At 68.7% G+C, this 52,607-nt stretch carries 64 protein-coding genes and 1 riboswitch (1 of these 65 cut by a window edge); of the genes, 31 read left to right on the top strand and 33 right to left on the bottom strand.

Annotated elements, in window-relative coordinates; all coding sequences use genetic code 11:
• The 3 genes in view from paaC to paaA are tightly spaced (each overlapping or abutting the next) and all read right to left on the bottom strand, a layout consistent with a single transcriptional unit that may run on beyond the window.
• Positions 1-185, bottom strand: partial view of a 1,2-phenylacetyl-CoA epoxidase subunit PaaC gene (gene paaC / locus AC1DIP_RS00585; protein ID WP_477732478.1) — the start only. The gene continues 676 nt to the left of window position 1, outside the view; only the first 185 of its 861 coding nucleotides appear in the window; the start codon lies at positions 183-185; its stop codon lies off the left edge, out of view.
• Positions 182-559, bottom strand: a complete 378-nt coding sequence (gene paaB, locus AC1DIP_RS00580) for a 1,2-phenylacetyl-CoA epoxidase subunit PaaB (RefSeq protein ID WP_255173088.1) — start codon at positions 557-559, stop codon at positions 182-184. Before paaB ends, paaC begins: the two co-directional genes overlap by 4 nt.
• Positions 556-1,548 carry a 1,2-phenylacetyl-CoA epoxidase subunit PaaA gene (gene paaA, locus AC1DIP_RS00575; protein ID WP_477732477.1) on the bottom strand — a complete coding sequence of 331 codons (993 nt, stop codon included), beginning with the start codon at positions 1,546-1,548 and terminating at the stop codon, positions 556-558. Before paaA ends, paaB begins: the two co-directional genes overlap by 4 nt.
• A gap of 540 nt (positions 1,549-2,088) precedes the next feature.
• On the opposite strand from paaA, the gene AC1DIP_RS00570 reads away from it, so the two are divergent.
• The 8 genes from AC1DIP_RS00570 to AC1DIP_RS00535 all read left to right on the top strand — a co-directional run bounded on the left by AC1DIP_RS00570 (position 2,089) and on the right by AC1DIP_RS00535 (position 8,648).
• Entirely contained in the window at positions 2,089-3,108 is a 1,020-nt protein-coding gene (locus tag AC1DIP_RS00570) for a hypothetical protein (protein ID WP_477732476.1), read from the top strand.
• A gap of 225 nt (positions 3,109-3,333) precedes the next feature.
• The gene (locus AC1DIP_RS00565; protein ID WP_477732475.1) at positions 3,334-4,092 is read left to right on the top strand and encodes a phosphatase PAP2 family protein; all 759 of its coding nucleotides are present in this window, start codon (positions 3,334-3,336) and stop codon (positions 4,090-4,092) included.
• A gap of 8 nt (positions 4,093-4,100) precedes the next feature.
• Positions 4,101-4,871, top strand: a complete 771-nt coding sequence (locus AC1DIP_RS00560; protein WP_477732474.1) for a DedA family protein — start codon at positions 4,101-4,103, stop codon at positions 4,869-4,871.
• Between the two features lie 4 nt (positions 4,872-4,875).
• Positions 4,876-5,547: a response regulator transcription factor gene (locus AC1DIP_RS00555; RefSeq protein WP_477732473.1), complete on the top strand. Its 672-nt coding sequence runs from the start codon at positions 4,876-4,878 to the stop codon at positions 5,545-5,547.
• The gene (locus AC1DIP_RS00550) at positions 5,544-6,545 is read left to right on the top strand and encodes a sensor histidine kinase (protein WP_477732472.1); all 1,002 of its coding nucleotides are present in this window, start codon (positions 5,544-5,546) and stop codon (positions 6,543-6,545) included. The genes AC1DIP_RS00555 and AC1DIP_RS00550 overlap by 4 nt, the downstream gene beginning before the upstream one ends.
• 130 nt (positions 6,546-6,675) lie before the next feature.
• Positions 6,676-7,110, top strand: a complete 435-nt coding sequence (locus AC1DIP_RS00545) for a VOC family protein (protein ID WP_477732937.1) — start codon at positions 6,676-6,678, stop codon at positions 7,108-7,110.
• Positions 7,111-7,115: 5 nt separating this feature from the next.
• Positions 7,116-7,757 (top strand): winged helix-turn-helix transcriptional regulator, encoded by a 642-nt coding sequence (locus AC1DIP_RS00540; protein WP_477732471.1) that lies wholly within the window; start codon positions 7,116-7,118, stop codon positions 7,755-7,757.
• Positions 7,758-7,826: 69 nt separating this feature from the next.
• The gene (locus tag AC1DIP_RS00535; RefSeq protein ID WP_477732470.1) at positions 7,827-8,648 is read left to right on the top strand and encodes an alpha/beta fold hydrolase; all 822 of its coding nucleotides are present in this window, start codon (positions 7,827-7,829) and stop codon (positions 8,646-8,648) included.
• Here AC1DIP_RS00535 and AC1DIP_RS00530 read toward each other — a convergent pair.
• Entirely contained in the window at positions 8,645-9,646 is a 1,002-nt protein-coding gene (locus tag AC1DIP_RS00530) for an MIP family channel protein (protein WP_476206883.1), read from the bottom strand. The two genes, AC1DIP_RS00535 and AC1DIP_RS00530, sit on opposite strands and share 4 nt — an antisense overlap.
• A 186-nt stretch (positions 9,647-9,832) precedes the next feature.
• On the opposite strand from AC1DIP_RS00530, the gene AC1DIP_RS00525 reads away from it, so the two are divergent.
• Positions 9,833-10,213 (top strand): hypothetical protein, encoded by a 381-nt coding sequence (locus tag AC1DIP_RS00525; RefSeq protein WP_477732469.1) that lies wholly within the window; start codon positions 9,833-9,835, stop codon positions 10,211-10,213.
• A gap of 125 nt (positions 10,214-10,338) precedes the next feature.
• Positions 10,339-10,704 carry a DUF7793 family protein gene (locus AC1DIP_RS00520; protein ID WP_477732468.1) on the top strand — a complete coding sequence of 122 codons (366 nt, stop codon included), beginning with the start codon at positions 10,339-10,341 and terminating at the stop codon, positions 10,702-10,704.
• Positions 10,705-10,733: 29 nt separating this feature from the next.
• Here AC1DIP_RS00520 and AC1DIP_RS00515 read toward each other — a convergent pair whose 3' ends face one another.
• Together AC1DIP_RS00515 and AC1DIP_RS00510 are read right to left on the bottom strand one after the other, a co-directional pair.
• Positions 10,734-11,582: a response regulator transcription factor gene (locus tag AC1DIP_RS00515; protein WP_477732467.1), complete on the bottom strand. Its 849-nt coding sequence runs from the start codon at positions 11,580-11,582 to the stop codon at positions 10,734-10,736.
• A gap of 316 nt (positions 11,583-11,898) precedes the next feature.
• Entirely contained in the window at positions 11,899-12,822 is a 924-nt protein-coding gene (locus AC1DIP_RS00510; protein ID WP_477732466.1) for a helix-turn-helix transcriptional regulator, read from the bottom strand.
• 85 nt (positions 12,823-12,907) lie between these two features.
• Here AC1DIP_RS00510 and AC1DIP_RS00505 point away from each other — a divergent pair, with 85 nt between their 5' ends.
• The 4 genes from AC1DIP_RS00505 to AC1DIP_RS00490 all read left to right on the top strand — a co-directional run bounded on the left by AC1DIP_RS00505 (position 12,908) and on the right by AC1DIP_RS00490 (position 16,251).
• Entirely contained in the window at positions 12,908-13,789 is an 882-nt protein-coding gene (locus tag AC1DIP_RS00505) for an aldo/keto reductase (protein ID WP_477732465.1), read from the top strand.
• A gap of 13 nt (positions 13,790-13,802) precedes the next feature.
• On the top strand, positions 13,803-14,831 hold the full coding sequence (locus tag AC1DIP_RS00500) for an aldo/keto reductase (protein ID WP_477732464.1): 1,029 nt from the start codon (positions 13,803-13,805) through the stop codon (positions 14,829-14,831).
• Between the two features lie 42 nt (positions 14,832-14,873).
• Positions 14,874-15,701 carry an oxidoreductase gene (locus tag AC1DIP_RS00495; RefSeq protein WP_477732463.1) on the top strand — a complete coding sequence of 276 codons (828 nt, stop codon included), beginning with the start codon at positions 14,874-14,876 and terminating at the stop codon, positions 15,699-15,701.
• Between the two features lie 115 nt (positions 15,702-15,816).
• On the top strand, positions 15,817-16,251 hold the full coding sequence (locus tag AC1DIP_RS00490) for a hypothetical protein (protein WP_477732462.1): 435 nt from the start codon (positions 15,817-15,819) through the stop codon (positions 16,249-16,251).
• A 32-nt stretch (positions 16,252-16,283) separates the two neighbouring features.
• On the opposite strand, the gene AC1DIP_RS00485 is transcribed toward AC1DIP_RS00490, so the two are convergent.
• From AC1DIP_RS00485 to AC1DIP_RS00465, 5 genes are read right to left on the bottom strand one after another with little or no spacing between them, the layout of a single operon-like run.
• Positions 16,284-16,811, bottom strand: a complete 528-nt coding sequence (locus tag AC1DIP_RS00485) for a DinB family protein (RefSeq protein ID WP_477732461.1) — start codon at positions 16,809-16,811, stop codon at positions 16,284-16,286.
• A 13-nt stretch (positions 16,812-16,824) separates the two neighbouring features.
• On the bottom strand, positions 16,825-18,180 hold the full coding sequence (locus AC1DIP_RS00480; RefSeq protein ID WP_477732460.1) for an FAD-dependent oxidoreductase: 1,356 nt from the start codon (positions 18,178-18,180) through the stop codon (positions 16,825-16,827).
• A gap of 13 nt (positions 18,181-18,193) precedes the next feature.
• Entirely contained in the window at positions 18,194-18,604 is a 411-nt protein-coding gene (locus tag AC1DIP_RS00475) for an arsenate reductase ArsC (protein WP_477732459.1), read from the bottom strand.
• Positions 18,601-19,302, bottom strand: coding sequence for an aquaporin (locus tag AC1DIP_RS00470; RefSeq protein ID WP_477732458.1), 702 nt, complete (start codon positions 19,300-19,302; stop codon positions 18,601-18,603). The genes AC1DIP_RS00475 and AC1DIP_RS00470 overlap by 4 nt, the downstream gene beginning before the upstream one ends.
• On the bottom strand, positions 19,299-19,649 hold the full coding sequence (locus AC1DIP_RS00465; protein ID WP_477732457.1) for a metalloregulator ArsR/SmtB family transcription factor: 351 nt from the start codon (positions 19,647-19,649) through the stop codon (positions 19,299-19,301). The genes AC1DIP_RS00470 and AC1DIP_RS00465 overlap by 4 nt, the downstream gene beginning before the upstream one ends.
• A gap of 140 nt (positions 19,650-19,789) precedes the next feature.
• Between AC1DIP_RS00465 and map the strand changes: the two genes are divergently transcribed.
• Positions 19,790-20,563 (top strand): type I methionyl aminopeptidase, encoded by a 774-nt coding sequence (gene map, locus AC1DIP_RS00460; RefSeq protein ID WP_477732456.1) that lies wholly within the window; start codon positions 19,790-19,792, stop codon positions 20,561-20,563.
• 61 nt (positions 20,564-20,624) lie between these two features.
• Here map and AC1DIP_RS00455 read toward each other — a convergent pair whose 3' ends face one another.
• A complete protein-coding gene (locus AC1DIP_RS00455) occupies positions 20,625-21,539 on the bottom strand; it encodes an SGNH/GDSL hydrolase family protein (protein WP_477732455.1) in 915 nt (304 codons plus the stop codon).
• Positions 21,540-21,659: 120 nt separating this feature from the next.
• Positions 21,660-22,178 carry an N-acetyltransferase family protein gene (locus tag AC1DIP_RS00450; RefSeq protein WP_477732454.1) on the bottom strand — a complete coding sequence of 173 codons (519 nt, stop codon included), beginning with the start codon at positions 22,176-22,178 and terminating at the stop codon, positions 21,660-21,662.
• A 144-nt stretch (positions 22,179-22,322) separates the two neighbouring features.
• On the opposite strand from AC1DIP_RS00450, the gene AC1DIP_RS00445 reads away from it, so the two are divergent.
• Complete coding sequence (locus AC1DIP_RS00445; protein WP_477732453.1) at positions 22,323-22,709, top strand: hypothetical protein; 387 nt, start codon at positions 22,323-22,325, stop codon at positions 22,707-22,709.
• Positions 22,710-22,716: 7 nt separating this feature from the next.
• Here AC1DIP_RS00445 and AC1DIP_RS00440 read toward each other — a convergent pair whose 3' ends face one another.
• Together AC1DIP_RS00440 and AC1DIP_RS00435 are read right to left on the bottom strand one after the other, a co-directional pair.
• Positions 22,717-24,693, bottom strand: coding sequence for an APC family permease (locus AC1DIP_RS00440; RefSeq protein WP_477732452.1), 1,977 nt, complete (start codon positions 24,691-24,693; stop codon positions 22,717-22,719).
• 144 nt (positions 24,694-24,837) lie between these two features.
• Entirely contained in the window at positions 24,838-25,416 is a 579-nt protein-coding gene (locus tag AC1DIP_RS00435; RefSeq protein ID WP_477732451.1) for a TetR/AcrR family transcriptional regulator, read from the bottom strand.
• Positions 25,417-25,552: 136 nt separating this feature from the next.
• Between AC1DIP_RS00435 and AC1DIP_RS00430 the strand changes: the two genes are divergently transcribed.
• A complete protein-coding gene (locus AC1DIP_RS00430) occupies positions 25,553-26,230 on the top strand; it encodes an NADPH-dependent F420 reductase (protein WP_477732450.1) in 678 nt (225 codons plus the stop codon).
• Between the two features lie 33 nt (positions 26,231-26,263).
• Here the strand turns inward: AC1DIP_RS00430 and AC1DIP_RS00425 are convergent, their stop codons facing one another.
• Together AC1DIP_RS00425 and AC1DIP_RS00420 are read right to left on the bottom strand one after the other, a co-directional pair.
• Entirely contained in the window at positions 26,264-26,947 is a 684-nt protein-coding gene (locus tag AC1DIP_RS00425) for a response regulator (RefSeq protein WP_477732449.1), read from the bottom strand.
• Positions 26,944-29,520: a DUF4118 domain-containing protein gene (locus AC1DIP_RS00420; protein WP_477732448.1), complete on the bottom strand. Its 2,577-nt coding sequence runs from the start codon at positions 29,518-29,520 to the stop codon at positions 26,944-26,946. The genes AC1DIP_RS00425 and AC1DIP_RS00420 overlap by 4 nt, the downstream gene beginning before the upstream one ends.
• 209 nt (positions 29,521-29,729) lie before the next feature.
• Between AC1DIP_RS00420 and AC1DIP_RS00415 the strand changes: the two genes are divergently transcribed.
• Complete coding sequence (locus AC1DIP_RS00415) at positions 29,730-30,476, top strand: ABC transporter permease (protein ID WP_477732447.1); 747 nt, start codon at positions 29,730-29,732, stop codon at positions 30,474-30,476.
• 138 nt (positions 30,477-30,614) lie between these two features.
• Here AC1DIP_RS00415 and AC1DIP_RS00410 read toward each other — a convergent pair whose 3' ends face one another.
• The gene (locus tag AC1DIP_RS00410) at positions 30,615-31,160 is read right to left on the bottom strand and encodes a YceI family protein (RefSeq protein WP_477732446.1); all 546 of its coding nucleotides are present in this window, start codon (positions 31,158-31,160) and stop codon (positions 30,615-30,617) included.
• 146 nt (positions 31,161-31,306) lie between these two features.
• Here AC1DIP_RS00410 and AC1DIP_RS00405 point away from each other — a divergent pair, with 146 nt between their 5' ends.
• Both AC1DIP_RS00405 and AC1DIP_RS00400 read left to right on the top strand, forming a co-directional pair.
• Positions 31,307-31,735 carry a hypothetical protein gene (locus AC1DIP_RS00405; RefSeq protein WP_476206930.1) on the top strand — a complete coding sequence of 143 codons (429 nt, stop codon included), beginning with the start codon at positions 31,307-31,309 and terminating at the stop codon, positions 31,733-31,735.
• Positions 31,736-31,777: 42 nt separating this feature from the next.
• Positions 31,778-32,512: a CDP-alcohol phosphatidyltransferase family protein gene (locus AC1DIP_RS00400; RefSeq protein ID WP_477732445.1), complete on the top strand. Its 735-nt coding sequence runs from the start codon at positions 31,778-31,780 to the stop codon at positions 32,510-32,512.
• 59 nt (positions 32,513-32,571) lie between these two features.
• Here AC1DIP_RS00400 and crcB read toward each other — a convergent pair whose 3' ends face one another.
• From crcB to AC1DIP_RS00370, 6 genes are all read right to left on the bottom strand, one after another.
• On the bottom strand, positions 32,572-32,949 hold the full coding sequence (crcB, locus tag AC1DIP_RS00395; protein ID WP_476206934.1) for a fluoride efflux transporter CrcB: 378 nt from the start codon (positions 32,947-32,949) through the stop codon (positions 32,572-32,574).
• Positions 32,946-33,473 (bottom strand): fluoride efflux transporter FluC, encoded by a 528-nt coding sequence (locus AC1DIP_RS00390; RefSeq protein WP_477732444.1) that lies wholly within the window; start codon positions 33,471-33,473, stop codon positions 32,946-32,948. The genes crcB and AC1DIP_RS00390 overlap by 4 nt, the downstream gene beginning before the upstream one ends.
• Positions 33,473-34,021: a universal stress protein gene (locus AC1DIP_RS00385; protein WP_477732443.1), complete on the bottom strand. Its 549-nt coding sequence runs from the start codon at positions 34,019-34,021 to the stop codon at positions 33,473-33,475. The genes AC1DIP_RS00390 and AC1DIP_RS00385 overlap by 1 nt, the downstream gene beginning before the upstream one ends.
• 71 nt (positions 34,022-34,092) lie before the next feature.
• Positions 34,093-34,179: riboswitch (Fluoride riboswitch) on the bottom strand.
• Between the two features lie 55 nt (positions 34,180-34,234).
• Positions 34,235-34,906 carry a haloacid dehalogenase type II gene (locus AC1DIP_RS00380; RefSeq protein WP_477732442.1) on the bottom strand — a complete coding sequence of 224 codons (672 nt, stop codon included), beginning with the start codon at positions 34,904-34,906 and terminating at the stop codon, positions 34,235-34,237.
• A gap of 181 nt (positions 34,907-35,087) precedes the next feature.
• On the bottom strand, positions 35,088-35,504 hold the full coding sequence (locus AC1DIP_RS00375) for a DUF302 domain-containing protein (protein ID WP_477732441.1): 417 nt from the start codon (positions 35,502-35,504) through the stop codon (positions 35,088-35,090).
• Between the two features lie 48 nt (positions 35,505-35,552).
• Positions 35,553-35,810, bottom strand: a complete 258-nt coding sequence (locus AC1DIP_RS00370; RefSeq protein WP_043452296.1) for a metal-sensitive transcriptional regulator — start codon at positions 35,808-35,810, stop codon at positions 35,553-35,555.
• A gap of 125 nt (positions 35,811-35,935) precedes the next feature.
• Here AC1DIP_RS00370 and AC1DIP_RS00365 point away from each other — a divergent pair, with 125 nt between their 5' ends.
• The 7 genes from AC1DIP_RS00365 to AC1DIP_RS00335 all read left to right on the top strand — a co-directional run bounded on the left by AC1DIP_RS00365 (position 35,936) and on the right by AC1DIP_RS00335 (position 41,462).
• Positions 35,936-36,553 (top strand): rhodanese-like domain-containing protein, encoded by a 618-nt coding sequence (locus tag AC1DIP_RS00365; RefSeq protein ID WP_477732440.1) that lies wholly within the window; start codon positions 35,936-35,938, stop codon positions 36,551-36,553.
• On the top strand, positions 36,550-37,308 hold the full coding sequence (locus AC1DIP_RS00360; RefSeq protein ID WP_307359431.1) for a sulfite exporter TauE/SafE family protein: 759 nt from the start codon (positions 36,550-36,552) through the stop codon (positions 37,306-37,308). Before AC1DIP_RS00365 ends, AC1DIP_RS00360 begins: the two co-directional genes overlap by 4 nt.
• Positions 37,309-37,330: 22 nt before the next feature.
• Positions 37,331-37,672 carry a rhodanese-like domain-containing protein gene (locus tag AC1DIP_RS00355; RefSeq protein ID WP_224026918.1) on the top strand — a complete coding sequence of 114 codons (342 nt, stop codon included), beginning with the start codon at positions 37,331-37,333 and terminating at the stop codon, positions 37,670-37,672.
• A 49-nt stretch (positions 37,673-37,721) separates the two neighbouring features.
• The gene (locus AC1DIP_RS00350; RefSeq protein WP_307359436.1) at positions 37,722-38,018 is read left to right on the top strand and encodes a rhodanese-like domain-containing protein; all 297 of its coding nucleotides are present in this window, start codon (positions 37,722-37,724) and stop codon (positions 38,016-38,018) included.
• 78 nt (positions 38,019-38,096) lie between these two features.
• On the top strand, positions 38,097-38,459 hold the full coding sequence (gene trxA, locus AC1DIP_RS00345) for a thioredoxin (RefSeq protein WP_477732439.1): 363 nt from the start codon (positions 38,097-38,099) through the stop codon (positions 38,457-38,459).
• Between the two features lie 170 nt (positions 38,460-38,629).
• Positions 38,630-40,030 (top strand): MBL fold metallo-hydrolase, encoded by a 1,401-nt coding sequence (locus AC1DIP_RS00340; RefSeq protein ID WP_477732438.1) that lies wholly within the window; start codon positions 38,630-38,632, stop codon positions 40,028-40,030.
• A gap of 160 nt (positions 40,031-40,190) precedes the next feature.
• Positions 40,191-41,462 (top strand): MFS transporter, encoded by a 1,272-nt coding sequence (locus AC1DIP_RS00335; protein ID WP_477732437.1) that lies wholly within the window; start codon positions 40,191-40,193, stop codon positions 41,460-41,462.
• Here the strand turns inward: AC1DIP_RS00335 and AC1DIP_RS00330 are convergent.
• Genes AC1DIP_RS00330 through AC1DIP_RS00290 form a run of 9 tightly spaced genes read right to left on the bottom strand, consistent with a single transcriptional unit; the run spans position 41,360 to position 49,997 of the window.
• Positions 41,360-42,436: an alpha/beta fold hydrolase gene (locus AC1DIP_RS00330; RefSeq protein WP_477732436.1), complete on the bottom strand. Its 1,077-nt coding sequence runs from the start codon at positions 42,434-42,436 to the stop codon at positions 41,360-41,362. The genes AC1DIP_RS00335 and AC1DIP_RS00330 overlap by 103 nt on opposite strands.
• A 7-nt stretch (positions 42,437-42,443) precedes the next feature.
• Positions 42,444-42,686 (bottom strand): acyl carrier protein, encoded by a 243-nt coding sequence (locus AC1DIP_RS00325; protein WP_141159506.1) that lies wholly within the window; start codon positions 42,684-42,686, stop codon positions 42,444-42,446.
• A gap of 21 nt (positions 42,687-42,707) precedes the next feature.
• Entirely contained in the window at positions 42,708-44,075 is a 1,368-nt protein-coding gene (locus AC1DIP_RS00320) for a dihydrolipoamide acetyltransferase family protein (protein WP_477732435.1), read from the bottom strand.
• On the bottom strand, positions 44,068-45,048 hold the full coding sequence (locus tag AC1DIP_RS00315) for an alpha-ketoacid dehydrogenase subunit beta (protein WP_307359451.1): 981 nt from the start codon (positions 45,046-45,048) through the stop codon (positions 44,068-44,070). Before AC1DIP_RS00315 ends, AC1DIP_RS00320 begins: the two co-directional genes overlap by 8 nt.
• Positions 45,045-46,106, bottom strand: coding sequence for a pyruvate dehydrogenase (acetyl-transferring) E1 component subunit alpha (gene pdhA, locus AC1DIP_RS00310; RefSeq protein WP_477732434.1), 1,062 nt, complete (start codon positions 46,104-46,106; stop codon positions 45,045-45,047). Before pdhA ends, AC1DIP_RS00315 begins: the two co-directional genes overlap by 4 nt.
• The gene (gene acsA, locus AC1DIP_RS00305; protein WP_477732433.1) at positions 46,103-47,935 is read right to left on the bottom strand and encodes an acetate--CoA ligase; all 1,833 of its coding nucleotides are present in this window, start codon (positions 47,933-47,935) and stop codon (positions 46,103-46,105) included. Before acsA ends, pdhA begins: the two co-directional genes overlap by 4 nt.
• Positions 47,932-49,272, bottom strand: coding sequence for a phosphoribosyltransferase family protein (locus AC1DIP_RS00300; protein WP_477732432.1), 1,341 nt, complete (start codon positions 49,270-49,272; stop codon positions 47,932-47,934). The genes acsA and AC1DIP_RS00300 overlap by 4 nt, the downstream gene beginning before the upstream one ends.
• A 5-nt stretch (positions 49,273-49,277) precedes the next feature.
• Positions 49,278-49,625, bottom strand: a complete 348-nt coding sequence (locus AC1DIP_RS00295; protein ID WP_476206964.1) for a CU044_2847 family protein — start codon at positions 49,623-49,625, stop codon at positions 49,278-49,280.
• 15 nt (positions 49,626-49,640) lie between these two features.
• Entirely contained in the window at positions 49,641-49,997 is a 357-nt protein-coding gene (locus AC1DIP_RS00290; protein WP_175317785.1) for an SPW repeat domain-containing protein, read from the bottom strand.
• Between the two features lie 196 nt (positions 49,998-50,193).
• Between AC1DIP_RS00290 and AC1DIP_RS00285 the strand changes: the two genes are divergently transcribed.
• Genes AC1DIP_RS00285 through AC1DIP_RS00270 form a run of 4 tightly spaced genes read left to right on the top strand, consistent with a single transcriptional unit; the run spans position 50,194 to position 52,473 of the window.
• A complete protein-coding gene (locus AC1DIP_RS00285) occupies positions 50,194-50,544 on the top strand; it encodes a PadR family transcriptional regulator (protein WP_477732431.1) in 351 nt (116 codons plus the stop codon).
• 2 nt (positions 50,545-50,546) lie between these two features.
• Complete coding sequence (locus AC1DIP_RS00280; protein ID WP_477732430.1) at positions 50,547-50,912, top strand: DUF1048 domain-containing protein; 366 nt, start codon at positions 50,547-50,549, stop codon at positions 50,910-50,912.
• 26 nt (positions 50,913-50,938) lie between these two features.
• On the top strand, positions 50,939-51,709 hold the full coding sequence (locus AC1DIP_RS00275) for an ABC transporter ATP-binding protein (protein WP_477732429.1): 771 nt from the start codon (positions 50,939-50,941) through the stop codon (positions 51,707-51,709).
• On the top strand, positions 51,709-52,473 hold the full coding sequence (locus AC1DIP_RS00270; RefSeq protein ID WP_477732428.1) for an ABC transporter permease: 765 nt from the start codon (positions 51,709-51,711) through the stop codon (positions 52,471-52,473). Before AC1DIP_RS00275 ends, AC1DIP_RS00270 begins: the two co-directional genes overlap by 1 nt.
• Positions 52,474-52,607: the final 134 nt, after the last annotated feature.

Here is a 52,607-nt window from a genome sequence, read left to right as displayed (position 1 = left end):
GCGCGGGAGATCCAGTGGCCCAGGCGCTGGGCGAGGATCAGGGCGTCATCGCCCAGGCGGAGGGCGTACTCGGCGACGTCTTCCGTGGGCTTGGCGAGGCCGGTCTTGACCTCGAGCGCGATGTCCTCCGGGCGGAGGGCGTTGCCGGGGGTGATCCGGGTGGCTGAGGCGTTGGCTTCGCTCACAGGTGCTTCACTCCCTCGCTCTTGGTGTAGTACGTGGCGTGCCGGTAGTCCTTGCCCTGGGGCGACTCGAAGAAGGAACCTTTGGAGTCGGGGTCGCTCGCGGCGATGGCGTCGGCCGGCACAACCCAGATGGACACGCCCTCGTTGCGGCGGGTGTACAGGTCCCGCGCGTTGCGGAGGGCCATGGCGGCGTCCGGTGCGTGCAGGCTGCCGGCGTGGACGTGGCTCAGGCCGCGGCTGGACCGGACGAAGACCTCCCAGAGGCCCCAGGTGGAGCGGTCGTGGTGATCCGGGGCCGGGCTGGCCTTGGGGGCTTCGCGGTTGATCTCGGTGGCCGAGCTGGCGGGGGTTTCCGGGTTGCCGTGCGGGCTCATGCTGCGTATTCCTTCGTCTTCTTTGACTGTTTTGCTGCGTAGGCGGCTGCTGCCTCGCGGACCCAGGCGCCGTCGTCGTGCGCTGCCCGCCGGCGCTCAAGGCGCTGGGCGTTGCAGGGACCGCGGCCGGCCAGGACTTCGTGGAACTCGTCCCAGTCCAGGGGACCGTGCTCCCACTTCTTGGTGTCCTCGTTGAAGCGGATCTGGTCATCCGGGAGGTTGAGGCCAAGGACCTTGACCTGCTCCACCATCATGCCCACGAACCGGCTGCGGAGCTCGTCATTGCTGAACCGCTTGATGTTCCAGGCCATGGACTGCTTGGAGTTGGGGGAATCGTCATCCGGCGGCCCGAACATCATCAGGGCCGGGGCGTACCAGCGGTTCACCGCGTCCTGGGCCATCTGCTTCTGCTCGGGGGTGCCGTTGGAGAGTTCCAGGAGGATCTCGAAGCCCTGGCGCTGGTGGAAGGACTCTTCCTTGCAGACGCGCACCATGGCGCGGCCGTAGGGGCCGTACGATGCCCGGCACAGCGGGACCTGGTTGCAGATGGCTGCGCCGTCCACCAGCCAGCCGATGGCACCCATGTCCGCCCAGGTGCGGGCCGGGTAGTTGAAGATGCTGGAGTAGCGGGCCTTGCCGGCGATGAGGTCGTCCATCATCTTGTCCCGGGACTGGCCCAGGGTTTCCGCTGCCGAGTAGAGGTAGAGACCGTGGCCGGCTTCGTCCTGGACCTTGGCCATGAGGATGGCCTTGCGCTTCAGGCTGGGGGCGCGGGAGATCCAGTTGGCTTCCGGCTGCATGCCGATGATCTCGGAGTGCGCGTGCTGCGAAACCTGGCGCAGGAGCGTCTTGCGGTACGCCGCCGGCATCCAGTCGCGGGGCTCGATGCGCGAGTCCTCGGCAATGATCCGGTCGAAGTGGGCCTGGCCTGCGGCGTCCTCTTCCGGGGTTAGCTCAGCCGGCACTGACTGCAAGTTCTGCGCTGCCATGGTTGCTCCTATGCAAAGACCTGTCGGGCGTCTCGGAATTATTTACCGACCGTTCGTTCAGGATATGCGGGAGCGTGCGCAGGCGTCAAGCGTGTCCCCCTCATTCAACGCCCCATCACCTCCCGCCCACTCTCCACCAACGCCCCATCACCTCCCGCCCGCTTTCCACCAACGCCCCATCACCTCCCGCCCGCTTTCCACCAACGCCCCATCACCTCCCGCCCGCTTTCCCCCAACGCCCCATCACCTCCCGCCCGCTTTCCCCCAACGCCCCATCACCTCCCGCTCGCTTTCCACCAACGCCCCATCACCTCCCGCGGGGTGGCGCGGGCCGTCGTCGCCGGGAAAGCCGTCAACTCTGGATTGCCTGTTGGTCCGGGGCATACAATGACCACGCCTCAGTGGCCCTGCACAGCGAAACACTCCATGGTCCGGCGTTCCGGCGCCGGCGACAGCCGCAACGCCTGCGCGCGGCTCCCTAACCGACGTACATCGGCTTCCCGTGCTGGGACTGGGATGGCCACCGTGAGATGGATGGTCATGAAACGGCTCCTGGCACTGCTGGCTGCACTGGCGTTAACCTGCCTTGTCACCCCCACTGTGGGCACCAGCCCCGCTGTGGCCGCGCCCGGACCGTGCATCGGAGCGCCTCCCGCCGATGGCAGCACCTATGCGGAGACCAGGCAGTTCGTGGATTCCCAGGCCTGGTGGATGCCCGACGTTGACCAGGCCAGCAACTCGATCACCAACAACGGCCACGTCCATCTGGGGGCGTGCATCCCCGAACGAGAAACGCTGAGTTCGGGCAGCCTGACCGTGAATGTGCGGGTGATCCTCCATGACAATCCCGGCATGGCCGATTACGTCTCCATGGTGTTCCTGACCTCCACCAGCGAAACCGCGGTGCAGAAGTGCTACCTGCGGGCCGCGGCAGCCAACTTCACCTGCCCCGGCCCGTCCGGCTCGGGCGGCGGCGACCTTGTGTGCAGCGGGACCTGCGAGCGCTGGCTGACGTTCTCCCGCCCCATCTCGGCGTTCAAGCATTCGGGCCTGCAGGAGGTCCACCTTCGCGCATTCGTGCCGGAACCGGACGGCAACGAAATGCGGGCAAGCCTCAACTGGCAAACGGACATCCAGAACGGAAAATCCAAGTCCGACACCACCCGCTACCCGTTCCTGCGCGGCAAGGGCTGGTACACCCACTCCGGGTACTGCGAGGCCTCGGTCCGCAGCGTCCCCCTTCCCGACGCCCCGGTATCCGGCGTCTGGACTCCGGCCGTGGCCCTGAGCACCCACCCCAACGACTCGCTCCCGGCGACGCACTCGTTCATCTCCATCGACCCCGACTTCCACGCCGATCCGCCCAACCCCGGAACCCTCCTGTGGGATTCAGCGGGCCCCTACGGACGCGGGACCTTCGGGTCAGCGCCCATCGCAATCGACACCAGGACGCTGTCCAACGGGGTGCACAAGCTGCACCTTCGCACGTCGTGCCGGGACAACAAGCTGGGCTCGACAAACTCCGGGGTGACGGTGGTTCCGTTCACCGTGGCCAACTAAAGCAGCCCGGTTCCACCTGCGGGACGGCCGCCGAGCCCGGTCGGTGTGGTGCGCCGGCTGACCGTGGTGCGGGCCGTCGTCGTGCGTTCCCGAGGGCCTGCGACGCGCTCCCTTGAACCGGCAGCGACCCACGTTTCTTAAGCCTTTCTTAGGTACGGCCGGGAAGGATTGACGGAGAGACCTGGACAGAACCCTGTCCGCCGCAGGACCATCCGAAGGATTTCCGTGTACCAGCCCGCCCGTGACCGTCATGAGACCGCAGCAGCGCCCGGCACCCCCGCCGCGGCCCGCGCGCCCTTCCCCGCGCTGCCCCAGCCCCGCCACTGGCTGCTGGTCGGGCTGCTGCTGTGCGCCGCCGTCCTGGCCCTGGGCATGACGGTGCAGCTGCTGCCCGGCGAAGCCACCGCCGAACTGCACGTGGACCAGGACCTCAGCCAGCACCACGTGGCCGCACTGACCGCCGTGGCCATGGTGATCAACACCCTGTTCGGTCCCGTGGTGGGCCTGGGCATGGTTGCTGTCATCGCGGTGGCCATCTGGCTGCTCCGGAAGGACCTGGCCACGGCCATTGCGTTCGGGCTCACGGCGTGCTCCGGCTGGGTGGCCAGCGAAGTCTTCAAGCTCATCATCGCCCGGCAGCGGCCCAACCCCGGCCTGCTCTACGATCCCCTGGCCCCGGAAACCGGCTCCAACAGCTTCCCCAGCGGCCACGTTTCCTTCGCCGTGGCCCTGGCCTTCGCGGTGTACTTCCTGGCCCGCGGCACCCGCTGGTCCAAGCCCGTGGCCGCAGCCGGCGCCGCCCTGCCCGTGATTGTTGCGTGGTCGCGGGTATATGTAGGGGTGCACTACCCCACCGATGTGATTGCCTCCTTCCTGGCGGCAGGCGCCGCGGTGGTCCTGCTCGCCGGACTCTGGAACCGCTTCGGCCCCCGGCTCCTGGACCGCCTGCCCGCAGCGCTTACCGCCCCTGCCAGCCGACACTAAGGACCCCCGTGCACACCATCCTCGCCGCCCACGCCATCTCCGGCGTCGCCACCGCAAGCGGTTCCCCCTCCCTGCTGGACCCCGCCAGCCTCCTGGAAGGCTTCGGCCCGGCCGCGCTGGGCGTCATCGCCGCCATGGTCTTCATCGAATCCGGCGTCCTCTTCCCGTTCCTGCCCGGCGACTCGCTGCTGTTCACTGCCGGGCTCCTGCACCAGCAGCTGAACCTGGCCCTGCCCGTCCTGATCGGTGTGGTCACCGCGGCCGCCGTGGCCGGGGACCAGGTGGGCTTCCTCCTGGGCCGGAGGTTCGGGCGGCGCTGGTTCAAGGACGACGCCAAGGTCCTCAAGACAGCCCACCTCACCGCCACCGAGAACTTCTTCCACCGCCACGGCGGCGCCGCCATAGTCCTGGCCCGCTTCGTGCCCATCATCAGGACCTTCGCGCCGCTGACCGCCGGGACCGCCCGCTACGGACATAAGGCGTTCACGCTGTGGAACATTGTGGGCGCGCTGGCGTGGGCCACGTCCGTGACACTCCTGGGCACCTGGTTGGGGCACTACGAGGTCATCGCCAAAAACATCGACATCATCGCGGTGCTCATGGTGCTGGTGTCCGTGGTGCCGTGGGGCATCGAATACCTCAAGCACCGGCGCAGGAACCGCCGCGCCGCAGCGGAGCAGGCAACGGACGACGGCGGCACGGACGTCGGTGCCACGGAGGCACCAGCGCTCGACACGGCGGCCAGCACCTCACGCCGGAACGGCAGCACGACAGAATAGCCGCATGACACCTGCGGACCGGCTCTCCCTGCTCCTGGCCGAGGACGACCCCGCCCTGGGCCCGCTCATCACCGAACTGCTGGAACCGGACTACCGGGTCCGGCTGGCAGTCACCGGGCAGGAGGCCCTGCACCTGGGACTCACCCAGCCCTGGGACGTGATGGTCATTGACCGTGGCCTGCCCATCATGGACGGCCTGGCCGTCATCGCGGCCCTGCGGGACAAGGGCATCGGCACCCCCATCCTGGTCCTCACGGCGCTGGGCGAAACCGGCGAGAAGGTCCGGGGGCTGGACGCGGGTGCCAACGACTACATGGCCAAACCGTTCGACGCCGGCGAGCTGGCCGCGCGGCTGCGCGCGCTGACCCGGACCTTCAGTACCCCCGCGGGGCCGGTGGGACTCGGCACCTGGGATTTCGACCCGGCGTCGCGCGCTGTCCGCTCCCCCTACGGGGACCTGGTGACGCTGACGGCCAAGGAAGCCGAAGTCCTGGCGGCGCTCGCGGCCGAGCCGGGCAGGGTGTTCACCCGCGATGAGCTGCTCGCCGCGCACTTCCAGTCCACGGACCAACCCGGCGTCATCGACACCTACGTCCACCACCTCCGCCGGAAGATTTCCCGGTCCGTGATCCGCACGGTCCACGGCGTGGGCTACCAGATCGGCGACCCCTCATGACCACTGGCCCGAGTACCTCCCCCGGCGACCCGGACCGGGACACCCTCCGCCGCGCGTCGCTCAAGGTGGCCCTGCGGATCAGTGCCGGGGTGGCCGTGCTGGTCCTGGTGCTGCTCGCCGCCGCCACCGTGTTCCTGATGAACAAGCTGGCGCACCCCTCGCTGCCCTCGTCGCAGGCCCCGGGTTCGGCGTACACGTACCTCGATTCGAAGGACCTGATCGAGGGCATGATCCTGGCCGGGCTGGCGGGCATCGTGCTGGCCGGGGTGGTGGGCTGGGTCAGCGCGCGCAGCGCCATCCGGCCGCTGGGCGACGCCTTGGCCCGGCAGCGGCGGTTTGTCCAGGACGCCAGCCACGAACTCCGCACTCCCCTGGCCATCCTGGACACCCGCATCCAGCTGGCCCAGCGGAAGGCGGAACCGGGATCGGAACCGGCGCAGGCCCTGGCCAGGATCCGGGAGGATACCGCTACGCTGACGGGCATCGTCAACGAACTGCTGCTGGCCGCGACGGCGTCGGCGCCCCCTGGCGGCGAATCCTTCGCTGCTGCCGATGTGGCCGCGGTGGCGGAATCGGTCAGCGAAAGCCTTCAGGACCTGGCCCGGCAGCAGGGCGTGTCCGTGGAGTTCACCGGCGGCCCGGCGATGGTCCGCGTGGATCCAGGTCCGCTGCGGCGGGCGGTGCTGGCGCTGGTGGACAACGCGCTGGCGCACACGCCTTCCGGCGGACGCGTGGCCATCAGTTGCTCAGTGGAAGGGTCGCGGGCGGTGATCCTGGTGTCTGATACCGGCGCCGGCATCACCGGCGTGGACCCGGGGCGGATCTTTGACCGGTTCGTCCGGGCTCCGGGGCTGGACCGGGGCGGGCGGCGGAGCTTCGGGATAGGGCTGGCCCTGGTCCGCGACATCGCCACCGCGGCCGGCGGCACTGTGGAGGTGGCCCGCACTGGTCCGGAGGGGACCACCATGCGGCTGGCGCTTCCGCTGGCACGGGGCTGACTCGGGGGTTACCGCTGAGGTGCGTGCCGCCGTTGTGCGCTGCCTGGTGGTTGGGCGGGGGTATTGACGGTCCACTTGTTTTTTGCAAGTATCAGCTCTATCCGCACCAATCCGTTGGAAAGAGACCATGATGACCGCAATGTTCGTCAACCTGCCGGTGACCGACCTGGAGCGCGCCAAGGCGTTCTACACGGCGGTAGGGTTCACCATCAACCCACTCTTCACGGACCACAACGCGGCCTGCGTGGTGGTGGAGGAAGACCACAGCTACTTCATGCTCCTGGTCCGCGAGTTCTTCCAGACCTTCAGCGAACGGCCCATCGGCGACCCCTCCGCGACGGTATCGGCCACCACCGCAATCTTCCTGGACAGCCGGGAGGCGGTGGATGCCAGCATGGCCAGCGGACTCGCGGCCGGCGGCACCGAGGCGCAGCCCGCATCCGACTACGGCTTCATGTACCAGCGCCAGTTGACCGACCCGGACGGCAACATCCTGGAATTCGGCTACATGGACCCGACGGCCGCCCAACAGGGACCCGAAGCGTTCATGAACCAGCAGGCCTGAGGTTCATGGCAGCACGCGACTACGGGCAGTACTCCGGGATTACGCAGGCCATGGAGATCGTGGGCGAGCGGTGGGCCCTTCTGATCGTCCGGGACCTGCTGGTGGGGCCGCGCCGCTACGGGGAGCTCGCCGCCGGGCTCCCCCGCATCCCGACCAACATTTTGGCTGCAAGGCTCAAGGAGCTCCAGGCTGCCGGCGTCATCCGGCGGGCCCCCCGCTCCCGCGTGATCGTTTACGAACTCACGCCGTACGGCCGCGAGCTTGAACCCGTGATCCTCGCGCTGGGCGCCTGGGGATTCAAGACGATGGGCGATCCACGCGAGGAGCAGATCATCACCCCGGCGTCGATGACCATAGACCTGCGCACCACCTTCCGCCCGGACGTGGCCGCCACCCTGCCGGCCACCGCCTACGCGGCGCACTTTGGTTCCACCGAACTCCTGATCCGGGTGGACGGCCCCAGCCTTGACGTCCGGTGCGGTGATGGCGTGGCCGACCTCGCCTTCGCCAGCGGACCGGGCATCCGGAGGCTCATCGCCGGCGAAATCGCCCCCGACCGCGCCATCGACAGCGGGGTGGTCCAGGTACTGAGCGGACCGGGGAACCTCCTCCACCGCTTCGCGGAAACGTTCCATCTGGCGGCCTAACCCGCTAGCCTGACCCGACACCCTGATCCACCCACGAACCCCTGACCCGCCCCTGAATGGAGCATCGCGATGACCAAAACCCAGGACCACCAAGGCACAGTCTCCAGCGTGTTGTCAGCCGACGGCACCTCCCTCAGCGTCGAGCGGATGGGCACCGGACCCAGCCTGGTCCTGGTGGACGGGGCCTTCTGCGGGCGCAATTTCGGGCCGTCGCGTGCGCTGGCGAATGAACTGAAGGATGACTTCACGGTCTATTTCTATGACCGGCGCGGGCGTGGGGACAGCGGCGAGACGCTGCCCTACGCCACTGAACGCGAGATCGAGGACCTCCAGGCGGTCCTCGCGGAGGCCGGCGGCAACCCGTTCGTCTATGGGATCTCCTCCGGCGCCGCCCTGGCCCTCGAGTCGGCCGCCGCGGGCGTCCCGATGCGCGGGCTGGCCACCTATGAGGCGCCCTACACCGGGGTGCAGGGTCCGGACGGCACACCCGGAAGCCACCGCGAGCACCTCGAGGCCCTGCTTCGGGAAGGCAAGCGCGGCGCCGCGGTGTCCTACTTCCTGGTCAAGATGGTGGGGGCACCGGCCTTCCTTCCCTACCTGCTGCGCATCATGCCGGGAGTGTGGAAGAAGCAGACGGCGGCGGCGAACACCCTGCCCTATGAAACCCGGGTCACCAACAACTTCGTGGCGCCCGTGGAACGGCTCCGCACCGTTACCGTACCCACCCTGGTGATGGTAGGCGGGAAAGCGGCCGGCCCCATGGCGGAGGGGCAAAAGACCATCGCGGGCGCCGTCCCCGGCAGCGAGCACCGCGTCCTCGACGGCCAAACGCACCAGGTTTCCGCCGCCGCCATCGCCACCCAGCTCAGGGATTTCTTCCGCCGCAACTAGGCCGCCCGGCGCTTTGGAATGGTGTGGGTCTTCGCAGTCTCAGCTTCGGTGGCAGGCGGGGTTTCGCCGCCGGCGCGGCCCGGAGGCGTGGATTCCTGCAGCCGTGCGCGGGCGTCCAGGACGTCGCCGATGAACCAGTCGTAGACCAGCACGCCGATCACACCGCCGACCACCGGGCCGACAATGGGCACCCAGAAGTACCAGCTGAAGGCCCCGTCGACTGTGCCAGGCAGCGCCGTTTGGCCCCAGCCGGCCATCCACGCGAAAAGCCGCGGTCCGAAATCACGGGCAGGGTTGATGGCATAGCCGGCGTTCGCGCCGAGGGAGATGCCGATGGCAGCCACCGCCAGCCCGATCATGAACGGGCCCAGGTTGGCCTGGACGGCGGTGTTTCTCATGTCGATGATGGCCACAACGAAGATAACCAGGAACGCAGTGCCCACGATCTGGTCAACCAGCGGACCGACGGCGTTTCCGTTGAAGTAGGGCGCCGGGAACGTGGCGAAAATGGAGTAGGTTGCCAGCCCCTTCGCGTCGGCGCGGCCGGTTCCGACGGCCTTGTTGTAGGCGTCGATGGCGTTGTAGTACAGCAGGTAGACCAACGCCGCTCCGGCGAAAGCCCCCACCACCTGGGCCACGATGTACGGGCCCACCTTCCGCCAGGGGAACTTGCGGCGGACCGCGAACGCGATGGTCACGGCCGGGTTGATGTGGGCGCCGCTGACGCCGCCGGCCACGTAGACCGCCAGTGCGACGGCCAGGGCCCATCCCCAGGCAATGAGCAGCCAGTCGCCCGCAGCCATGAAGATGGTGGTTGATGTTTGGGCGCGGCCCGATCCGGGCAACGCTGCGACCGCCATGGCCACCACGCCGTCGCCGAACGCGATCAGCACAAACGTGCCCAGGAACTCCGCAAGGAGCTCGCCCCACGTTCCGCCCAATTTCTTGAGTCCGCTGCCATTGCGGACCGCATTCCTCAGTGGACTGATGTCACTCATCGCATGTACCTTCTTTGCGATTTTCTTGGTTTGTTGGCCGCACATCGGGGCCAATTGACAATCCTCGTACTTTTATGCTACGCCGAAAGTATCCCTAGGCACCAGTCCCGGAATGGCAATAGTTTCGAAAGCGCAACAAACCGGACCGCGCCATGGGGACGTGGGGTTCGTTCGAAAGGCACGATCATGAACGACAACAGCAGCACCGAAAACACCCCGGCTCCGGAAGGCGCACCCGAGGCGCCCGACCTGCGCGGACGGTACGTTGAAGGCAACTTCGGCAAAGCCGGTGCCCAGCACGGCCGCCATGCCGAAGACGAAGAGGGCCAGTACATTGAGGGGAACTACGGGCCCGCGGGCAGCGAAGGCGGACTGCCCGAACCCCTGGGCGACAGGACCGTGGGAGCCGGGCGCTACGTCAAGGCCGATTACGGCGGGGCCGGCCCAGTACCCGGGCGGACCGCCGCCTCCGAAACCGGGCGGTACCCGGAAGGCAACTACGGAAAGGGCGGCACAGTGGACCCGGCCCGCAAGCCGGGCGACCCGTCCACGCATGTCGGGCATTAGCACCCAACCCGCGCCCGGCAGCCTGCCTGCCTCCACACGGCGGGCAGGCCGCCCTGGCGTGCGCCGCCGTCGGCCGTTTGCATTCGGTGTTGCTGTTCACCGGGAAGTAGCAGCAGAGTAGGGATATGGACGACGTCACCGGGACCATCGAGCTCGCAGGGGCACTGCTGCACCTGAAGTGGGCACCCGGGGACGTGGTCAGTGAGCGCGATGCAGTGGCGCTGATGAAGCGGGCGCGGGAGCTCAGCGGCGGCCACGCCCTCCCGATGCTGGTGGAGATCACGGGCTTGCAGTGGATTGACCAGGGCGCCCTGAAGGCCTTTGCCGGTTCCTGGCCGGTGACGCGCGCGGCCATAGTAGGCGTCACGCCCGTTGACCAGACCATTGCCGACTTCTTCTCCGGGCGGCACAAACCGGTGCATCCCAACCGGTTCTTCACGTCTACGGATGAGGCGATGGCGTGGCTGGAGGAAGGCCGAGCGCTGCCGTAGGTGCGCTGAGGACTGGCTCGAGTCCGTCCTCAGCCCTCAGGGCCCTTAGACTTCCTCCGCCGTTCCGGCAAGTGCCTTGCCGCGCGAGGCCGGGCACGGGTAACGGCCAGGGCATCAGCAAGCCGCATGGCGTCCAGTAGCAGCATGTTGCGGGAGAGCGGCCTGCTGCCTGCCTCGCTGGTGCAGATAATCAGCGCCGCGGTGACTTCCGCGACCAGGTCCGGGTTACGACTGCGCCGGTACTCCTGCGAAAGGTCTTCCGTTTGCTCAAGCGCACCGGAGACGAACACCGCGACCTCCGTCCTGCGCGACATGTCGAATTTCAGCAGCACGGAGGAGACCATGTTCTTCACGGTCTTTTCGGCCAGAAACATTTCCTGTCCGATCTGTCCGTTGCTCAACCCGCGGGCCACCCCGGCCGCCACCTTCATTTCCTGTTTCGAAAGCATTCCCAACCGACCGTCGGGCCCGTTCGTCCCGTCGGCCTGGATCGGGGCCAGGATGCCGGTCTGGAAACGACGGCTGAACGCGGTGTACCCGCGCATTGCCCGCCGGATCAGCCTGAGCTGTTCCGCGTTATCGTCCTGTTGGGACAAACACCCCCAGGCGCCGGCCAGGATAGCCCCGATCAGCACGGCTTCGTCGGTTTCACCTGTCATCAGCACGCACCGGATAGTGGCGTCAGCGGCTGCGATAGTCCGGCAAAGCCCGGCACCGGAGCCATCGGGAAGATCATCGTCGATGATGGCCAGATCCGGACGTATCGCGGGAATCCGCCGCGCCGCCTGGCGGACAGACCCCGCCACACCGGCCGCGTTGAACCCGTTAGCCGACAACAGCGCCCGCAAGCCGCGCCCAACGAGCTCTTCACCCGTCACCACATATACGCTCCCGAAGGGAGACGACGCCAAACCAGATTGATGGCCAGTGGCCATATTCGCTTCCGCTCATTCGCCCTCTGAAACCCCAAAGGCGATTGTTAGTCTCCTGCTGCCAATCTGGCCCCACCGTGAAAAAGGAGAACAGTTACCGAACCCAGAGGTAGCTGTAGAAAAAGCGAACGAACTTGCCGACTCATTTACAGGCTAGCCCTATAAGCAGGGTGCCAACACCCCGGCCGGGCTCCACCGCAGGACAACCTGTCGCTGCCAGCGCTAAGCCACCCCGGTTTGACGCCTCTGGCAGCATCGTCATTCAGGTCTCCCGCGCCGGCACGTCAGACGCCGGCACGCCAGGCACCCCCGTTGACCGGGTCCTAAACGGCGCGGCTGCCCGCTGCGTCGCGGCCCAGCTGGCCAGGACCTTGAGCGCATCCTCCGAGGGCGTGCCGGGCTCGGCCGTGTAGATGTTGATCCGCAGGCCCGGATCAGCGGGAAGCTCCATCGCCTCGTAAGTCAGGTCCAGGTCCCCCACGACGGAATGGTGCAGCCGCTTCCGCCCGGTGCGGTGGTACTTCACATCGTGCCGGGCCCAACGGATCCGGAACTCCTCGCTGCGGGTGGACAGCTCGCCGATCAGGTCTGAGAGGTCCTTGTCGTACGGGTTCTTCCCGGCGGTGGACCGCAGGACGGCCACGATGTCGTCGGCGCTGCGCTCCCAGTCCCGGAAGAACTCCCGCGCCTTCGGATTCAGGAAGGTGAACCGTGCACTGTTGGGCGGGGCCACCGCGTCCGCCATCATCTCCAGGTACAGGGCCCGGCCCAGCTCGTTGGCGGCCAGCACGTCGCCACGGTCGTTGCGGACCCAGGCCGGCGCCGTCGTAATCGCGTCGATCACCCGCTGCACGCTGGGCCGCACCGCCTGCGGGCTCCGCTTCCGCCGCACCCGCGGAGCCGCGCTGGCCGCACGGGCCAGGTCGAAAAGGTGGGCCGCCTCGGCGTCGTCCAGCTGCAGCGCCCGCGCCAGGGCCTCCAGGACACTGTCCGAGGCACCCGCAAGGTTCCCCCGCTCCAGCCGGATGTAGTAGTCGATGCTCATCCCCGCGAGCATGGCCACCTCCTCCCGCCGCAGCCCGGCCACGCGCCGGTTGCCGCCGTACGCGGGCAGCCCGGCGTCTTCCGGGGTGAGCCGGGCGCGGCGGGAGGTCAGGAATTTCCGCACGTCGTCGCTGTTGGTCATGCCCCCACGCTACGCCCCGGGCACCGGACGAAGGAGGGACTGGCAAGCCCTCCCACAATCCCGCGCGCCGAAATAGCGTGGAGGCATGGAACTGAAACTCAACAACGGCGTCAGCATGCCAGCCCTTGGCCTGGGCGTTTTCCAAAGTCCTCCGGAAGAGACGACGGCGGCCGTCCAGACTGCGCTCGAGGTGGGCTACCGGCACATCGACACCGCCGCCGCGTACGGCAACGAGCGCGAGGTGGGCGACGGGATCCGCCGGTCCGGGCTGCCACGCGAAGAGGTCTTCATCGAGACGAAGGTCTGGGTCAGCGACTACGGCTACGACCAGGCCCTGCACGCGTGGGACAAGGCGGCGGGCAAGCTCGGCGTGGAACAGCTGGACCTGCTCATCCTGCACCAGCCCGCGCCGGACCGGATGGAAAAGACCGTCGCCGCGTACAAGGCCCTGGAAACCCTGCTCAAGGACGGGCGGGTGCGGGCCATCGGCGTCAGCAACTTCATGCCGCACCACCTGCAGCAGCTCTTCCAGGAAACGGACGTGGTGCCGGCCGTGAACCAGATCGAGCTGCACCCCTACTTCCAGCAGCGGGACGTGCAGGCAGCGGCCGCTGAGGCCGGCATCCTCACCCAGGCGTGGTCGCCGATCGGCGGCATCACGTTCTACCCCGGGTGGGGCGAGAACCGGAAGAACGTCATGCGGGACCCGGCGATTGCCGCCGTCGCGCAGGCCCACGGCAAGACCCCCGCGCAGGTGATGCTCCGCTGGCACCTGCAGCAGGGCCGCTCCGCGATCCCCAAGTCCACCAACCCGGTGCGCATCGCGGAGAATTTCGACGTGTTCGGCTTTGAGCTGTCCCCGGCGGAGCTCCGGACCATCGACGCCCTGGATACCGGCGTCCGCAGCGGGCCGGACCCTGATGTGGCCCGCCCGGAGCGGTTCGCCATGGTCATCCCGGAAGCCTAAAGGAGAAGCAACAATGGAATACCGCCCGCTCGGCCGCACCGGAGTGCAGGTCAGCCCCCTCTGCCTCGGCGCCATGATGTTCGGCCCGTGGGGCAACGACGACCGCGCCGACGCCACCCGCATCATCCACCGCGCCCTGGACGCCGGCATCAACTTCATCGACACCGCGGACGTCTACTCCGGTGGCGCCTCGGAGGAGATCGTGGGCGAAGCAATTGCCGGGCGCCGCGACGACGTTTTCCTGGCCACCAAGTTCTTCATGCCCATGGACGAAAAGGACCCCAACCAGCGCGGCGGCTCGCGGCGCTGGATCATGCGGGAGGTGGAGAACTCGCTGCGCCGGCTGAACACCGACCACATCGACCTCTACCAGGTCCACCGGCCCAGCCCGGACACCGATGTGGAGGAGACCCTGGGCGCCCTCACCGACCTGGTCCGCCAGGGGAAGGTCCGCTACATCGGCTCTTCGTCCTACTCCGGCTCGCAGATCGTGGAGGCGCAGTGGGCGTCCCGCGAGCGCAACCTGGAGCGGTTCGTCACCGAGCAGCCGCCCTACTCCATCCTGACCCGCGGCATCGAAGAGGACGTCCTCCCCACGGTGCTGCGGCACGGGATGGGAACCCTCACCTACAGTCCGCTGGCCGGCGGCTGGCTCTCCGGCCGGTGGCGGAAGGACTCCCCGTCCCGGCCCACTTCCAGCCGCCGCCCCAGCGCCCGGTTCGACATGACCCAGCCCGCCAACCAGCGCAAGCTGGACATCGTGGAGGAGCTCGCCCAGGTGGCCGAATGGGCAGGCGCGACGATGATCGAGCTGGCCATCGCGTTCGTGATCAACCACCCGGGCGTCACGTCCGCGATCGTGGGCCCCCGCACCATGGAGCAGCTGGAGTCCTACCTTCCGGCCGCGGACACCGTCCTGGCCCCCGAGGTCCTGGACCGGATCGACCAGCTGGTGGCCCCCGGCGTCACCGTCAACCCTGATGACAACAGTTACGGCGCGCACGAGCTGGCAGCACACGCACGACGGCGGCAGCGGGCTTAGGTGCCTGCCCCGCCTTACAACCCCTAGGAAAGGAAACCCCTCATGGCAACGTGGCTCATCACAGGCTGTTCGACCGGACTTGGCCGGGCACTGGCGGAAGCCGTGCTCGCATCCGGGCACAACGCCGTCGTCACCGCCCGGAACGTTGACGCGGTCCAGGACATCACCGCCGGCTTCCCGGACACCGCGCTCCCCCTGGCGCTGGACGTTACGGACAAGGCGCAGATCAGCGCGGCCGTCCAGCAGGCGGAGGAGAAGTTCGGCAGCATCGACGTCCTGGTGAACAATGCCGGCTACGGCTACCGCGCGGCCGTGGAGGAAGCGGACGACGCCGACATCCGACGCCTGTTCGACACCAACTTCTTCGGCGCCGTGGACATGATCAAGGCCGTGGTCCCCGGCATGCGCGCCAACAAGTCGGGGTCCATCCTGAACATCTCCTCCATCGGGGCGCGCATCACGCCAGCCGGCTCGGGCTACTACGCTGCCACCAAGGCGGCGCTGGAGGGCATGTCCGGATCGCTCCGCAACGAACTGAAGCCCCTGGGCATCACCGTCACCGCCATCGAGCCCGGCGGCTTCCGCACCGACTTCGCCGGCCGCTCGCTCACGCAGTCCGCGACGGCGCTTGGTGACTACGCGGACACGGCCGGCAAGCGCCGCAAGGAAGTCGACACCGCCCACGGGAACCAGCCCGGGGACCCGGACAAGGCAGCCAAGGCGATCCTCGCCGTCGTCGATTCCCCCAACCCGCCGGGCCTGCTGGTCCTGGGCACGGACGCCTTCGGCGCGTTCGGCATGGTGGCCGACGCCCAGCGCGCCGAACTGGACCAGTGGCAGGAACTGAGCACCAGCACCGACATCAGCTAGGGACTGCCAGGGGGCCCTGGAGCGCAAAAGTCGAGTAGTAAGTACTCATGACATGGCGCGCGCCCGGTGGAAGAGTGGATTCCTAACGTTCCACCACTCCGCAAGGGGAACCAGCATGGCAGCCAAACGACGTCGGTCAGCCGGCAAGGGCGGGGGCGCCGTCGGCTGCGCGCCCTTCCTCGTCCTCATCGTGGTAGCCCTCATCATTCAGTACTGGTGGGTACTCCTCATTGCTGCGGGGGTGGTTGCGCTGACCGTGGCGCTGGTCCACTCCGCAAATGCCCCGGCGCGGCCAGCCCAGGTGCCACCACCCAGGCCGCAGCCCGTCAGGCCCCCGCCCCCGGTGGTCCCCAGCGGCGAGGAGCTCACGGCCCAAATGCGTGCCCACAAGCGGATCAGCCGCATGCGGGACATGCAGGAGTGGGACTACGAGTGGCTCCGGCTGGCCCATCCGGGGAAGAGTGTCCGCGAGGTCAACGAGATCGCGAACACCCATTTTGCCCGCGGCCGTTCCATCGGCCTGGACGGCGGAGACCCGCCAGGGCGCTAAGTCCCGTGGCGGGAGTGCACGCGAGCGTTGGCTCAGGCCGGAAGGGTGGTCAGGCTCAACTGGGCCCGGTGGTGGCGGTAGTGCCTGGGCGCCCATTCCAGGATGTCCCGGCGGCTCATCCACGGAAAGAAGTAGGGGTCCCAGCGCACCGGTATGGTCATGCCGCCGGCCAGGGCCTTACTGTCCGCGCGGCTGTACCAGTGGACAATGACCGCGGTGGTCCGGTCCATCATCCGGGCCATGGCCTGCGGCGGCAGGACCCGACCCGCGGCTGCGCTTCCGGCCCAGTTCACCCAGTTGTAGGGACCTGAGCAGGAGTCGAGAAGCCGGCTCCAGCGGCGCGAGGCCCCGGGAGGCAGGTGAGAGAACAGCCCCAGGAGCGGGATCCCGGCGAGGGCGATGTTCTGCCCCAGCGCCATGTGGAAGAGCAGCTGCCGGTTGGTCCAGCGCGTCCCGTTCGACGGCAGGTCCAGCTCATCCGCCGAGGCGCCCAGGACGATGCTCCGGAAGTCGTCCGCGATCCACAGCAGTTCCTGCCGCACCGGATCCTCATCAGGCATGAGGGCGCTCCCCCTACACAGCCGCTCCGGACCGGCCATGCTGCAGTCCCGTCGCGAACCCGATCGTCACCGGCACCGGTGCTGAGCAGCAGGCGTCCGCGGCAGCATCCCCGGCGTCGTCCGGAACCGACGTTGAGCAGACACCGGTTTCCGGCAGTTCAAGTTCGACGGCGTCCGCGGCTGCGGTGTCTCCGGCCAGGGCGGCCGCGATGGAGCGGACCTGCTCGTACCCGGTGGCCATGAGGAACGTGGGCGCGCGGCCGTAGGACTTCATGCCCGCGAGGTAGAAGTCCTTCTCCGGCTGCTCGAGGATCCGGGCACCGTGGGCGGGGACGGTGCCGCAGCTGTGGAAGTCCGGATCAATGAGCGGGCCCAGGGCCTTGGGAGCCTCGACGGCGGGGTCCAGGTCCAGCCGCAGCTCGGACAGCATGGCCAGGTCCGGGCGGAACCCCGTCGCGGGAATGACCCGGTCCACTTCAACGCTCCGGCCGTCCGCGGAGTGCACGGTCACGGCGTCACCCTGCACGTCGATCGCAGCAGTATGGAAGCTGGCCAGGAGCTGGACGGCTCCGCTCTCGACGGCGGTGCGGAGACGGGCCCCGAGCTGGCCGCGGGCGGGCAGCTGGTCGGCGTCGCCGCCTCCGTAGGCCCGGGCCGGGGTGGCGGAGCGGATGGCCCAGAAAACTTCGGTTCCGGGGTTCGCGCGGGCCACGCGGGCCAGGTCGAGGACCATGTTGGCGGCGGAGTGCCCGGAGCCGATGACGAGGGTACGGCGGCCGGCAAAACCATCGGCGGCTACGTCCGGCAGCGGACCGGTGACCAAGCCGGCGGCACGCGCTTCCGCCTCGCCCGGAACGGCCAGGCCTGAGGATCCCAGCGGCGCCGGGCTGCTCCAGGTACCGGACGTATCGATCACGGCGCGGGCCAGCACCTCGGTGACCTGGCCGCCGTCGTGCCCTAGGCGCAGGAGGAACGGGGCGCTGTCCCGGCCTTGACTGCGGCCCTTGTCCATGCCCTGCCGGGTGACGGCGACAACCCGGGACCCGGTCCGGATCCGGTCCCTCAGTTCCGGGGTGGCGGCCAGCGGCTCAAGGTATTCGGAGACGATCTGCGCGCCATAGGGAAGGGCGGTGGGCCGTGGAGCTTCCCAGCCGTTGCGCTCGAGCAGCCGCACCGAGGCGGGGTCCAGGTTGTACTTCCAGGTGGAGAACACGCGGACGTGCCCCCATTGCCGGATGGCGGCGCCCACGGTGGGGCCAGCCTCGAACACCAGCGGTTCCAGGCCGCGTTCCAGCAGGTGCGCGGCGGCGGCCAGGCCCACGGGTCCGGCGCCGATCACGGCAACGGGCAGGGACTCCTGTGATGTCATGGCGTCAAACCTTTCAGTTCTGTGCAGGAATGAGGGAGGCGATCAGGGCTTCGACGCGGCCCTTGATCTCGTCGCGGATGGGCCGCACGGAGTCGACGCCCTTGCCGGCAGGGTCCTCCAGGACCCAGTCCTCGTAGCGCTTGCCCGGGAAGTAGGGGCACTCGTCACCGCAGCCCATGGTGATCACCACGTCCGAATCCTTCACGGCCTCGGTGGTGAGCACCTTGGGGATCTCCGCGGACATGTCGATGCCCACCTCCGCCATGGCCTCCACTGCGGCCGGGTTCACCTTCTCCGCCGGCTGCGACCCGGCGGACCGGACCTCGACGGCGCCCTGCGAAAGGCTGGTAAGGAATGCGGCGGCCATCTGGGAACGGCCGGCGTTGTGGACGCAGACAAACAGGACGGAGGGCTTCTGGCTCATGAGAGCACCTTTCGGTCAGCCGGTACGACGGCGGGAGTTGCAGTGGTTGGATAAAGGAACCGGACCAGGACGTACCCGGCGGCGCCGCCCAGCAGTTGGGCGAGGATGAAGGCAGGGGCCGACGACGGCGCGATGCCAGCGAAGGTGTCCGTGACCGTCCGGGCGATGGTCACGGCAGGGTTGGCGAAGCTGGTGGAGCTGGTGAACCAGTACGCGGCGGTGATGTACCCGCCGACGGCGAACGCCACCCGGTCTGCCCGGCCGGAGCGGACGCTGCCGAAGATGACCACCAGCAGGCCAACTGTGGCGATCACCTCGCCGAACCAGAGAGCCGGGCCGGTGCGGACGTGCGACGAAACCGTCACCGCGTCCAGCCCGAACATCAGGTTCGCCGCCACTGTGCCGGCCAGGCCGCCCAGGACCTGCGCCCCGGCCAGGCCTGCCGCCGTGCGGGTATCGATCATGCCCAGCGCACGCTCCACGAGGGTCACCACGGGGTTGAACGACGCCGACACCGGCTGGAGTGCCGCGATCAGCGCCACCAGCGCCGCACCCGTGGCGAGGCTGTTCTGCAGAAGCTGCAGCCCGGCGTCGTCCGGTGAAAGCCGCGAGGCCATGACGCCCGAGCCCACCACGGCCATCACCAGGAACGCGGTGCCCACGAATTCAGCGGCAACCCGCCGGCCAAGGACGTTCACGCGGCCTGCCCGCCGATCAGGGCGGCAAGGTTCTGGAGCGCCTCGGTCCGGGCGCGGTAGTAGACCCACACGCCGCGCTTCTCCCGGTCCAGCAGCCCGGCCTCGTGCAGGATCTTGAGGTGGTGGCTGATGGTGGGCTGGGAGAGTTCGAAAGCGTCGTTGAGGTCGCAGACGCACGCTTCGCCGCCTGCACGCGAGGCCACCAGGGACATCAGCCGCAGCCGGACCGGGTCGGCCAGGGCCTTCAGCAGCGGGGCAATTCCTTCCGCTTCCGGCTCGGTCAGGGGTTCACGGGCCAGCGGCGCGCAGCACGCCACGGCTTCCACGGGGGTCAGCTCCAAAGACATAGACACATGTAAATATTCACACCTATCTATGTCTGTCGGCAACCCGCACAAATCCCGCCGATTCCCGCCTTCCCTTGCAGTGCGCGGAGAAACGGGAAATAGGATGGCCCGTAGGTTTTACCGGATACGAAGGGCGCCCCATGATCGAAATCCTGAACCCCGCTGAAGTGGCCCGAGCCCGGGAGACGGGCGCCCTGGTGGCGGACATCCTTCAGGCCATGAAGAAACGCGCCGCCGTGGGCACCAACCTCCTGGACATCGACCAGTGGACCAAGGAGATGATCACCGAGGCCGGGGCCGAATCCTGCTACGTGGATTACGCGCCGTCCTTCGGCCGGGGCCCGTTCGGGCACTACATCTGCACCGGTGTCAACGACGCCGTGCTGCACGGACTCCCCCACAACTATGACCTGGCCGACGGGGACCTGCTGACGCTGGACCTCGCCGTCGTCAAGAACGGGAAGGCCGCGGACGCCGCCATCAGCTTCATCGTGGGGGACTCACGCCCGGAAGAGAGCGTGGCCATGATCGAAACCACGGAACGGGCTTTGGCCGCCGGGATCGCCGCCGCCGGGCCGGCCGCCAAGATCGGCGACGTCTCCTACGCGATCGGCCGCGTCCTCATAGACGCCGGGTACCCGGTCAACACGCAGTTCGGCGGCCACGGCATCGGCTCCACCATGCACCAGGACCCCCACGTCCCCAACACCGGGCGGCCGGGGCGAGGCTTCAAACTGCGGCCCGGGCTGCTGCTGGCGCTGGAGCCGTGGATCATGGCGGACACGGCGGAGCTGGTGACGGACGACGACGGCTGGACCCTGCGGAGCGCCACCGGCTGCCGGACGGCGCACACCGAACACACCATCGCGATCACCGAGGACGGCGCCGAGATCCTGACCCTGCCCTCGCGGTAAGTTATTCGGTCCCGGCCACGGCGCTGCGGCGTTCCAGCAGCAGCGCCGTGGCTAACGCTTGTCAGCGGTTGACGAGCCTGGCGGGTTTGATCTGGCTGACCATGGCAGGGTAGTAACCCTGCGCATATCCCTGGGCGGTCGGGTGGAAGTTGAAGTCCGTGTACGGACCGAGGTTGAACCAGGAGTCGGAGGATCCGATTTCGTGGCCATTGAACTTGGGAGCGACGTCCACGAACTGCGCGCCCGCGCTCCGGGCCTTGCTCGCGAGGAGCGCATTAAGTTGGTCTGTGCCGTTGTCGAAGACCGCCGCCGCCGCTGCGGACATGACGCCACCTCCGGCGATGACTGTGGTGGATTCCCCGGCTGTCGCGAAGAGATGGGGGTACCCGAGCCAGATGATTTTGGCATTTGGTGCCAACTGACGGATTGTTCCAACGGTCTTGACGACATCGACCTGCGCTGCCAGGCCAAGTCCATACGCTGTGGCCGCATGGCACCCGCTGGCCTGCGGCGATGTGTCAGCGGCGCAGGCCGCGATGATCGGTCCGAAGTTGACGTCGTTTCCGCCGGCTGTGAGGGTCACCAGCCCAGTTGCGCTGTCCAGCGCACCATCATGGGCGGCCTTGGCCGCCTGCTGGGCGATGGTGGGAATACCGGACTCGTTTGCTCCGACAGTCGCGCCTGCACACGCGTAGTCTCCGGCGAGTGCCACGGATTTGAGCTGATCGAGCATCGTCACGTCGTCCGGGCCGCCGTGCAGGCAGGCCGGGCTGCCGGGAGTCGGGTCGCCGAAAGCCTGGTTGAAGTCCATGGTTGGCGCCAACGAGCCCCAGCCGGCGGAGTAGGAGTCCCCGAGGTTGACGTATTTGACCGGGTCCTGCGCGGCGAAGGCCGGAGCTGACGCGCCCGAGAGGACAAGGGCTGTTGCGGCGGCGAATGTGGCCGCACTGCGCCGGGAAAGTACGGGGACCTGCATTGTGGGCTCCAAGTGTATTCGGGGAGGCATGTCCCCATGACGCTAGGCCCGGGCGGACGGCCAGGACAGGGTCCTTCGGCCCCAGCAAGGGGTCGTAAGAGCCAGAGTGCATGAGCGCAGTTACCCGGTCCCGGCCACGGCGCTGCGGCGTTCCAGCAGCAGCGTGTCCTGCCAGTGCCCCGCCTTGGGGCCGGTGCTGATCCGTGCAATCCGCTCCCTGGTACCCACCACCCGGAAGCCCAGCTTCCGGTGCAGCGCCAGGCTGGCGGTGTTCTCCGGGAAGATGCTTGACTGGATGGTCCAGATGCCGGCAGCCTCCGTGGACTCGACCAGGGCGCCCAGGAGCAGCCGGCCCACGCCCCGGCCCTGCGCCTGCGGCGCCACGTAGATGGAGTGCTCCACCAGGCCCCGGTACACCTCACGCGAGGAAACCCGGGACACGGCGGCCCAGCCCACCACCCGACCCGCATCCCGGGCGACCATCCGGTGCTCAGGCAGCCGCACGGCGTCGAACGCCTCCCAGGTGGGCGGCTCGCTTTCGAAGGTCGCCTCCCCCGTGGCGATGCCGGCGGCGTAGATGGCGTGGACGGCGTCCCAGTCCTCGGGGCACATGGGGCGGATGGTTACGGGGCTTTCCATGGGTCCCATTATGGGCGCTGACCTGCGGAGCCTTCGCGCGGCGGCCCGTAAATAATGTGTCAAAAAACGGCCGCCCACGCCCCGGACGGGCCCCTCCGGACCTTTCATTAACTCAGGGAAAGTGTGGAGAGCCGGGAGCGCAGGATGCGGTGGGATGAGTCGCCCGAGGACCGTGGCAGGGTCAAGTTCGCCGCGGCAGCCGGTGCCGTGGAGGGCTACGGCGGCCGCGGACTGAACGGCCGCGCGCTGCAGCCGGCCAGCGGCTACCTGTTCCCCGACCAGGACGGCGAGGGCTGGTGGGTGGTCTTCCAGCCCTGGCCGTCAGCCGGCCCTGCGGCGCACAAGGTGCCCGGCGACATCCTGGCCTGCAACGACTCCTACGGCGACATGGTGCACGTGGTGGTGCTGGCCGCCGGCGTCTGGGAGGACGACGCCGAGTCCGCCTTCCGCGACAAGGCACCTGCCAGCCTGGCGGACGCAGCCCGGGTGGCGGCCTCGGTGCCGCACATCAGCCAGCCGCACACCGGTTAACCCGACATCAGCCCACGTGGACCCAGGGCCGCTGGGTGACGTCCGGGACGGCCTCGCGCAGCACCTCCCGGGTGACCGGTGCGATCTCCCCCTCACCCAGGAAGAGGAACCGGACCAGGTTGGTGATGGGGTTCCCCTCCGTCCAGCGGAAGTAGATGTGCGGCATGAGGCCTGTGACGTCCCGGATGTGCAGCAGCACGGAGGCGATGGTGTTGGGAACCACCGGACCGTGGACCTCCAGGATGTGGTAGCCGTGCCGGTTGACGCCGCGGACGTGGAGCTCAGTTTCGAAGTCCGAGGAGTCGTCCACGATGACCTCGAGGAACAGCGCCTCGCCGGCCAGCGGGAGGTGGCTGACCTCGATGGCTGACTCGAGCTTGTCCCGGTAGGCCTCCGGGGACATCCGCAGCGGTTCGTGCGCGATGATCGCGATGGGGCCGTCCAGGGTGCTGGACATGAATTCGAGGGCCTGCTGGTCCAGGTGCACCCGGGTGGCGTGCAGTTCGAAGGAGCGGCGGACCCGGGACAGCAGCGAGATGACGATGATGCCGAGGATGAAGATGGCGGCGATCCGGATGCCCTCGGGCCGTTCAAAGATGTTCGCCACGGTGGTGTACGCGAACACCACCGAAATGGCGCCGAAGCCCACGGTGAGGTTCCGCTGCCTGCGCCGGCGGGCCGAGAGGGTCACGGCCACCGCGGCGGAGGTCATCAGCACCAGGACGCCGGTGGCGTACGCACCGCCCTGGGCATCGACGTCGGCATTGAAGATGAAGGTGATCAGGAAGCCGATCAGGGTGAACACCAGCACCAGCGGCCGCACGGCCTTGGCCCACCCCGGGGCCATGCCGTAGCGGGGCAGGTAGCGGGGCACCAGGTTCAGCAGCCCGGCCATGGCGGACGCCCCGGCGAACCAGAGGATGGCGATGGTGCTGATGTCGTACACGCTGCCGAAGCCCACACCCAGGTATTCATGCGCCAGGTAGGCAAGGGCGCGGCCGTTGGCCTGGCCGTCCGGCTGGAACTCCTGCTCCGGGATGAGCACCACGGTGATGAAGCTCGAGGTCAGCAGGAAAGCGCTCATGATCACGGCGGCGGTGGTGAGCATGCGCCGGGCACCCTTGATGCGCCCGGCAGGGTTTTCCTCCGTGTCATTGGCCGCGCCGCGCACCTGGGGCATGACGGCGACGCCGGTCTCGAAGCCGGACAGGCCCAGCGCCAGCTTGGGGAACACCAGCAGGGCGATGGCCACCGCCATCAGCGGGTTGCCGTGCGAGACCCACAGGTTGGTCCACCAGTCCCCCATGGCAACAGGGTGCGAGATCACCTGGCCCAGGGTCACCACCACCACGATGGCGTTCAGGCCCAGGTACACCACCACCAGGACCACGGCGACGCCGATGGCCTCCTTGAAACCCCGCAGGAACACGGCAGCGAGCAACGCGAGCAGGACCAGGGTGATGGGAATGTTCTGGCCCTGCAGCCAGCCGGGGGCCACGGGGTTGTGGATCAGGTGGGCGGTGGCATCCGCGGCCGACAGGGTCATGGTGATCATGAAGTCGGTGGCCGCGAACCCCAGCAGCACCAGGACCAGGAGCTTGCCGCCCCACCGTGGCAGCAGCCGTTCCAGCATGGCGATGGAGCCTTCACCGCGGGGGCTTTCACCGGCCACCCTGCGGTACACCGGCAGGGCACCGAGCAGGGTCACGGCCACGAGCACCAGGGTGGCCAGCGGCGAGATGACGCCGGCGGCCAGGGCGGCGATGGCCGGCTGGTAGCCCAGGGTGGAGAAGTAGTCCACGCCCGTCAGGCACATGACCTGCCACCACGCATGCTTCTTCTCGTGCTGCGTGGGCACGCCGCCGGGACCCTGGTGGGCACCCTTGCTGTCCTGCAGCCCGAACAGCAGCCAGTCCTTCAGCGCCTTCCTGCCGTGGGCATGGGGCGCGGAAGGATCCGCCGGGGGCCTGCTCAACGTGGTCATCTCTGCCTTTCCGCGCTGCCCTTTGCACCGCGACCACTGCGAAGCTAGCACCGGCCAAAACGGCCGGCCCTCGAAAAGGACCTTTATTGACGAATCATTTACGCGGGGATTGACGACGGCGGCATGCGGCTGGCGCGGCGTGCTTTAGGGGCGCGGGCAGGCCTGCTCGATGAGCAACTTTGCAAGGGCCAGTGCGCGCCTTCCGTACACGCCGCCGTCGAGCACTGCCGCCGTGGCGTAGGCGCCATTGAGAATGATGAGGAGCTCTTCGGCGAGCTGGTCCGGCGAGTCCGCTCCGGCGTCGAGCGCGAGCGAACTGAACCAGTCGCGCACCTGCTGCTTGTGGTCAACGGCGGCCACATGGGCCGGGTGCTGGCCGAGCGGAAACTCGGTACTCGTGTTCAGCATCGGGCAGCCCCGGTACGTTGGGCCGGCACAGTCATCAGCCAGCACCGCAAACACCGCAAGGAGCTTCTCCTTGGGGCCTGGCTGTGCGTCCGCAGCCTGGCGCATCCGCTCAAACCAGGCGTCGGCACGTCCCTGCACATACGCGGTGGCGAGGGCGTCCTTGGTGGGAAACTGCCGGTAGACGGTGGCATTTCCAACACCGCATTCCTTGACCACCGCATCCATCCCCACGGCCCTTATCCCCTGCTGATAGAACAGCCGGGTGGCCACCTCCAGGACATTGCGCCGGTTCTCCTCGGCCGTTCTTCGCACCATCTGGACCGCCCTCCTCTAAAAGTCCCTGCACCCTTATGTGGCTTCAAGTTTGACAGACGGAACGTTCCGTCACAAACTACATGAGAACGATCCGTCACAAACTCTCCTGCCCCTCGCGGAGACACAAGGAGCAACCATGAACATCGCCGTCCTCGGAACCGGCATCGTCGGCCGGACCATCGCCACCCGCCTGGCCGAACTGGGCCACACCGTTACCATCGGCACCCGCGATCCGAAGGCCACCCTCGCCCGCACCGCGCCGGACGCCATGGGGACTCCCCCGTTCGCCGCCTGGAGCGCCGAAAACCCTCGCGTCGCCGTCGCCGGTTTCGCCGACGCAGCCGCCGGCGCTGAACTCATCGTCAACGCAACCAACGGCGGTGCGTCCCTGGACGTCCTTGCCGCGGCCGGCGCCGGATACCTGGATGGCAAGGTCATCCTGGACATCGCCAACCCGCTCGACTTCAGCCAGGGCATGCCGCCCACCCTGTTCGTCAAGGACACCGACTCCCTGGGCGAACAGATCCAGCGCGCCTACCCCGGCTCGCGGGTAGTGAAGTCCCTCAACACGCTCAACGCCGACCTCATGGCACGCCCCACGCTCCTGGCCGACCCCGGCACCGTCTTCGTTTCCGGCAACGACGAGGAGGCCAAGAACACAGTCACCGGCCTCCTGAAGGACTTCGGCCATGAAGACGTCATCGATCTCGGTGACATCTCCACCGCCCGCGGCACCGAAATGCTCCTGGCCATCTGGCTGCGCCTCTGGGGCGCGCTGGGCACCCCCGCCTTCAACTTCAAGATCGTCCGGTAAGCCCCTCAACCACCCGCCGGGCCCAGCAGGGCGTCACGGCTCGAAGCGGTAGCCCATCCCGGCTTCCGTGAGCAGGTGCCTGGGCCTGGCCGGGTCCGCCTCCAGTTTGCGGCGCAGCTGGCCCATGTAGACGCGAAGGTAATGGGTCTCGTTGTCGTACCCGGGCCCCCAGATCTTGGCCAGCATCTGCTGCTGCGTGATCAGCCGGCCGGGATTCCGCACCAGCAGCTCCAGGATGGCCCACTCGCGCGGGGTGAGCCGGACCGGTTCCCCTTCCCGGGTGACCTTCCGGTTGGCCAGGTCCACCTCGAAGTCCCCCACCTCGACGGCGGCCGGAGCCTCGGCAACCTCGGGCGTGCTGCTCCGGCGGCCGGCGACGCGCAGCCTGGCCAGGAGCTCGTCCAGCCCGAACGGCTTGGTCACGTAGTCATCGGCGCCGGCATCCAGGGCCCTGACCTTGTCCACGGACCCGTGCCGGGCGGACAGCACGATGATGGGCATGCTGCTGGTGCGGCGGACGCGGGTGATCACATCCACGCCGTTGATATCCGGCAGGCCCAGGTCCAGCACCATGACATCCGGGTGGCCGCCTTCCGCGTGCCTAAGCGCGGCTGCCCCGTCCAGGGCGGTGAGCACCTGGTACCCCTCCGCCTGCAGGTTCACCTGCAGGGCGCGCAGCAGCTGCGGTTCGTCGTCAACGATCAGGACTGTCCTCATGCGGTTTTGGTGCCTGCTTCCCTGCGAAGGTGGGGGCTGTACGGCCCGGTGGACAGCGGCAGCCGGACCACCATGGTCAGCCCTCCGCCCGGAGTTGGTTCGGGCACCAGCCGGCCGCCCATCGCCTCGGTAAAGCCCTTCGCCACGGCCAGGCCCAGCCCGATGCCCAGTCCCTCCGGCGCATCGTCAAGCCGCTGGAACGGCTGGAACATCTCCACCACCGCGGCAGCGGGCACACCCTGCCCGTGATCGACGATGCGGAGCTCGCCGAAGGGTGTGCCGCCGTCGTCCGCTGCGTTGGCAGCTCCCGAAACGCCCACGATCACCACGTCCGAGCCGGGCGCGTACTTGAGCGCGTTTTCCACGATGTTGGCGATGACCCGCTCCAGCATGCCCAGGTCCGCGTCCACGGCAGGCATGTTCGGGGCGAGGTCGATCCGGATGCGCTCCGTGGGGATGCCGCGCAGGGCGTCCTCGATGGCGTCGCGCCAGGTGACGGGGGCGGTGTGCGGGGCGGCCGATCCGCTGGAGATCCGGGACATGTCCAGGAGGTTGGAGATGAGGGCGTCCAGGCGCTCGGAGTAGGAGTCGATGGTGGCGAGCATTTCTTCCTGCACCTCCGCCGGGAGCCTGCTGTTCTGGCGGCGCAGGGCGGTGACCGCCAGCTTGATCCCGGCCAGCGGCGTCCGAAGGTCGTGGCTGACGGCGCTCAGGATTGCGGTGCGGACGCTGTTGCCTTCGGCCAGTTTCGTGGTGCTTTTCAGGGTGCGCTGCAGGGCGTGGTGCTGCCGGAGCAGCAGGAGGTGGGCGCCGTGGGCGGCCAGGAGGAGCCGGTCCCCCGCCGTCAGGGTGCGGCCGGACAGGACCAGGGCGGTCCGGGGATCGGCCAGTTCCACGTTGTCCGTCATGGCGGTGGCCGCTTCCGGGGCCGGTGGCGGCGCGTCCCCGGAAAAGGCCTGCAGCTCCCACGTGTTCTGACGGTCCCCGGCGCGGGTGAAGAGGCCGGCGGCCCGGACCTGGAAGGTTTCGCGGGCCTTGTCCAGGAAGCCGGCAACGGTATCGTCCGCCAGGAGCGCGTCCCGGGCGAGGTCGGCGAGGGTGGTGGCCTCTGCACGGGCGCGGACAGCCTCCCGCGCCCGGCGTTCAGACAGGCCCACCACCAGGGAAACAGCCACCGCGGCCCCGAGGAATACCAGCAGGGCAAAGACGTTCTGCGGGTCGCTGATGTTGAAAGTGCCCACGGGGTCCGTTTCGAAGTAGTTCAGCAGCAGCGATGCCAGGACGGCTGCCAGCACGGCCGGCCAGAGCCCGCCGATGAACGCCACCGCCATCACCCCGGTCAGGTGCACCAGGGCGTGGGTGGCGAGGTTCAGGTCGCGGCTGAAGGACAGGACGGTGGAGGCGAGGACGGGGAGGAGTACCGCGAGGATGTAGCCCACCGTGGTGCGCGGCCGGCTGAGGGCGGCGGGGGTGTGCCGCGGGAGTCCCCGGGCTGCCGGCGGATGGGAGACCAGATGCACGTCGATGTCTCCCGAGTCCCGCACCACCCTTGACGCCACGCCCCTGCCCAGGACGCGGTTCCAGAGACCTCCCGGCGACGCCCCGAGGACAATCTGGGTGGCGTTGGCACTCCGGGCAAACTCCAGCAGGGACCGCGCCGGGTCATCCCCGGACACCGTGTGGCAGGTGCCGCCGAGGTCCGTGATGAGCTGCCGCTGCGCCTCCACCGCCTGCTCGGATGCCTCCCGCCGGGCGGTGGTACCGCGCACATGGACTGCCAGGAGTTCACTGCCGTTGACCCTGGACAGGATCCGGGCTGCCCGCCGGATGAGCACCCCGTCCTCCGGAGACCCGGCAATCCCCACCACCACCCGTTCGCGCGTGGGCCAGGCGGCGGTGATGCCTTGGCTTTCCCGGTACGCCGCCAGGCCTTCCTCCACCCGGTCCGCGAGCCAGATCAGGGCGATCCCGCGCAGGGCCAGGAGGGTGCCCGGCCGGTACTCGTTGGCCAGGGCGGCGTCGATCCGGTCCGCCGGGAAGATCCTGCCGTCCGCCACCCGCTGGCGCAGGAGGTCCGGAGAGATGTCCACAAGCTCGATGTGGTCCGCCCGCCGCACAATCCCATCCGGCACCATGGCCTGCGGCGGATCGTCGGTGATCGCGGCGACCACGTCCTTGAGGGACGCCAGCTGCTGCACGCAGAGGGTGGACAGTACGTCGATGCCCGCCGCCAGCAGTTCCTCGATATCCTGCCACCGCCGCTGGTTCCTGCTGCCCGGGGCGTTGACCTGCGCGTATTCGTCCACCAGCGCCACATCCGGATTCCGTTCCAGCACGGCGTCCACGTCCAGCCCGGACGCCTCCGCTCCCCCGGTACCGGCCGAAAGGCGCGGGGCAACGGCGTCGATCCCTTCAACGAGCTGCCGCGTCTCCTCCCGGCCGTGGTCCGCGGCAATGCCCACCACGACGTCGCTGCCCCCGGCCAGCAGCCGGTGCGCTTCCCGCAGCGCGGCGTACGTGGTGCCCGCGCCGGGCGCCGCGCCCAGAAAGATCCGAAGGGTTCCCCGTGACATACCCACAGTCTTATCCCGTCCCGTCACCGGAACCAACTCACGGCCCGCGACAGCCGTGGGAGTGATGGCGCGTCAGGGGAAAACGCGCCAAACGTGATCGGGCGTCGCAGGAAAACCCGCGAAACGTGATCGGGCGTCGCAGGAAAACGCGCCAAACGTGATCGGGCGTCCGGGCGGGGACGACGGCGGGTGCTCAGTAAGCTGGCAGGATGTCCGTGCTTGCCGCCCTCCTGCCCACCCTGGCGGCCATCGCCATCCTGGCGGCACTCACGGTGGGCATCCTCTGGGGCTCGCGGACGCCGTCGTACCTCTCCCCCGCCCTGGCCATCCTTCGCGGCGCGGCGCAGCTGGCGGTGATCAGCCTGGTGCTGGGCGGTGTCATCAGCGACCCGCTCTGGGTGGGCGTGGCGCTGCTGGTGATGTTCAGCGTGGCGTCCGTGACCGCAACCCGGCGGCTCACCTGGTCCTGGCGGCGCTTTGGCCTGGTGGCCGGAACCATGGCCGCCGGGATCCTGGTGACGGTCGCCGTCGTGTTCGGAACGGGCGCCATTGAATTCTCACCCCGGTACGCGCTGGCGGTGGGCGGGATCGTGATCGGCAACTCCATGACCATCGCCACCCTGGCCGGCAGGCGCTTCTTCGAAGCCGTGCTGGAGCAGTGGGACCAGGTGGAGGGGTGGCTCGCGCTGGGTGCTACCCCGCGGCAGGCCACCCTGGTCCAGGCCCGGCAGGCGGTGCACTCGGCCCTGATTCCCTCCACGGACCAGACCAAGACCACTGGCCTTGTCACGCTCCCGGGCGCCTTCGTGGGGGCGATCTTCGGCGGCGCCTCCCCGTTCGAGGCGGGCCGGTTCCAGGTGGTGGTGCTCGCCTCGATCATGGCAGCGGGGTCCATCACCGCCGTGGCCCTGATCCGTTCGCTGGGCAACGTGAAGGTCCGGCCCGACCCGCTGTAGGTCCGGCCTGCTGCGGCCAACCCGTTGGCGCGGCGCGAAACCATGGGCGCGGCGCGAAAACGCCGGCGCTACCGGTAGTCCGGTAGCGCCGGCGTTTTAGCGCGTCGAAAAGTAACAGGCGCAGCGGGAACCTGGGGCTTAGCCCTGCTTGACCAGCGCCGCTTCGAGGTTGATCTTCACCTTGTCGCTGACCAGCAGGCCGCCGGCCTCGAGCGCCGCGTTCCAGGTGAGCCCGAATTCCTTGCGGCTGATCTCGGTCTCGGCGGAGAAGCCGGCCCGGGTGGCGCCGAACGGGTCAACGGCGACGCCGGTGAATTCGACCTCGAGTTCGACAGGCTTGGTGACGCCCCTGATGGTGAGGTCACCGGTCAGGGTGTACTCCTCGCCGTCCCCTTCAATGGCGGTGCCGCGGAACGTCATCTCGGGATACTTCTCGACGTCGAAGAAGTCCGCCCCGCGCACGTGGGCGTCGCGGTTGGCGTCACCGGAGTCGAAGCTGGCGGTGGACACCGTGGCGTGCACCGACGAGTCAGCCAGCGACTCGCCCACGCGTGCCTCGGCCTGGGCTTCGGTGAAGCGGCCGCGGACCTTGCTGATCCCGGCATGGCGGACACTGAAGCCGATCTCGCTGTGTGACATGTCCAGGGTCCAGGTTCCCGGCGTGATGTCCTTGGGAAGGGTCATTGTCGTTCTCCTTGCTCGTAGGGCCGCAGGCTCGGCTGCCCGCTAAAGGGCGCAAGACTGCGGATGCCCCTAAATATTCCCCATAAATCCCACAAGGAGAACAGGGCCGAATGAACCGGAAGGGAACTTCGGGCGTATACATAAGCGTGGCTCTACGATTACTGACCGCCCTGGCGCTGTTCATCGATGCCGGCGTGCACCTGTTCCTGGCCCCCGGGTACCAGAACACGCAGCCGGGCACCGTCAGCCAGGGCACTTTGTTCCTGCTCGAAGCGGCGGCCGCGCTGGTGGCCGGCGTTTACGTCCTGGTCCGCGGCAGCAGGGCTGCCTATGCCGTGGCCCTGGTGGTGGCCCTCAGCGCGTTCGCCGCCGTCATGCTGTACCGGTACGTGGACATCCCTGCCATCGGGCCGATCCCGGCCATGTACGACCCGGTCTGGTTCTTCTCCAAATCCCTGAGCGCCGCAGCCGAGGGGGCCGGCGCCCTGCTGGCGCTCGCCGGCCTGGTCCGCAGCCGCCGCAGGGGAACGTCCGACGCCGGGCCGCAGGTTCGGGCGCCGCGCCGCCGGCGGTGAGCATCACCCCGGCCGTTGTTAGCATGCGAGGGGAGGTGGGAGATGAGCGGGGCTGAGCGGGCGGTGCCGGATGCGTTCGGGGCCGTTTCTGCCTACGCGCTCTCGGCACTCGCGCTGACGTTCCTGTCCCCGTCCGGACTGCTCCTCCAACTGGCCGGCCTGTGCGCGGGGGCGTTGGTGGCCGTGGCCGCCGCCGGCTCGGTCCTGCGGCGGATCCCGCGCTTCTCAACGCCGGCGGACCGGGTGACCCTGCTGCGCGCCATCCTCGTGGCCCTGTGCGCGGTGCTGGCGGTTCCGCAGCTGTTCACGGGCCGCCGCACCGACCTGCTCCTGCCCATCCTGGGCGCCGCCGCATTCCTCCTGGACGGGCTGGACGGCGTGGTGGCGCGGCGCACTGGCACCTCCTCGGCAGCCGGGGCGCGGTTCGATTCCGCCACGGACGCCGCCCTGGTGCTGGTGTTGTCCGTTGCGGCGGCTCCCGTGGCCGGTCCGTGGACGCTGGGCATCGGGGCCATGTATTACGTCTTCGTGGCGGCAGGCCTCGTCCGGCCGCACCTTCGCGCGGCGCTGCCGTTCAGGGCGTCCCGGAAGGCCATCGGGGCATTCCAGCCGTTTGCCCTGCTCCTTGCGCTGCTCCCCGGCGTCCCTGCCCTGGCCGCGGTCCTGGTTCCCGCGCTGGCCCTGGCCCTGCTCACGTTGTCCTTCACCCGTGATGTGGTCCAGCTGGAACGCCTGCACCGCGCCGGGCTGCGGGAGGTTCCCGCCCGGATTGCCTAGTGCGCACGGATGCTTTGCGCGAGGTCCCGCCAGAGCAGGTCCCGTCTGTGCAGGTCCCGTCAGAGCAGGCCTGCGACGGCGAAGCCGCCGGCTGCGGCGCCCACCGCGGCCACCGCGGTGCCCACGGCGTTGAGGAGGGCCAGGCCGGTGCGGCGGGACTGGACCAGGCGGACTGTTTCGAAGCTGGCCGTGCTGAAGGTGGTGTAGCCGCCCAGGAACCCCGTGCCGGCGATGGCCTGCAGCTCGGGCGGGGCCGCATGCACGATCACGGCACCGGCGAGAAGGCCCAGCAGGAACGATCCCGTGACGTTGATGGCGATGGTGCCCACCGGCAGGGCGGTCCTGATTTTGGCGCGCACCAGGCCGTCCACCACAAAACGGGTGGCGGCTCCGAGTCCGCCGGCGAGTCCCAGCAGGATGATGACCAGGGGGCTCACCTTCTTCCTCCGTTGCCAGGACCGGCCGGGCCCGGCCGTGGTGTGGTGCGGGCGTGGTGGGCTGCTGCCAGGCGGATGCCCGCCACGGTTGCCACCGCACCGGCCACCACGGAGGCGCCGACGTAGATGACGGCGTCGGCGCTGCGGCCGGCACTGAACAGGGTGGTGGCTTCCACGGCCAGGGTGCTGTAGGTGGTGAACGCTCCCATGAACCCGGTGCCCACCAGCAGCCGGACCAGCCTCAGCCGTCCGGCGTCGGGCCCCCGGCGGACCAGGGCCTCCAGCAAGGCGCCGAGCAGGAAGGCGCCGGCCAGGTTGATGGTCAGGGTGGGCAGCGGCCAGCCGCCCGGTGCGGGCAGGACGCTGCCTACCCCGTAGCGGGCCAGGGCGCCGAAGATGCCGCCGGTGGTGACCACCAGGACAAACCCGGGGTGCAGGTGGACCGGACGGTGGGCCCGCGCCCCGCCCAGGGTGCCCTGGTCTGCTGCGTCCTGCGCGTCGGCCCTGGGAACAGGCTGCTCCATCAGCGGCCCGCCTTCGGCTGGTGCCTGGAATGCGGGGCCAGCGGGACCACCAGGACGGGCCGGTGCTGGCGGTGGGTCAGGTGCACGGCGACGGATCCCACCAGCAGTTCCTCGAACCGCGCCCCGAGCCCGCGTTCCCGGGTGCCCACCACGATGACGGAGGCATCAGTGGATTCGGCCAGCCGTCCCAGCGCCCGGGCCGGGTCCCCCGCCAGGGTCACGAAGGACCAGTCGATCCCGGCGCCACCCAGGGCTTCGCGGAGGCCACCGGCGATGGAGGCGCTGATCCCTTCGATGTCGTCGTCAATCCCGTCGGGGTCGATGGGGCGGGCCTCCACCCTGCCGCCGGGCTCTTCCGCCAGGTACGTGGTGACGTCCACGTAGGCACAGACAAGTTTCACGCCCAGGCTGTACGCCAGTTCGGCGGCACGGTGGGCGACCACCAGTGGCTGCCCGGGCACCACGCCCATGAGCACCGGACCGCCGATTTTCCGGGGGACGTAGGGCACGGCGCCGGCGGAGTCTTGTGGTTTCTCGGGCTCAGTCATGGGCTCTCCTGGTCGGTCCGGGGCAGGAAGACTGGGCCGGCTGCGGGCACGGGCCACCTACCTTCGGATCAGCAAAGGCAGGAACCATCAGCCAGGCGGCGGTTCGAAGACCGCGCACCTGCGCGGGCCTTCCGGCGGGATCCATCACCGTGAACAGAGACTACAGGCTTTTCCGCGGCGTCCGCCACCACGGCTGCGGGCCGGAACAGCCGCCTATGCGGCGAGGGCGGCCGGCAGTTCGGTCAGGGCCGCGATGACGATGTCCGGCGCCCGGAAATAGGAGGGGTAGCGGGCACCGGTCCGGTTGATCCAGGCGGTCCGCAGTCCGGCCCGGGCTGCACCGTGGATGTCCCAGGGGTGCACGGCCACCAGCAGCATCCCGGAAGGATCCGCGCCGGCGGCAGCTGCCGCGTAGTGGTAGGCGGCCTGGGCGGGCTTCCATGCGACTGCGTCCGCCACGGAGAGCAGCAGCTCAAAGTTGTCCCGGATGCCTCCGGCCGCGAGCAGCTTGTCCGTGTTGGCGGCCGCGCCGTTTGTCAGGGTGATGAGGCGGTGCCCGGCTGCGGCCAGGGCTCTGGCCCCGGCCGGGACATCAGGGTGGAGGGCAAGGTCCTGCATAGCGGCCATGACGCGGCCGACGGCGGCGTCCAGGTCTCCGGAAACCCCTTCGGCTTCCAGCAGGGCGCCGAGGGCGTCGGCGCCAATGTCGGCGAAGGCCCGGTTGTCCCCGCTGGCGGCGAGGGCGAAGCCGTCCCGCAGCAGCGTGGCGAACCAGAGCCTGGCCAGTTCCCGCTGCGCACCGGCCTGCTCGAAGGCATCCGCAAGGGGACCCATGTCCGAGAGGGTCTCATTCACGTCAAAAACGATGACAAGGGGTTCTGCCATGGTGTCCCTTTCCGTTCCGCCGTCCAGAATAGCCAGGCTACTCAGCAGTAGATCACATAGGGGCTACGGACACTACCGGCGGGGATTGGCAGGTTCCAGCCCCTTTGGCCGCCCTTGAACGCAAGCAACGCGGACCCCGCTGACAGCGGGGCTCCGCGTTGTGGTTCTTGGGCGCAGGCCGTTAGGCCGGCGTCCCGCCCAGGCTGGCAAGGGCCTTGCGAAGGCGCGTGCCGGCGTCGTCCGCCACTTCTTTGACGGAGGGGGCGCTGCTGAGCTGCACCATGGTTTGGGGATCGATGGCTTCCACCGTGGTGGAGTCTGCTGAGCTGTTCCTGCGCACCACCACGTTGCAGGGCAGCAGGGCACCCATCTCCGGCTCGGCCGCCAGGGCCCGGCTGGCGAGGGAGGGGTTGCAGGCACCGAGGATGACGTAATCCCCGACGGCGTCCGCGGCCTCCGTGCCGAGCTTGGCTTCGAAGGTGGACCGGATGTTGATTTCGGTCAGGATCCCGAACCCCTGCGCGGCAAGGGCTTCGCGGGTGCGCTCCAGCGCCTCCGCCCAGGGAAGGGAAACAGTGGTGGCCAGGGTGTAGGTCATGATGCTCCTTGAAAATTGCCGGGCGGTCGGTTGCGGTGCGGGGCCAGGTCAGGCCAGCGAGAGGAAGAGCTTCTCCAGGTCCTTCCGGTCCATGGTTTCGTCCTTCTGGACGATGCACTGCTCAAGACCCGTGGCGATGATGGCGAAGCCGGCGCGGTCAAGGGCCTTGGATACGGCCGCCAGCTGGGTGACGACGTCCTTGCAGTCGCGGCCTTCCTCGAGCATCCGGGTGACGGCGGCGAGCTGGCCCTGTGCCCGCTTGAGGCGGTTGATCACGGGCGTGAGCTCTGTGGGGTTCAGTTCCATAACGGGGTCTCCATCGGTAAGGGGCTTGCGTTCAACTATATACCCCCACGGGTGTTTTGACTACCCCCGGGGGTATCTGCAATACTCGGTGGGGTATCCACCCGACCCCTTCCGAGAGGCCACCCATGACGTCCCCTTCCAAAGCAACAGCCGTTACCGCACTCGCCCCTGAGGCCCTCAAGTCCTGGATCAAGGAACACCAGGACCTCGTGGTGATCGATGTTCGCTCGGCCGCTGAATTCGAGTCCATGCACATCCGCGGCTCCTACAACGTGCCGCTTCCCCTGCTCTCCGAGCACACCGACGAACTCGCCGCCCGGCTGGGTTCGCGGGTAGTCCTGGTCTGCCAGTCCGGCGTCCGCGCCGAGCAGGCCCGCCAGCGCATGGCCACTGTCGGCCTTGACACCGCTTACGTCCTCACCGGCGGGGTTCCCGGATTCGCCGCCGCGGGCGGCGACGTGGTCAAGGGCAAGGACCGCTGGGACCTGGAGCGCCAGGTCCGCCTGGCCGCCGGCTCCCTGGTGGTGCTGGGCCTGGCCGGCGGCAAGTTCGTCTCTCCCAAGGTGCGCATGCTGGCCGGTGCCATCGGCACCGGACTGACCTTCTCGGCCGCGACCAACACCTGCGCCATGGGCAAGGCCCTCTCGGCCATGCCCTGGAACAAGGCAGCCAAGGAGCCCACCCGCGAAAGCGCCATCCTGCAGCTTCCCGTGCAGTCGGCTGAAGAGGGCGCAGCGGCATGATCCCGGCCCTGGGTCTGGGGCTCGTCGTCGGCGTCGTACTGGGCGTAGTTGGCGGCGGCGGGTCCATCATTGCCGTTCCGGCCCTGGTGTACGGCGTGGGCATGAGCCCCGCCCAGGCCATTCCCACCTCCCTGCTGGTGGTGGGAATCTCCTCGCTGGCAGCCCTGCTCCCCCGGTTCCGGGAAGGACTGAACTGGCCCGTGATCGCCCTGGTGGGGGGTGCCGGCATCCCGGCAGCCTGGGCCGGCGCGGCCGTGGGCAAGCTGCTGGACCCGAACATCCTGATGCTGGCTTTCGCCGTGATCATGGTGGCCGCCGGCATCCGGATGCTCAGCAAGCCCCGCGAAAGCGAGGGATCCTGCAGCACCGGACCGAACCGGGCCTTCCGGTCCTGCGCCCCGAAGGCCGTGGGTGTGGGCCTGCTGGTCGGGTTCCTCACCGGACTGCTGGGCGTGGGCGGCGGCTTCCTCATCACCCCCGCACTGACCATCTTCCTGGGCCTGCGCATGAAGCAGGCCGTGGGAACATCCCTGGCCATCATCGTGGTCAACTCGGCTGCCGGGTTTAGCGCCCACGCCGCCGGCTACACCATCGACTGGTCCACCACCCTGGCGTTCGCCATCCCGGCGATCGTGGGATCGGTGGTGGCCGCCAGGTTCGCCCGGCACCTGCACGACAAACACATCCGCATCTCGTTCGCGGTACTCATCTTCGCCGTCGCGGCGTGGGTCACCGCCGGCACGGTCACCGCCTGACCCCTCCACAGAGGAGAACACCATGGGACTGATTGATTCCCTCAAGAAGGCCTTCAGCAAGCCCTACAAAACGATTTCCGTGGCACAGGCAAAGGAACTCCTGGGTTCCGGGGCCACGCTCATCGACGTCAGGTCTGCCCAGGAATGGCGGACCGGCCGGGCGCCGCAGGCCAAGCACGTCCCCCTGGACCGGCTGCAGACCAGCACTGCCGGCATCCAGAAGACCCGGCCGGTAATTGCCGTCTGCGCCTCCGGCGTCCGCTCCGCCTCCGCAGCCCGGCTCCTGGCCGCCAAAGGATACGACGCCTACTCGGTGCGCGGCGGCATGGCCGCCTGGCGCCAGGCCGGCGAACCCGTCCGCTAGCAACACCCCACCAGCTCCCAGCCACCAACCACTTCAAAGGAGAACCACCATGGCTGAAATCACCATCACCGAAGCCGAAGAGCGCCGCTCCACCGCCCGGATCCTCGACGTCCGCGAGGACTTCGAAGTCGCCGAGGGCATGATCCCCGGCGCCCTGCACATCCCGATGGGCCAGCTGCAGGCCCGCCTGGGCGAACTCGATCCCACCGTGCCCGTGATCGCCGTCTGCCGCAGCGGAAACCGCAGCGCCGCCGTCGCCGACGCCCTCAACGGCGCCGGCTACAAAGCGGACACCATGGCCGGCGGCATGACCGCCTGGACCCGCGCCGGACTCCCCACCACCTAGGCCCTGCCCCCGCGGCACAGGGCACTCAACAAAGCAGAGCGCGACCAAAAAACTTCGCCCGAAAGGACACGACAGATCATGGCAACCATCGACATCACCCAGCAATCGTTCGCCCAGACCCTGGAGGACAACGGCGTCGTCTTCGTTGACTTCTGGGCAGCCTGGTGCGGCCCCTGCCGCATGTTCGCCCCCACGTACGGCGCCGCCGCCGAACGGCACCCGGACATCACCTTCGCCAAGGTGGACACCGAGGCCGAACAGGCGCTCGCCGCCGCAGCGAACATCACCTCCATCCCCACCCTGATGGCCTTCAAGGACAAAACCCTGGTCTTCTCCCAGCCGGGCGCCCTCAACGCCACCGGCCTGGAGGAAGTCATCCAGGCCGTCAAGGACCTGGACATTGACAAGCTCCGCGCCGAGGCCGCCCACCAGCACGCCTGATACCGCACCAGCCAAAAACCCCACCGCACCAGGCCCCCGGCGCCTGCTGACAAGGCTCTTCCGCAGGACATCCGCATAGGCCGCAGCGCACTTGCGGTATACCCCCGGGGGTATCTACACTGAATCCAGAACAACCTCCCAATCCCCTTTCAACTGAAGGAGAGCACCAGATGCTTATCGAGCGCATTTACGACGAAGACCTCGCCCAGGCCAGCTATGTCATCGGCTGCCAGGCCAAGGGTGAAGCGATCGTGGTGGACGGCCGCCGCGACATCGCGGTCTACCAGGAACTGGCTGAGAAGAACGGCATGAAGATCATCGCCGTTACCGAAACCCACATCCACGCCGACTACCTCTCCGGCACCCGGGAACTGGCGGCCGCCACCGGCGCCAAGATCTACGTTTCCGGCGAGGGCGGACCGGACTGGCAGTACGAATTCGACGGCGAACGCCTCTACGACGGTGACAAGATCACCATCGGCAACATCAGCATCCAGGCCGTCCACACCCCCGGACACACCCCGGAGCACCTGTCCTTCCTGGTCACCGACGGCGCGTTCAGCGACAAGCCCGGCTACCTGCTCTCCGGTGACTTCGTTTTCTCCGGCGACCTGGGCCGCCCGGACCTGCTGGACGAGGCAGCCGGCGGCGTGGACACCCGTTTCGAGGGTGCCAAGCAGCTCTTCGCCAGCCTCCGCGACAAGTTCCTGACCCTGCCGGATTACGTCCAGGTCCACCCCGCGCACGGCGCCGGCAGCGCCTGCGGCAAGGCACTGGGTGCCATCCCGTCCTCCACGGTGGGTTACGAGCGGCTCTACTCTTGGTGGGGCCCCTACCTCGCCGCCAACGACGAGCAGGGCTTCATCGACGAACTCCTCGATGGCCAGCCCGACGCCCACGCCTACTTCGGCCGGATGAAGCGCGAAAACCGCATCGGCCCGGACGTCATGGGCGAACGCGCCCCGCTGCCCGAACTCTCCACCGAAATCGTCGCCGCAGGCCTGGCGGAGGACACCCTCACCCTCATCGACACCCGCTCCAACGGCGAAGTCCACCAGGGAACCGTGGCGCGGTCGCTGAACGTTCCGGCCGGCAAGTCCGTGGCCAGCTACGGCGCCTGGGTGGTTGACCCCGGGAAGGACAAGAACCCGCTGGTGCTCCTGGCCAATGACCAGGACCAGGCCCAGGACATGTGGGACCACCTGGTCCGCGTGGGCATCGACAACGTGGCCGGCTACCTCACCAGCATTGAGGGGCTGCCCACCTTGACCCCCAAGCTGATCCAGCCTGAGGAACTCGACGGCTTCGACGCAGCCATGGTCCTGGACGTCCGGAACAAGACCGAGCACAAGGCCGGGCACGTCCCGGGTTCCTACCAGCTCAGCGGCGGCCGCGTCATGTGGCACCTCGATGAGCTGCCGGCCGGCGGCACCATCGTCTCCTACTGCCAGTCCGGTGTACGGAACTCCGTCGCCGCCAGCGCCCTGCGCCGCGCCGGGTACGACGTCGTCGAACTGGACGGCAGCTACGCCGCCTGGAACGCCTGGCAGAACAGCGTCCCCGCCGTCTGACCAGGACACCCCACAGACCGCCCGGGCAGGACCCCCCTCCTGCCCGGGCCCTGGTCCGGTGCGTCCCCAGCGCCTCCGGACCCGGCCCGGGCGTGTCCCCCGCACGCCCGGGCCACTTCCTTGTCCCCACCCAATGTCCCCGCCACGAATGGAGCAGCCAATGCAGGGCAGAACACTTTTCGCAGCCGGTCCGGCCGGCCCCGTGCTGGGCCTGCGGCAGAACCTGGCGCAGTTCATGCTTCTGGTTTCCGTCAATGCCCTGGTAGGCGGGACCCTGGGCCAGGAACGCACGGTCCTGCCCCTCCTGGCCACCCAGGAGTTCCACCTGGACCTCTACACAGGGGCGCTGACGTACATCCTGGCCTTCGGCCTGTCCAAGGCCGCGATGAACTACTTCGCCGGCACCCTCTCCGACAAGTACGGCCGCAAACCGGTCCTCATCGCCGGCTGGCTGGCAGCGGTTCCCGTACCGCTCATGCTCATCTTCGGCCCGTCCTGGGCCTGGATCGTGGCCGCCAACGTCCTGCTGGGCATCAGCCAGGGACTGACCTGGTCCACCGCCGTCATCATGAAAATGGACCTGGTGGGCCCCAGGCAGCGCGGACTGGCCATGGGGTTCAACGAGGCCGCCGGCTACCTGGGGGTGGCCGCCACCGCGCTGGCCACCGGCTACCTTGCCACCGCCTATGGCCTGCGCCCCGCCCCGTTCCTGCTCGGTGCGGCCTATATCGCCCTCGGCCTGGGACTGACCGTCCTGGCCGTCAGGGAAACCCACCACCACGCCAAAACCGAAGCCTCCCAGCACGCCGCCAACTCCAGCGGCGCCCACGCCGGACTCACCACCGGCCAGGTGTTCACCCTCACCAGCTTCAAGGACCGTTCCCTCTCGGCAGCCAGCCAGGCGGGCCTGGTCAACAACCTCAACGACGGCCTGGCCTGGGGCCTCTTCCCCGTCCTGTTCGCCGGCGCCGGGCTGGACCTTGGCCAGATCGGCATCCTCGCTGCCGCCTACCCCGCCGCCTGGGGTGCCGCGCAACTGGCCACCGGCGCAGCCTCGGACCGCTGGGGCCGCAAATGGTTCATCACCGCCGGGATGCTGGTCCAGGCCGTGGCGCTGGGCATCACCGCGTCCGCCCACAGCTTCGGGCCCTGGCTCGCCGCCGCCGTCGTCCTGGGCCTGGGCACCGCCCTGGTCTACCCCACCCTCCTGGCCGCCATCGGCGACGTCGCACACCCTGCCTGGCGGGCCCGCTCCGTGGGCGTCTACCGGTTGTGGCGCGACGGCGGCTTCGCCGTTGGCGCCCTCCTGTCCGGCGTCCTGGCCGACCTTTACGGCATCCCCGCCGCCATTGCCGCCGTCGCGGTCCTCACCGCGGCCTCCGGGGCCGTGGTGGCCATCCGCATGCGCGGCAACGACCACGTCATGGGGTAGAACATGTCGGCCGGGGCCAGGAACCGCCGGATCTCTTCCGCCATCCGTCCGGCCTGCGTCCAGTGCAGGTAGTGCCCGCCCTGCAGCGGCAGCACCTCGTGCCGGATGACGTTCCTGAGGAGCTCCTGCGCCGCTGCCGTTTTCGCCGCCGCCCTGCCGTCCCCCTCATCGGCAACGAACGCCAGCACGGGCAGGTCCACCGGGTAGGTGACTCCCCGGAGCGCCGCCGCGTTGTTGCCGATCCGGGCGGTCTCGTCCGCCACCGCAGGATTGCCGAGGTTCCACAGCATCATGGTGCGCATCCGCTGCAGCTCTTCGTCCGAATAGGCATGGCTGTCCGGATCGAAAACCCCCGGCGCCACCACGGCCGCCGCCCGCACCAGCCCCAAGGCGGCCAGCAGCTTCACCCAGTTGACGCCGGGCTCCGGTTCCGTCACCGGGTGGTCCCCCGGCTTGGGGATGGTGGCGTCAATGCCCACCACTGCAGCCACCTCCGGCCGGTACCGGTTGGCGTAGTCCAGCAGGTAGAACCCGGCAATCGAGTGGCCGGCCAGGACGTAGGGCTGCCGGACCTGGAGCTTTGACAGGACCTCATGGAGTTCGTTGCTGATGTTCTCATTCGTCCGGGCACTGGCCACCAGGTCGCTGTAACCGTACCCGAAGCCTTCCACCACCATCACGTCGAAATCACCCAGCTCGCGCATCAGCGGGGCAAAATCCAGGCCAGGGGCGGCGGTTCCCAGGCCGCTGAGCAGGACGATGGGCGGCCCCTGCCGCCCGGCCCCGCTCCCGTTCCGGACCACGTTCAGCGAACCCCCTGCCACCGCTACGCGCTCCCCGTAGGACGGGGTGGTGGCCTTCTCCCGCGACTCCAGGGCCACGTTGGCCAACGCAGAGGCCATGAGCAGCACCAGGACAACCAGTGCCGTAATGCCCAACCGGCGAAGCCGGCGCCGCGGCCTCCGGGGCTTCATATCAGCCCTATCCGTGGCCCGCCAAATACAGGACCAGTCCGCCCACCGTGGCCACCTCCGGATAGTCCGCCTCCGGGATATCCACGCCCGTGGATTCCGCAATGACTTCCACCAGGCGGAGGAAATCCAGCGAGTCCAGTTCCAGGTCCTGGCGCAGGCGGGCACCGCTGTCCAGGTCTCCAGGCTCGACGTCGGGGGCTACCTTGCCGATCGCGGCCTCCACCGCCTGGCGTGCGTCCTGTTCGTTCACGGTTCCTCCTCGCTCACGGATTCACAGGTCCCCGGGCGTCTGCAGCAACTCGTCAATGCGGGCCAGGAACCGCCCGCCGCGCAGGCCGTCGCTTACCCGGTGGTCCGCTGACAACGTGGCAATCGCCGCGTGCCGGATGCCCAGCATCCCGTTGTGCGCCCACGGCTGTTCCATCACCTTGCCGAACCCCACCATGGCCACCTGTGGCGGATAAATCACGCCGTACACGCTCTCGACGCCGAGGTCCCCCAAATTGGTCACGGTGATGGTGGGATCAGCCATCTCCGCGCGCTGCAGCCGGCCTGCCCGGGCCCGGCCCACCAGGTCGCGCAGCTGGTCCATGAGCTGATCGAGCGACAACGTGTCGGCGTCGTGCAGGGCCGGGGCCACCAGGCCGCCGTGCCGCAGGGCGACTGCCACGCCCAGGTGCACGCCGCCGCTGGGCTGGAAGGCGCCCTTGGTGAAGAACCCGTTCATGTCCGGCACCTCCTTGGCCGCGAGCGCGGTGGCCTTCAGCAGCAGGGCCGACGGCACCAGCCGGGACGAGACCGGGCGCTGCTGGTTTGCCGCCTGCATCCACGCCATGGCCGCCGCCAGGTCCAGGGTGGTGGAGAGGTAGTAATGCGGGATTTCCTTCTTGGACCGGGACATCAGGGCGCCGATCGCCTGCCGCAGGCTCTCGGCCTTGCGGCCGGTGTCCTTCCTGCCGTGCTGGGGCGACTGCTGTGGCTGGGGCGCGGGTGGCGCCGCAGCCTGCCGTTCCGGCGTGGCCGGTTCCGTCGCTGGAACGGCCGACGGCGGTGCTGCCGCCGGCTTGTCCGCGCGGGTGCTCTGGGGTGCCCGTTCCCTGGGCGGGACCGCGGCCAGCACGTCCTCTTCCGTCACCGCACCACCGGGGCCCGTTCCCGTGATGTCTGCCAGGTGGACGCCGAGTTCCACCGCCAGCCGCCGGGCCAGCGGTGAGGACCGCACCCGGTGGGCCGTGTCCTCCGCCGGCTCCGGCGGCGCTGCCGCGGCTCGTTCGACGTCCTCCCGTGTCACCTCACCGCTGGCACCGCTCCCGCTGAGGCGTCCGACGTCGACCCCGAGGGTGTGCGCCAGGTGCCGCACGGGCGGGGCGGCCTTTGGGGATGGGGCGGGCGGAAGTTCGGCGGGGGTGGCCGTGATCCGGGCGATGGGGGTGCCCACGTCCACCGTGTCGCCGAGGTCCACCAGGAATTCGGCCACCACGCCTTCCTCGAACGATTCGATATCCATGACTGTTTTGTCCGTGTCCACGGCCGCCACGATATCGCCCTTGTGGACGTAGTCCCCGGGTTTGACCAGCCACTCCACCACCTTGCCGTGCTCCATGTCCGCGCCCAGGGACGGCATCCGGAAGTCAGCCATTGGCCCCCACGGCCCTTCGCGCGGCGGCCATGACCCGCTCCACGGTTGGCAGCGCCGCCTGCTCCAGGTGCTTGGCGTACGGGACCGGCACCTCCAGGCTGCACACCCGTTCCACGGGCGCGTCGAGGTCGAAGAAGGCCTGCTCACAGATCCGGGCCGCGATCTCGGCGGAGATGCTGCCGCTGCGCCAGCCTTCGTCCACCACCACGGCCCGGTGCGTCCTGGCCACGCTGTCCACGATGGTGTGGGCATCGAGCGGGCGGAGGGTGCGCAGGTCGATGACGTCCGCGTCGATGTCCTCACCGGCCAGCTGGTCGGCGGCCTCCAGCACCATGGGCAGCGTGCCGCCGTAGGTGATGAGGGTCAGGCCGTCCCCGTGCCGGAGGACCGCTGCCTTGTCGATGTCCACGGCGCCGGCGCCGTCGTCGAGCTCCCCCGCCACGTTGTACAGCGAGCCGTGCTCGAAGATCAGCACCGGGTCCGGGTCCTGCAGCGCGGTCCACAGCATGCCGCGGGCGTCCGCGAGTGTGGCGGGGGCGAGGATCCGCAGCCCGGGAATGTGGGCGTACCAGCCCTCCAGGCTGTGGGAGTGCTGGGCGCCGAGCTGGCGGCCGGCGCCGGTGGTCATCCGGATCACGATGGGCACATTGAACTGGCCTCCGGACATGTGCAGCAGGGTGGCGGCGTTGTTGATGATCTGGTCCAGCGCCAGCAGGCTGAAGTTGACGGTCATGATTTCGACGACGGGACGCATCCCGCCCAGGGCGGCGCCGATCCCGGCGCCGACGAAACCGGACTCGGACAGGGGCGTGTCGCGGATCCGTTCCGGCCCGAATTCCTCCAGCAGGCCCAGGCTCACGGCGAAGCTGCCGCCGTACCGGCCCACGTCCTCGCCCATGAGGAACACCCGGTCATCGCGCTGCATGGCGTCGCGGAGGGCCGCGCGCATGGCTTCCCGGTACGTGGTTTTCATCCTGCAGCCCCGCCTTTCCCAGTCGTCTCCCCCTGGCCCGGGCTCGCGCTGCTGCCCGCACTGCCGTCATCCGGCCGGTCGCTGTAGACAAACCGGCTGAGCTCGGACACCGGCTCCGTCGTCCCGTTCTCGGCAAATCCGACGGCGGTGCTGATCTCTGCGTCCACGTCCGCCTGCAGGGCGGTCCAGTCCTTCGCCACCAGCTGTCCCGCCGCCTGCATGGCACCCTGCAGCAGGCTGATGGGGTCCCGTTCCATCCACTGGGCCACCTCGGATTTTTCCCGGTACAGCTCCGGATCGAACATGGAGTGGGCCCGGAACCGGTAGGTGCGCAGCTCCAGGAAGTGCGGGCCGCCGCCGGACCGCACCGCCTCCACGGCACGCCGCGCGGCCTCCTCCACGGCGAGCACGTCCATGCCGTCCACTGCCCAGGCGGGGATCTCGTACCCGGCGGCCTTGAGCGCGATGTCGGTCTGGGATTCGGAGCGGCCCAGCGCGGTTCCCATGGCGTAGAGGTTGTTTTCGCAGCAGAACAGCACCGGCAGCTGCCACAAGGCGGCAAGGTTCATGCTTTCGTGGAACTCGCCTTCAGCCACGGCGCCTTCGCCGAAGAAGCAGACGGTCACCTGCTGGCGGCCGGCCATCCGGTCCGCGAGCGCCAGGCCGACGGCGAGGGGCAGCCCGCCGGCTACGATCGCGTTTCCGCCGTAGAAGCGGGTGCCGGCGTCGAAGAGGTGCATGGACCCGCCGCGGCCCCGGCAGCATCCTTCGGCGTGGCCGTACATTTCGGCGAGGATGGCACCGGCCGAGACGCCGCGGAGGAGGGCGTGCCCGTGTTCGCGGTAGGTGGCCACCACTGCGTCCTCAGGCGCCAGGGTTTGCATCACACCTGCGGCCACGGCCTCCTCGCCGATGTAGACGTGCAGGAAGCCGCGGATCTTGGCGGCACTGTACAACTCGATGCATTTCTCTTCGAGCCGGCGCACCCGCAGCATCTGCCGGAGCAGGTGCAGTGCATGCTCCGCGTCCGCGACGCCCTGTCCCTTGAGGCTGGTCATGGCTGGTCCTTCTGCAGGACGGCGGGCCCTGCCGGGGATTCAAGCGTTGAGGTATCGCCTTCCGGCAGGCCGAGTTCGCGGGCTTTGAGCAGCCGGCGGAGGATCTTGCCGCTGCGCGTCTTGGGCAGCGAGGTGGTGAAGTCCAGCAGCCTGGGCGCCACGGCGGCGCCCAACCGTTTCCGCGCGAACCCGATGATCTCCAGCTGGAGCTCCTCGGTGGGCCGGTTGCCGGTTTTGAGTTCCACAAAGGCCTTGACCACCTCGCCGGCAACCGGGTCCGGTACGCCGATCACGCCGGCCTCGGCCACGGCCGGGTGCTCCATGAGGCAGCTCTCCACCTCGAACGGGCCGATCAGGTGGCCGGAGGATTTGATGACGTCGTCACCGCGGCCCACGAACCAGAAGTAGCCGTCGCCGTCGCGTTTTGCCAGGTCGCCCGTGAGGTACCAGCCGCCGGCGAAGCAGCGCCGGTAGCGTTCGTCCTCGTTCAGGTAGCCGCGGAACATCGACGGCCAGCCGGGACGGAGCGCCAGTTCGCCCATGGCGTCCGGCTCGGTGACCAGGACCGCCTGGCCGTCCTTCAGGATGGCCTTGCCGTCGGTGTCGCGGGCCACCAGGGCGGCCTCGATGCCGGGCAGCGGGCGGCCCATGGACCCGGGCCGGATGTCCATGGCGGCATAGTTGGCGATCATGATTCCGCCGGTTTCGGTCTGCCACCAGTTATCGTGCACCGGCAGGCCGAGCACGTCCCGTCCCCACACCACCGCCTCCGGGTTCAGCGGCTCCCCCACGCTGGCGATGAAGCGCAGCGCGGACAGGTCATGGCCGGCCGTGCGCTCCGCACCGGCTTTCATGAGCATCCGCAGGGCGGTGGGAGCTGTGTACCAGACCGTCACGTGCTGCTCCGCGAGGATCCGGTACCAGCGGTCGGCGTCCAGTTCCTCCTGGTCCACGATGGCGGTGACCCCGTGCACCAGCGGCGCGATGATGCCGTACGACATGCCCGTCACCCAGCCCGGATCGGCGGTGCACCAATAGATATCGTCCGGGTGCAGGTCCAGGGCGAAGCGGCCGGTGGCGTAGTGGGCTGCCACGGCGTCATGGACGTGGATGGCACCTTTCGGTGTGCCCGTGGTGCCGCTGGTGAAGTGCAGCAGGGCCATGTCCTCCGGCTGCGTGGCTGCGATCTCCCCGCTGGGGTCAACCTGGGCCAGGAGTTCTGCCAGGTCCAGGGTCCCGGGTTCGGGAGTGCCGTTAGCGTCCACCAGCAGCACGTGCCGGAGCTCCGGCAGGGTGTCCCGCAGTGGTGCAACCTTCTTGCGGTACAGCGCCCTGGTGGTCACCAGCACCCGCCCTGCCCCCAGGTGCAGGCGCTGCCGGACCGGTTCGGGACCAAAGGCGGAAAAGAGCGGGCAGAAGACGCAGCCGTTCTTGAACGTGCCCAGCACTGCGGTGTACAGGTCCGGGCTGCGTCCCAGCAGCGAAAAGACCCGCTCGCCGCGCCCCACCTCGAGCGTCCTGAGGACGGCGGCGAACCTTGCGGACCCGTCCGCAAGGTCCCCGTAGCTCAGGGACTTGGTGCCGCCGTCGGCCATCACGAACCGCAGCGCCTCCTTGGCGCCCCGGCCTTCCGCCACGTGCCGGTCCACGGCCTCGTAGGCGATGTTGACGCCGCGGCCACCGGGCAGACCGGCCAGCGCCTGCCGTGCCCGTTCCCAGCTGAAGTCCCGCCGGGCGGCGTCGTAATCGAGCATGTTGGGCCGGACCCTGAGGGCGGCCACATCTTTGGCGATGGCGGTGGCGACCTGTCCGCCGGCGGAAACGTTCATTCCCTGGCCTCCGGCGCGGACCGGCCCACCGGCGAGGGCAGGAGGTAATGCCGGAACCAGTCCGCTGCCAGGGTTGCTGCCATGGCGAGGGTGCCGGGTTCCTCGAAGAGGTGCGTGGCGCCCGGGACGATCTCCAGCCGGGTGGGGGCCTGCATGCCCGCCATGGCCTGCCGGTTGAGGGCCAACACCTGGGTATCGGCGCCGCCGACGATCAGCAGGGTGGGGGCTTTGACTGCCGCAAGCCGGGCACCTGCCAGGTCCGGCCGGCCGCCGCGGGACACCACGGCGGCAACCTGGGCGCCGGGCTCGGCGGCGGCCCACAGGGCAGCGCCCGCACCGGTGCTGGCCCCGAAGTAGCCGATCCGGCCGGCGGATCCGTCATGCCGCGCCTCCAGCCAATGCGTGGCGGCGGAAAGGCGGCGTGCCAGCAGGCTGATGTCGAACACATTGGCCCGGTTGACTTCCTCCTCGGGGGTCAGCAGGTCCAGGAGCAGTGTCCCCAGGCCGGCGGCGTGCAGCACGGAGGCAACGAAGCGGTTGCGGGGGCTGTGCCTGCTGCTGCCACTGCCGTGCGCGAACAGGACCGTGCCGTCGCACCGGGCCGGCAGGTAGAGGCTGCCGCGCAGCACCACCATCCCGTCCGGGATTTCGACGTCGTCCTCCAGGCTGCCGTCTCCCAGATACCCGTCGCTGGGATGCTCCGGAGCGGCAGCGGCGTCCAGGAGCTGCACCACCTCACCGTCCTCGGTGGGCGAAAAGTCACGGTAGTAGTACCCCACGGCCTGGAAGTCCTGGGGCGAGAGCAGGCAGACGACGTCGTCCGGTTCCTTGAGCTCCACAATGGCGCGGGCGGGGGCAACCGGAACCGCGAGGATGACTTTTGCGGCGCCGAGTTGCCGTGCCACCTGGCAGGCCGCCCTGGCGGTTGACCCGGTGGCGATTCCGTCGTCGACGATGACCACCGTACGGCCGGCGAGGTCGAGGCGGCGCCGGCCCTGGCGGAACCGCGCCACCCTGCTGTCCAGCAGGGCGCGCTCCCGGCGCTCCACCTGCTGCAGGTCCTCCTGGGAGACGCGGGCCATGGAGATGGTGCGCGGGTCCAGGACGCGGACGCCGCCCTCCCCGATGGCGCCCATGGCCACCTCCGGCTGGAACGGAACCCCCAGTTTCCGCACCACGATCACATCCAGCGGCGCCCCGAGGGCCTTGGCTACCTCAAACGCAACGGGGACGCCGCCGCGGGGCAGGCCCAGCACCACGACGTCCCGGCCGCGCAGGCCGGCCAGCCGTTTTCCCAGCCGCCGCCCGGCGTCGGACCTGTCATGAAATGACACCATCGCCGTCACCCGTCATGTGTGGTTTCTTCCCGTGGCGGCGCTGCCGCCGCGGGGTTCCAGGACATCCGGAGGACGAAGTGGGCGTCCGAACTGCTCTTGGCGATCACCGCCCCGGCGTCCCCGGCAAGCTTCACGCCGAACTCGATCTGGATCTGTTCGGGGGTGAGTTCCGCCATGGCCTCCAGTGCTGCGCGGGCGGCGGGACGGACGCTGGCAAGGGCATCTTCCAGCCGCCTGCCCGTGTCCAGGATCCCCTGCTCGTTGCGGGCGGGATGGTCCACCCCGTAGCTGTTGTCCGCAGCCTCGACGAGCACGGTTCCGGATCCCACTTCGTAGCGCAGCACCTCAGTCATGGCGGATGCCTCCTGCTAATGCGAGACGCGGTAGGTGTGGCGGAGGTCGGTGCTGGGCTTAATGGCCACCGCTGTTACCACCAGTGCCACTGCCCCTGCGATCCATGACGTCCAGGCTGCACCCGTTGCGCCCGTGTATGTCCCGAGCCATGGCGAGAGGACCAGTCCTGCTGCGAGGATGGCCTGCACGTATTCCATGGCCGGAGTTCCCGGCATGGCCAGGTTGATAATGCCGCTGACCACCAGGAGCCCGCCGAAGACGAGCATCAGGGTGGTGGACATGTTTAGCTGCCGCGTGAACAGGACCGCCACCGCGGTGAAGAGTCCGGCGGCGACCGCTACATAGTCCTGCCACCGATACCACTTTTTCACTGAACTTTCCTTTCTGGTGTGGGCGGGACGCGTTGTGCGTTTCCAGCCCGCGGTCCCCAGCATCCCGCGGTTTAAGTCAACGCCTGCCGCTGTCCGGCTTGTAGGGCAGAAAGACCTGCCCGGCCCTTGCCCTTCCGGTACTCAGTGTTACTATTTACTGGTAGTCAGCGTAACTAGGTACTAAGGAAAACACCTCATGGGCAAGCAAATGACCGAGATGCTCAAGGGCACGCTGGAAGGCGTGGTCCTTGCCCTTCTCGCCCTGCAGCCCGCGTACGGGTATGACATCACGGCGCGGCTGCGGGAACAGGGCTTTTCCGACATCGCCGAGGGCACGGTGTACGCCCTGCTGGTCCGGATCGAGCAGCGTGGCCTGGTGGACGTGGAAAAGGTCCCCTCAGAAAAGGGGCCGCCCCGCAAGGTGTACACCCTCAATGCGGCAGGCAGCACCTACCTGGACGAATTCTGGAGCACCTGGAGCTTCCTCGCCGAACGGATCGAACACCTCCACCGCAACAATCAACAACCACACGAACAAGGAGAATGACCATGGCCCAGGGATGGCTCGAAAAAGTCACCGGCCCGCTCGAGGACAAGAAGCGCTGGCGCCAGTACAAGGTGCGCAAGGAGCAGCTGCCCGGCAGCTATCGCACTGCCATCGACGCCCTCGAACGCTACTTCATGTACGCAGGCGCCATCGTCAAGGGCGATGTCCTCATGCAGATGCTGGAGGACCTTGCTGACCTGATCGAACAGGCCGCCGCCAACAACACCCCCGTCCGCGACGTCGTGGGGGACGACCCCGTGGAATTCGCCGAGACTTTCATCCGCAACTATTCCGGCGGCCAGTGGATCCAGAAGGAGCGGCAGCGCCTGACGGACTCCATCAAGCAGGCCTCCGCCGGCGACGCCTGACCCCACCAACGCCGAAAGGACCAGCCATGGCCACTGACCAGGCCCTGCAACCCGCCGTCCGGGTGCAGGGCATCGAGAAGTCGTTCAAGGACGTGCACGTGCTGCGGGGCGTGGACTTTGATGTCGCCCGGGGCAGCATCTTTGCGCTCCTCGGCTCCAACGGTGCCGGCAAGACCACAATGGTCCGGATCCTCTCAACGCTGTTGAGGGCGGACGCGGGCACCGCTTCCGTAGGCGGGTACGACGTCGGCGCAGAGCCGGCGGGGGTGCGCGGCTCCATCAGCCTTACAGGCCAGTTCGCCGCCGTGGACGAAGTGCTGACCGGACGGGAGAACCTGGTGCTGGTGGCCAGGCTCCGGCACCTGCAGGATGCCGGGGCCATCGCGGACCAGCTCCTGCGCAGGTTCTCGCTGGCGGAGGCCGCCGGCAGGAGGGCCTCCACCTACTCAGGGGGCATGCGTCGCCGACTGGACATCGCCATGAGCCTGATCGGAAATCCTCCGGTCATCTTCCTCGATGAACCCACCACCGGACTGGACCCGCAGGCACGGCTCGAGGTCTGGGACACCATCCGGCAACTCGCCGGCCAGGGCACCACGGTGTTGCTCACCACCCAGTACCTTGACGAGGCCGAACACCTCGCCGACCGGATCGCCATCCTGCACCAGGGCACCATCATCCAGAACGGGACCCTGGCCGAGCTCAAGCGGCTCCTGCCGGCCGCCACAGTGGAATACGTCGAGAAGCAGCCGTCGCTGGAGGACGTCTTCCTGGCACTTGTTGGAGATGAATTGTGATGCGTACCCATGCCCTCAGCGATACCCGAATCCTGACCGGGCGCTCACTCCGCCATATCCTCCGCAGCCCGGACACCATCATCACCACGGCTGTCACACCGGTGGCCATGATGCTGCTGTTCGTCTACGTTTTTGGCGGCGCCATCAGCACCGGCACCGGCGGCCCCTACGTCAATTACCTGCTGCCCGGCATCCTGCTCATCACCATTTCCTCCGGCGTGGCCTACACCGCCTACCGGCTGTTCCTGGACCTCCAGGGCGGCATCTTTGAACGGTTCAGGTCGATGCCCGTGGCCAGGTCGAGCGTGCTGTGGGCCCACGTACTCACGTCCCTGGCCGCCAACTTCGGCGCACTGTCGATCGTGGTGGGCGTTGCCCTGCTGATGGGCTTCCGCACCGGAGCCTCCGTGGCCGCCTGGCTGGCCGTCGTCGGAATCCTTGCGTTGTTCACCCTGGCCCTTACCTGGATCGCCGTGATCGCCGGGCTGCTGGCCAAGACGGTGGACGGGGCCAGCGGCTTCAGCTACCCGCTGATCTTCCTGCCGTTCATCAGTTCGGCGTTCGTTCCCACCGGTTCGATGCCGGGCCCGGTGGCCTGGTTCGCGGAGAACCAGCCGGTGACCTCCATCGTGGACACCATCCGTGCCCTGTTTGCCCAGCAAGCGGTGGGCAGCGGCATCTGGACCGCCTTGGCCTGGCTTGTCGGGATCCTCTTCGCAGCCAGCGCGGCCGCGGTGTTGGTGTACCGCCGAAAGACCGGCTGAGCCTGGTCAGGCATTGCGGAGCGTCGGCACTGGATTCCCGGTCAACTCACAGGTAGTGCCCGGACGAAACGCGGTTTCGGTGTGCGAGAGTGTCCGCATCGCTGGGGAGCAAATACCTGCCGGCCGGGCTGTCC

It is taken from the genome of Pseudarthrobacter sp. 05T312 (assembly GCF_056396685.1).
This window is presented reverse-complemented; position numbering and strand designations above follow the sequence as displayed.

Coding starts and splice junctions, on each gene's coding strand:
- paaB (WP_255173088.1), bottom strand. CDS start 559: ATGAGCCCGCACGGCAACCCGGAAACCCCCGCCAGCTCGGCCACCGAG.
- paaA (WP_477732477.1), bottom strand. CDS start 1,548: ATGGCAGCGCAGAACTTGCAGTCAGTGCCGGCTGAGCTAACCCCGGAA.
- AC1DIP_RS00570 (WP_477732476.1), top strand. CDS start 2,089: ATGAAACGGCTCCTGGCACTGCTGGCTGCACTGGCGTTAACCTGCCTT.
- AC1DIP_RS00555 (WP_477732473.1), top strand. CDS start 4,876: ATGACACCTGCGGACCGGCTCTCCCTGCTCCTGGCCGAGGACGACCCC.
- AC1DIP_RS00550 (WP_477732472.1), top strand. CDS start 5,544: ATGACCACTGGCCCGAGTACCTCCCCCGGCGACCCGGACCGGGACACC.
- AC1DIP_RS00545 (WP_477732937.1), top strand. CDS start 6,676: ATGACCGCAATGTTCGTCAACCTGCCGGTGACCGACCTGGAGCGCGCC.
- AC1DIP_RS00540 (WP_477732471.1), top strand. CDS start 7,116: ATGGCAGCACGCGACTACGGGCAGTACTCCGGGATTACGCAGGCCATG.
- AC1DIP_RS00535 (WP_477732470.1), top strand. CDS start 7,827: ATGACCAAAACCCAGGACCACCAAGGCACAGTCTCCAGCGTGTTGTCA.
- AC1DIP_RS00530 (WP_476206883.1), bottom strand. CDS start 9,646: ATGAGTGACATCAGTCCACTGAGGAATGCGGTCCGCAATGGCAGCGGA.
- AC1DIP_RS00525 (WP_477732469.1), top strand. CDS start 9,833: ATGAACGACAACAGCAGCACCGAAAACACCCCGGCTCCGGAAGGCGCA.
- AC1DIP_RS00520 (WP_477732468.1), top strand. CDS start 10,339: ATGGACGACGTCACCGGGACCATCGAGCTCGCAGGGGCACTGCTGCAC.
- AC1DIP_RS00510 (WP_477732466.1), bottom strand. CDS start 12,822: ATGACCAACAGCGACGACGTGCGGAAATTCCTGACCTCCCGCCGCGCC.
- AC1DIP_RS00505 (WP_477732465.1), top strand. CDS start 12,908: ATGGAACTGAAACTCAACAACGGCGTCAGCATGCCAGCCCTTGGCCTG.
- AC1DIP_RS00500 (WP_477732464.1), top strand. CDS start 13,803: ATGGAATACCGCCCGCTCGGCCGCACCGGAGTGCAGGTCAGCCCCCTC.
- AC1DIP_RS00495 (WP_477732463.1), top strand. CDS start 14,874: ATGGCAACGTGGCTCATCACAGGCTGTTCGACCGGACTTGGCCGGGCA.
- AC1DIP_RS00490 (WP_477732462.1), top strand. CDS start 15,817: ATGGCAGCCAAACGACGTCGGTCAGCCGGCAAGGGCGGGGGCGCCGTC.
- AC1DIP_RS00485 (WP_477732461.1), bottom strand. CDS start 16,811: ATGCCTGATGAGGATCCGGTGCGGCAGGAACTGCTGTGGATCGCGGAC.
- AC1DIP_RS00480 (WP_477732460.1), bottom strand. CDS start 18,180: ATGACATCACAGGAGTCCCTGCCCGTTGCCGTGATCGGCGCCGGACCC.
- AC1DIP_RS00475 (WP_477732459.1), bottom strand. CDS start 18,604: ATGAGCCAGAAGCCCTCCGTCCTGTTTGTCTGCGTCCACAACGCCGGC.
- AC1DIP_RS00465 (WP_477732457.1), bottom strand. CDS start 19,649: ATGTCTTTGGAGCTGACCCCCGTGGAAGCCGTGGCGTGCTGCGCGCCG.
- map (WP_477732456.1), top strand. CDS start 19,790: ATGATCGAAATCCTGAACCCCGCTGAAGTGGCCCGAGCCCGGGAGACG.
- AC1DIP_RS00455 (WP_477732455.1), bottom strand. CDS start 21,539: ATGCAGGTCCCCGTACTTTCCCGGCGCAGTGCGGCCACATTCGCCGCC.
- AC1DIP_RS00450 (WP_477732454.1), bottom strand. CDS start 22,178: ATGGAAAGCCCCGTAACCATCCGCCCCATGTGCCCCGAGGACTGGGAC.
- AC1DIP_RS00445 (WP_477732453.1), top strand. CDS start 22,323: ATGCGGTGGGATGAGTCGCCCGAGGACCGTGGCAGGGTCAAGTTCGCC.
- AC1DIP_RS00440 (WP_477732452.1), bottom strand. CDS start 24,693: ATGACCACGTTGAGCAGGCCCCCGGCGGATCCTTCCGCGCCCCATGCC.
- AC1DIP_RS00435 (WP_477732451.1), bottom strand. CDS start 25,416: ATGGTGCGAAGAACGGCCGAGGAGAACCGGCGCAATGTCCTGGAGGTG.
- AC1DIP_RS00430 (WP_477732450.1), top strand. CDS start 25,553: ATGAACATCGCCGTCCTCGGAACCGGCATCGTCGGCCGGACCATCGCC.
- AC1DIP_RS00425 (WP_477732449.1), bottom strand. CDS start 26,947: ATGAGGACAGTCCTGATCGTTGACGACGAACCGCAGCTGCTGCGCGCC.
- AC1DIP_RS00420 (WP_477732448.1), bottom strand. CDS start 29,520: ATGTCACGGGGAACCCTTCGGATCTTTCTGGGCGCGGCGCCCGGCGCG.
- AC1DIP_RS00415 (WP_477732447.1), top strand. CDS start 29,730: ATGTCCGTGCTTGCCGCCCTCCTGCCCACCCTGGCGGCCATCGCCATC.
- AC1DIP_RS00410 (WP_477732446.1), bottom strand. CDS start 31,160: ATGACCCTTCCCAAGGACATCACGCCGGGAACCTGGACCCTGGACATG.
- AC1DIP_RS00400 (WP_477732445.1), top strand. CDS start 31,778: ATGAGCGGGGCTGAGCGGGCGGTGCCGGATGCGTTCGGGGCCGTTTCT.
- AC1DIP_RS00390 (WP_477732444.1), bottom strand. CDS start 33,473: ATGGAGCAGCCTGTTCCCAGGGCCGACGCGCAGGACGCAGCAGACCAG.
- AC1DIP_RS00385 (WP_477732443.1), bottom strand. CDS start 34,021: ATGACTGAGCCCGAGAAACCACAAGACTCCGCCGGCGCCGTGCCCTAC.
- AC1DIP_RS00380 (WP_477732442.1), bottom strand. CDS start 34,906: ATGGCAGAACCCCTTGTCATCGTTTTTGACGTGAATGAGACCCTCTCG.
- AC1DIP_RS00375 (WP_477732441.1), bottom strand. CDS start 35,504: ATGACCTACACCCTGGCCACCACTGTTTCCCTTCCCTGGGCGGAGGCG.
- AC1DIP_RS00370 (WP_043452296.1), bottom strand. CDS start 35,810: ATGGAACTGAACCCCACAGAGCTCACGCCCGTGATCAACCGCCTCAAG.
- AC1DIP_RS00365 (WP_477732440.1), top strand. CDS start 35,936: ATGACGTCCCCTTCCAAAGCAACAGCCGTTACCGCACTCGCCCCTGAG.
- AC1DIP_RS00360 (WP_307359431.1), top strand. CDS start 36,550: ATGATCCCGGCCCTGGGTCTGGGGCTCGTCGTCGGCGTCGTACTGGGC.
- AC1DIP_RS00355 (WP_224026918.1), top strand. CDS start 37,331: ATGGGACTGATTGATTCCCTCAAGAAGGCCTTCAGCAAGCCCTACAAA.
- AC1DIP_RS00350 (WP_307359436.1), top strand. CDS start 37,722: ATGGCTGAAATCACCATCACCGAAGCCGAAGAGCGCCGCTCCACCGCC.
- trxA (WP_477732439.1), top strand. CDS start 38,097: ATGGCAACCATCGACATCACCCAGCAATCGTTCGCCCAGACCCTGGAG.
- AC1DIP_RS00340 (WP_477732438.1), top strand. CDS start 38,630: ATGCTTATCGAGCGCATTTACGACGAAGACCTCGCCCAGGCCAGCTAT.
- AC1DIP_RS00335 (WP_477732437.1), top strand. CDS start 40,191: ATGCAGGGCAGAACACTTTTCGCAGCCGGTCCGGCCGGCCCCGTGCTG.
- AC1DIP_RS00330 (WP_477732436.1), bottom strand. CDS start 42,436: ATGAAGCCCCGGAGGCCGCGGCGCCGGCTTCGCCGGTTGGGCATTACG.
- AC1DIP_RS00320 (WP_477732435.1), bottom strand. CDS start 44,075: ATGGCTGACTTCCGGATGCCGTCCCTGGGCGCGGACATGGAGCACGGC.
- AC1DIP_RS00315 (WP_307359451.1), bottom strand. CDS start 45,048: ATGAAAACCACGTACCGGGAAGCCATGCGCGCGGCCCTCCGCGACGCC.
- pdhA (WP_477732434.1), bottom strand. CDS start 46,106: ATGACCAGCCTCAAGGGACAGGGCGTCGCGGACGCGGAGCATGCACTG.
- acsA (WP_477732433.1), bottom strand. CDS start 47,935: ATGAACGTTTCCGCCGGCGGACAGGTCGCCACCGCCATCGCCAAAGAT.
- AC1DIP_RS00300 (WP_477732432.1), bottom strand. CDS start 49,272: ATGGTGTCATTTCATGACAGGTCCGACGCCGGGCGGCGGCTGGGAAAA.
- AC1DIP_RS00295 (WP_476206964.1), bottom strand. CDS start 49,625: ATGACTGAGGTGCTGCGCTACGAAGTGGGATCCGGAACCGTGCTCGTC.
- AC1DIP_RS00285 (WP_477732431.1), top strand. CDS start 50,194: ATGGGCAAGCAAATGACCGAGATGCTCAAGGGCACGCTGGAAGGCGTG.
- AC1DIP_RS00280 (WP_477732430.1), top strand. CDS start 50,547: ATGGCCCAGGGATGGCTCGAAAAAGTCACCGGCCCGCTCGAGGACAAG.
- AC1DIP_RS00275 (WP_477732429.1), top strand. CDS start 50,939: ATGGCCACTGACCAGGCCCTGCAACCCGCCGTCCGGGTGCAGGGCATC.
- AC1DIP_RS00270 (WP_477732428.1), top strand. CDS start 51,709: ATGCGTACCCATGCCCTCAGCGATACCCGAATCCTGACCGGGCGCTCA.